Below are 55,827 nucleotides of genomic sequence, written 5' to 3' on the forward strand. Positions count from 1 at the left end.
GCCGGCGATGATGGTGGCGAATCCGAGCTTGTTCATTTCCGTGACTTCTTTCTTTCCCTCTACGAACTTTGTTGTCTGAATGCGTAAACCCGCAGGTCAGAGATTTAATTCCGATGGCAGTATTTAGTGGTCCGATGGCACTTTCCGTGTATGAAAGCGACGCCGGTCACTTCGCGCGGGGGACAGCCCGATATCTGTGGTCGCAGAGCCTCGGGTCACTCACCGCGGGTGCGGCGTGCCCTGGCGCGGCGCTTGCCCTCGTGCATCGCGGCCACCCGGGCGACCGGGATGGTGCGGCCGTGTTCGATCAGATCGTCCGGCAGCCGCTGCGGAGCCGGCATCGAGTCCGCCCACGGGTCGCGCCCGCCGAGGGCCTCGACGGCGGTGTGCACGGTGAAATCGGCGGGGGTGACCGACGACAGATCGGACCAGTCGACGGGGAAGGACACCGGGGTGCCCGGACGCAGCCGCGGGCTGTACGCCGCGGCGACGGTGGCGCCGCCGGCGCGGGTGGAGTCCACGAACACCTTGCCGTGCCGGTCCTCGAGGATGAACGCCGTGGTGGCCAGCGCGGGATCGAGAGCCTCGGCGCGCGCTGCGAGTGCCCTCGTCGCAGCGGCGACGTCCTCGACCGGTGCGCTGTCGTCGACCGGAACGAAGACGTGGATGCCCTTCGCCCCGCTGGTCTTGACCGCGCCCGCCAGCCCGCTGTCGGCCAGTGCCTGCCGGACCAGATGGGCGACCGCGACCACCGCGGCGAAATCGGTCTCGGTGGGCGGGTCGAGGTCGAGGACCAGGTGGGTCGGCCGGTAGATGTTCTCGGCGAGCCCCAGCGTCGGGTGGTATTCGACGGCCCGCTGATTCGCCAGCCACAGCAGCGTGCGCCGGTCGTCGCAGAGCGGGTACCGCACCTCGCGGTGTGAGCTCTCCGCCCAGATCGCCACCGTCTTCACCCAGTCCGGGGTGTACTTCGGGGCGTTCTTCTGCATGAACGGCTGCTGCCCGCGCAGCACCCGCAGCACGGTCAGCGGGCGCCCGGCGAGACCGGGCAGGATCCGGTCGGCGACGGCGTCGAGATAGTCGACCAGGTCGCGTTTGGTCGCCCCGGCGTCCGGGCTCAGCGGCTGGTCGAGGTTGGTCAGATCGACCCCGGCGCGGCTTTCCCCGGCGCTCACCCGTCCGACTCTATGCGCGCCGCGCGGTCACCGGGGCTGCGAAACGCCAGACTGAACTCACGCAGGCGGGCTCTCGCACGTTGTCTGCGGGACTTCAGTCTGGCGCCCGCTTGTGGCCGCGCCACCGGCGGTAGCCCCGGTGCGCGGCAAAGGCGCCCACCACCGCCGTCACACACCAGATTCCGATCGCGGTGTAGGCCAGCGGTGACGACAGGTCACCGATCGACGCTCCCAGCGCGGTGTAGACGAACGCGCGGGGCACCGATCCGATGAACGCGCCGACGGCCATCTGCCACAGCGGAACCCCGAACGCGCCGAAGGCATACGACGCCAGCGCGTCGGAGATGCCGGGGATGAACCGCTGGCCCACCACCGCCCAGAGACCGCGCCGCTGAATCTGCGCGTCCAGGAGGTCGGCGCGTTCGGCGCCCAGCAGCGCTCGGGCGCTGTCGCGTCCGGCCCGCCTGCCCACCAGGCTCGCGACGACCGCGGTGCCGACCGTCGCACCCAGCGTGACGAACGTGCCCAGCACCGGACCGAACAGCAGACCGCTGCCGCCGGCCAGCAGCGGCCCAGGCACGAACAGCGCGCCGAGCGCCGCCGAGACCACGACATAGGCCAGCGGCGCGGCGGGTCCGGTCGCGGCGACGGCGCCTCGGACCGCGTCGACGTCGATCACCCGCTCGACGGCCACCAGATAGAACAGGGCGAACACGAGCACCGCGAACACGGCGAGCCGAACGATGTGGCGCCGCCGGGAGATCACCGGCGCACCGTCGGGTGCGGTCATGTCGTCCGCGGGGAGGTGGTCATGCTGACCGCGATCCTGCCGCAGGGCCGTGAACCTGTCGCATCCGGCCGCCGCGCAGGTAATCTCGGGCCCATGTCCGGCCGGCCCGACGCACCCGGCGAGGCGCCCGTGCCGGATCCCGCACCGCCGATCCAGACCCTGTTCGCCCGGGCGGGTGGGATCAGCGGGCTCGTCTCCACCGCGCTGCCGGTGGCCACCTTCGCACCCACGTCGGCGGTCTTCGGACTGGTACCCGCGATCGTCGCGGCGCTCGCCGCCGCGGCCGTGATCCTCGGATGGCGGCTGCTGCGTGGGGAATCTCTTCGTCCCGCCCTGCTCGGCTTCGCCGCGGTGGCGCTGTGCGCGGGCGTCGCCTGGATCACCGGGCGCAGCAAGGACTTCTACCTGCCCGGTATCTGGATGTATCTCGGGTTGGCCGTCGTCTTCACGCTGTCGGTGGTGGTGCGCAGGCCCGCCGTCGGCGTGATGTGGGCCTGGTTCACCGGGCGGGACGGTTCGTGGCGACGGAACCGGCGGGTGCTGCTCGTCTTCGACGCCGCGACCCTGATGATGGCCCTGGTGTCGTGGACGCGCTTCTTCGTGCAGTTCTACCTGTACGACACCGACCGGGAGGGGTTGCTGGCGATCGCACGGCTGGCGATGGGCTGGCCGGTGTTCCTGGTGACGACCACGCTGATCTATTTCGCGATCCGCGCCGCCGGCCGGGCCATGACTGTCTCGGGGACCTAACGAATCCGTTGTGGCTCGGTGTCGACGCTCGCACTCGCCGCCTCGACGTGGTCGAGTGGACGATGATGCCCACTTCCAGTTCGATCTTCTGCTGGTCCGTCGCCGCCGCGGCGGGGACGGTGCTGTTCGCGTTCGGCACGCAGCCGGCCGCGGCCGCACCCGCCTCCGACGCGCAGGGGTTCCTCGACTCGACCGCCCGTTGCGCGGCCCCCAGCACCGCGGTGGCGTACGGCAGGACCGACAGCTCGCGGATCGCGGTCTGCAAATCGCCCGACGGCAAGTACCAGTACCGCGGGGTGCGGGTGCGCGACGGCGCCAAGTTGATCACCGCGGCGACGGCCACGGGCGACGGTGAGTTCACCGCCGCGAACGACGTCGCCACCTACACCGTGACCGCCGACGCGTTGACCGTGACCATCGGCGACGACGTCATCCGCGAGGAGACGATGGTGGAGTTCCACGGCCCGGCCGCCACTCCGGCCGCTCCGGCGTCTCCGGGCGTCGGACCCGCGCCCACCACGACGCCGACCAAACCGCTCGGTCCGCCGTTGCCCGCGGAGGTCGGCGGAAGCGGCAGCTAGATGCTGAGTCGCTTGTAGCGCTGCAGGCGGCGCAGTCCGGCCGTCGGCACCGGACCGTCCAGCGGCCGCAGGGCCGCCTCCACCCGCGCCCGGACCTCGTCGACGTCGAAGCCGGTCCCGATCGCCACCAGGGAGTTGCCCGCGCCGGTGCCCGCCGCGACGTGCACGTTGGGGCCGACGACGTTGACGACGTAGGTCCGCACCCGTTCGCGATACCGGACGGCCACCGTGCCCTTGAGTCGGTACACCCCGGCCGGCGGGTGCTCGAGCAGGTCGAACAGCGCGCCGGGGTCGATGCAGCCCGTGCTGGTCGCCGTCACCGAGACCGCGTGCACGTGATGGTGGGGGTGGTCGTCGGGGGCGCCGTCGATGAGCAGTTCGCGAAAGGACAGCTGACCGGCCTCGGGTTCCGCGTCGGCCACGTCGTAGAGCAGCGCCGGATCCACCCGCCCGCCGACGGCGCCGACGATGTGCGCCTCCGGATGCCGTTCGCGCACCCGGGATTCGATGCGGTCGAGGGTGGCCGCACGGTCGGCGTCCGGAATCTGGTCGAGTTTGTTGACCACGACCAGGGAGGCGGCGGCGTAGCGGGCGGGCGGTGAGCTGTCGCGGTCGACGGTCTCGAAATGCATCGCGGCGTCGATGACGTCGACGACGCCACCGGGCCGCACCCGGTCCACCCCGCTGAACCGGATGATCCGCGACACCGCGACCGGGTCGGCCAGCCCGCTGGCCTCCACGATGATCGCGTCGAGGCCCAGCTTCGGGTCGGCCAGCCGCTCCAACGCCGCGTCGAGGCCGCCTTCGTCGGGCAGACAGCAGATGCAGCCGCCGGCGATGGACGCCGGTTCGTCGACCTGTCCGGTCACCAGGGCGGCGTCGACGTTGAGTTCACCGAAGTCGTTGATGACCACGCCGACCCGTGCGTCGGGCGCCCGCAGCACATGGTTGAGCAGGCTGGTCTTACCGGCACCGAGGTAGCCGGTCAACGCGATGACCGGAATTGCCGCCACCGGACTCCTTCCCTCAGTGCGCCGTGCTCGCAGGAGTCTAGGCGCCGTCGTCGGCGGCGGTACTGGCATCGGTTCCCGGGCTTCTCCGGGGGCGCGGGTTTCGCCGCCACCCGACTGTGACCGTCAGCGGCTCCGCGTCAGCGTGCGCGAAGCGGCCGTGCGCGCCCGGCGGACTGTCGCGGTGAACCGGGGGAACTGCGCACCGGGCGCGTCGCCGCGCGCCTGCTCGCCGGCGGCGAGCCGCTGACGCTGCGGCACCACAACGTATTTCGGGTCTCTGGTCGACTCCACGCCTGCCTCGAACACTCCGAAGCGCTGCAGTGCACTGCCGGCGAGCAGCGCCGCACCCGACACGGCGAGCACCGCCCGGTTGCGGCCCACGACTGCCCCGGCCGCGCCGCCGACGGTCAGGATCTCCGACCACTGCCGCAGCCGGTGTGCCCTGCCGGTGGTGTACGCCTCGCCGACGAATCCGATCCGGCGCTCCATCGTCCGTGACGCCGCCACCTCGAGTGCTGCGCCCGCGACCGCCATCCGGCGGGCGGGCCCGGACTCGGCGAGCGGCGCCAGCATCATGCCGAGCCCGCCGCCGCTGGCCGCCGCCGAACCGGTGAACACGAACGGCAGATACGGGTGTGCTTCATGCCACGCCGGAACGGCTGTGTGCGACAACAGGACCGCGGTGTAGGACGCCACCCCCGGCGCCACCGCCGCGGCCTCCAGCCCGGCCGGGCGCGCCGCCCACCCGAGCAGGCGGCCCAGCCGCGTACGCCGCCACCGGGCGGGCATCAGCTCGGCTGCGGCGGCCAGCCCGGCACCCGGGCCGTAGGCGCCGAGGATCCACGTGCCCATGCTCATCGGCGAGCTCGGCTTGGCCACCCGCAGCATGTGGTGGAACCGCTCGGGCCTGCCGAGGTCGCCGATCAGGAAGTACATACTCGCCAGCAGGCTGACCAGCGACCCGATCCGCGAGACCTTCCGCAGGCCGGGCCGGCCCGTCAGATCGGCGCCCGCGCCCAGCATCGCCGACCCGGCCGACAGGCCGCCGGCGAACAGGTACGCGGCGATCATCCAGTTCCACACCGGAGTCTTGAGGATCTGCCGGCCGTAGTAGGACTGGAACTCCGCGCGCGGAACGGCCAACTGTTCGCGCGGCATCAGCTCACCCTTCTGCTCTTCGCGCGAGCGCTCATCGCCGGCCCGCGAACGCCGACACCGCGACACCGACCAACGCCGACGCCGCCATCCCCGCATACCGCCACATCGCGCCCGCGTCCCGCGTCGGTACGACCGGATCCGGCGGCAGCCCATACACTTCCGGCTCGTCGAGCAGCAGGAAGAACGCACCGTCACCACCGACCCCGTCGTTCGGGTCGTGGCCGTAGAGCCGCGCCTCGGTCGCCCCGCGTTCGTGCAACTGCTCCACGCGCAGCGCCGCCCGCTCACGTAGTTCGTCGAGCGGACCGAACTGGATCGAGTCGGTCGGGCACGCCTTGGCGCACGCGGGTTCGAGCCCGTCGTGCAGCCGGTCGTAGCACAGCGTGCACTTCCACGCCCGGCCGTCACCTTCCCGCCGTTCGATCACACCGTACGGGCAGCCCGACACGCAGTAGCCGCATCCGTTGCAGATGTCCTGTTGCACGACGACGGTCGAGAACTCGGTGCGGAACAGTGCGCCCGTCGGGCACACGTCGAGGCACCCGGCGTGCGTGCAGTGCTTGCACACGTCGGAGGCCATCAACCACCGGAAGTCGGGGCGCTCACCGACCATGTCGATGCCCGCGCCGCTGACGTCGGGCATGCCCAGGTCGACCGGTTCGCGTGCCGGCTGCTCGACGAACGCCACATGCCGCCACGAGTTGGCGCCCAGGTTCCCGGTGTTGTCGAACGACATGCCCAGCAGGTTGAACCCGTCCCCCTCGCCTGAGACGGGCACCTCGTTCCACTCTTTGCACGCGACCTCGCAGGCCTTGCAGCCGATGCACACCGAGGTGTCGGTGAAGAAGCCGACCCGCTCGGGGTGCTCCGAATAGCCCGCGTTGCCGGCCGGATCGGCCAGCGGACCGTAGAAGCTGTTCTCGCTCATCAGGTTTCCTCGGTATGGTCGGTCGACGGTTTCGTCGTGTCGAGGTCGGTGCCGGTATCGACGGTGATCCCGGCCCGCTGCCGGTACATCGCGACGTACTCCAGCAGCGCGGGCCCGCGGGGACGCCGGCCGGGCTGGATGTCACAGGTGGCGACCTTGCTCTCCTGGATGAACACGTTGGGGTCGGCGACCACACCGAGCAGGTCGTTGACCACGTCACCGTCGATCAGCCCGACGTTGCCCCAGTGGTAGGGCATCCAGATCTGGTGCACGACATGGTCGTCGATGCGCAACGGCCGCATCCGGTCGGTGACGAACACGCGGGCGTCGACCGCCGCGCGACTGGTCACCACGTGCGCCCACTCCATGTGCGTCAGGCCGCGTTCGGCCGCCAGCTGCGGGGACACCTCCACGAAGAGCCCCGGCTGCAGCTCCGCCAGGTAGGGGAGCTGCCTGCTCATCCCGCCCGCGGTGTGGTGTTCGGTCAGCCGCGCCGCGGTGAACACGAACGGGAACACCTCGCCGTGCAGTTCGGGCGGCGACGGGTTCGACGGATTGTCCGCGCGCCCATACACTTTGCGCGCCGGGTTGCCCTGCTGCCGGTACAGCGGGTTGCGCACCGGGGACTCGTGCGGCTCGTAGTGCGTGGGCAGCGGACCGTCGGCCAGCCCGTTCGGGGCGAACAGCCACGCCTTGCCGTCGGCCTGCATGATGAACGGATCGTCGCCGTGCAGTGCCTCCACACCGACGGCCTCGGCTGGGGGCCGGTAGTCAGGCGGCTTGTGCTTCTCGAAGTCCGGGATGTCGTAGCCGGTCCACTCGTGTTTCTCGGTGTCCCACCACACGAGCTTCTTGCGCTCACTCCACGGCCGGCCCTGCGGATCCGCCGAGGCCCGGTTGTAGAGGACGCGGCGGTTCATCGGCCACGTCCAGCCCCATTCGTTGTCGTAGGGTCCCTGCTGGTCGTGCGGTTTGCGGCGTGCCGCCTGGTTGACCTCGTCGGCGTACACGCCGCTGTAGATCCAGCAACCGCACATGGTGGTGCCGTCGGCCTTCAGCGACATGTAGTTGTCCACCGCGCGTCCGGTCGTCAGGTCGACGCCGCTGATCCGCCGCAACACGTCGGCACCGTCGGGTTCGTCGCCGTCCATTGCGTAGTCCCAGGACAATTCGAGCAGCGGCCGGTCGCGCTCGTCGGTCGAACCGGCCAGCTTCTCGCGCAGGATCCGGCCCAGGTGGTAGAAGAACCACAGCTCCGAACGGGCGTCGCCCGGCGGTTCGACGGCCTTCTCGCGCCACTGCAGCATCCGCTGGGTCTGGGTGAAGGTGCCCGCCTTCTCGACGTGCGATGCGGCGGGGAACAGGAACACCTCGGTGCGGCACGTCTCCGGGGTGATCTCGCCCGTCTCGACCTCGGGACCGCTCTTCCAGAACGTGGCGCTCTCGATCTCGACCAGGTCGCGCACCACCAGCCAGTCCAGGTTGGCCATGCCCAGGCGCTGCAGCCTGCCGTGCGCCGACCCGACCGCCGGATTCTGGCCGAGCAGGAAGTAACCGAACACCTTCCCGTCGACCATGTCCATCACGGTGCGGTAAGTGCCGTGGTCGCCGTTGATGCGCGGCAGATAGTCGAAACAGAAGTCGTTGTCCGCTCCTGCGTGCTCGCCCCAGTACTCCTTGAGTAGCGACACCATGTAGGCATCGGCGTTGTGCCAGAAGCCCTTCTGGTTGCGGCTCTTGATGTCGTCGAGGTAGTCGGCCAGCGTCTCGTGGCCCGCCTTCGGCATCGCGAGGTAGCCGGGCAGCAGGTTGAACAGCGTCGGCACGTCGGTCGAACCCTGGATGCTGGCGTGCCCGCGCAGGGCGAAGACGCCGCCGCCGGGGCGGCCGATGTTGCCGAGCAGCAACTGGATGATCGCACCGGCGCGGATGAACTGTGCGCCCATCGTGTGCTGGGTCCAGCCGACGCTGTAGACCAGCGCCGCGGTGCGGTCGCGTCCGGAGTTCTCCGTCCACTTGCGCGCCACCTCCACGAACTGCGCGGCGGGAACACCGCACACCCGCTCGACCATCTCGGGGGTGTAGCGGGCGTAGTGCCGCTTGAGGATCTGGTACACGCAGCGCGGATGCTGCAGCGTCTCGTCGCGCGGGATCTCCCCGGCGCCGCCTTCGATCGGCGGCCCGCCGGAACCGGATTCGTAGGGGGCGCTCTCCTCCTTGGCTTCCGAACCGCCCTTCTCCTGGTCGGTGCGTTCGTACTGCCACGTCGACGGGTCGTACGAGGCGGTGGCGTCGTCGTAGCCGCTGAACAGGCCGTCCAGATCCTCAGCGTCGCTGAACCGTTCGTCGACGATGAACGAGGCGTTGGTGTACGCGGTGACGTACTCGCGGAAGTCGAGATCGTTGGACAGGATGTAGTTGATCACCCCGCCGAGGAACGCGATGTCGCTACCGGCGCGCAGCGAAACGTGCCGGTCGGCCAGCGCGCTGGTGCGGGTGAACCGCGGATCGATGTGGACGACCTGCGTGCCGCGGTTCTTCGCCTCGACCACCCACTGGAAGCCGACCGGATGGGCCTCGGCCATGTTGGACCCCATGATGACGATGAAGTCCGAATTGACGAGGTCCTGCTGATAGTCCGTCGCCCCGCCGCGACCGAAGGAGGCTCCCAGACCGGGAACCGTGGCGCTGTGTCAAATACGCGCCTGGTTCTCGATCTGTAGGGCGCCCAGCGCGGTGAAGAGCTTCTTGATCAGGTAGTTCTCTTCGTTGTCGAGCGTCGCCCCGCCCAGGCTGGCCACCCCCATGGTCCGGCGCAGCGTGTTGCGGTCGGCGTCGAACTGCTGCCAGCCCTTCTCGCGGGCGTCGAGCAGGCGGTCGGCGACCATGTCCATCGCCGTGTCCAGGTCGAGGTCCTGCCACTCCGTCGCGTACGGCGGGCGGTACTTGATCTTGGTGAGGCGCTGTGGGCCGGTGACGAGCTGTTTGCTCGCGGAACCCTTGGGGCACAGCCGGCCTCGGGAGATCGGGCTGTCCGGGTTGCCCTCGATCTGAACGACCTTCTCGTCTTTGACGTAGACCTTCTGCGCACAGCCCACCGCGCAGAACGGGCACACGGAGTGGGCGACGTGGTCGGCTTCGGCGGTGCGGGGCGTCAGCGTGAGGGAGCGCTCGGACTGAGCGGCCTTCCCGCGGCCCAGCGCGTCGTCGCCGGTCAGCTGCCGGTACACCGGCCACGACTCGATCAGCTTCCTGAAGTCCACGGCGTCCTCCTACCCACTCGCTCCCAATCCAACCATGGCTGTCGCCGTGTCATCCGTACGACTGAATCCCGTCACATATCGGCGTGCGATGGCCGTCGCGGCGTTGGCGTCCTCGCAGGGGTGAACCCGTGAAGCCGGTGTCGCTGACGGCGTCGGACCTCGGGCCGTGCCGCGGCACCGTCGCCTACCGCACGCTGCAGTACGACGCCGAACAGCCCATCTCGATCTGCCGGGGTTGAGCGCCCGGGCTCGCTAAGCGAAGTCGAACAGCGGCGGGATGACGGCCACCACCGCCGCCGCCCACAGACCGAAGACGGGCAGGTAGCGGGTCTGCCACTGCTCGGCGGCGCTGAATCCGCGGCGGCCGCGGAGGAACCCGACCATCAGCCGGGCCGACCACGTCAGATTGACGAGGAGGACCAGGTTCAGCCCCAGTGCGGTCACCTTGTTCGGCGTGACACCGAACTCCGCGATGCGCGTGGCCATCGCGACCAGCATGAGCAGGTCGACGGCCAGTGCGCTCACCACGAGGACGAGTTGCAGGCGGTCGAACAGGTCCGGCGGCAGGTGCGGGTCCCGCGCCGAGATCGCGTACAGCACCAGCCCCAGCACCAGCACCAGGATGAGGTCCATCAGGATCAGCAGGTTGCGGTCGACGCCCACCACGCTGCCCGCCGCGGCGAACGCCACGAGCAGCACCAGCAGCATGAGGATCGTCAGCGGGGTGAACACCCGGGTCAGCACGGGCGCGATGTTCTCCACCACGTTCTGCTTCGCCTCGACGAGCCATGCGGCGATCACCATCGCCCCCGCCACGCCGAACGGCATCACCCAGTCCTGGATCACCCACTCGACGTCGACGTCAAGCGCCTCGAACGCGCCTACGGTCAGGCCGACGAGGACGCCGCCCCCGAATGCCAGCAGAGCGAGGTAGACGATCCACTCGCCGGTGAACCGGATGAAATCCATGCGGCGGCGGTCGGATCGCCACCGGCCGCCGACATAGGCCAGTCCCACCGCGAACCACAACACGATGGGCGTGTGGATGGCCGCGATCACCTCGGTGGACCCCTCAGGGACGAAGGGGTAGCCGTTGAGCACGGCCGCCGCGGCGGCGTACGGCACGAGCAGTACCGCGACGGCGCGCGGTGACATCCGGCGCTTCCACGCGAAGTAGCCGGTGAGGAAGGGAAGGACGAACAGGGCTGCGTTGCGGGCGAAGTCCTGTTCGCCCAGCACCGCGAAGCCGACCTTGACCGCCACCGCGGCCGCGACGGCGAGCGCCAGCACGACGGACAATTCCCTTGTCGGCGGCCTGCCGACCCCATCCGGTCCGGCGGGCGGCAACACCAACTGCTTCCAGAGCCGGTCGGAGTGTTCCCGCGCGAATTCGCGCGAGATGCCGCCCATGTTCCCCATGCGCTTGACCGCGACGAGGAAGGCTTCGTCGCCGGTCAGTCCCGCCGCCGACAGGTCCGAGATCTGGCTGCGCAGATGGTCTTCCATTTCGTCGGCGTCGGCGGCGGAGATCGCGTTGTGGCGCTCGACGTAACCGCGCCACTGACCGATCTGCGATTCCAGCGCTTCGTCGACGTCCATCACGCCCATCCCTCGGCGAGCGGCGGCCGGGCGTTGCGCCACACCTGGTCCAGCGCGTCGGCCACCACGTTCCACTGAGTCTGGCGCTCGGCCAACATCTTTCGGCCGGTCTCGGTGATCGTGTAGTGCTTGCGCCGCCGGCCGGTGTCGGACACCCCCCATGACGCCGAGACGTATCCCAGCCGCTCGAGCCGATGCAGCAGCGGGTAGAGCATGCCGTCGGTCCACTGCATCCGTCCACCGGACAGGTCGTGGACGCGCTTGATGATGGCGTACCCGTAGGACTCGCCCTCGGCGAGGATGCCGAGCACCAGCGGGGTCGCGGTGGCCGCCACCAGATCCTTGTCGATATACATAGCGGCTCTACCCTAGCAGCTCTAGGTATAAGTGGTCACGAATTCAGCGTGCGGGTGCCGTCGCCTCCGCGGCGGGTGATGCGCCGCGCATCGAGCTGTTCCAGCAGCGGCACCGCGACCCGGCGGGTGGTGGCCAGGGCGCGTTTGGCCTCGGCGACCGTGAACGGCTGCGGCAGCACCCGCAGCGTCTCGGCCGCACGCTGCAGCGCATCCGGACCGAGCACGACACCGTCGGCGATGCGGATCAGCCGTCCGGCGCGCACCGCTGCGGCCAGCTCCGGCGGGCCGAGCTTCAACTCGGCGAGCATCTCCGCATCGGGTGCGTGGAACGGTTCGGCGGCCAGCGACCTCTCGACGGTGCGGACCGCCTCGTCGACGCGGGGCGGCAGCGTCAGTCCGGGCGGCCGGACGCGGCCGTCGGCCACCTCCAGTGGGGTGCCTGCCAGCAGCGGCGCGACGAGTTCTGCTGTCGGGAGCCCGATCTCGCGGCGCAACGCTTCCAACGGCATACCGGCCGCGACGTCGTGGTCGGTCGCCCACCGCCGCGCGGCGGCCACCGCCTGCGCACGGCGTTCGGCCCACCACGTCGGGTCGACCACCCAGTCGCCGACGCGCTGACCGCGCGCCGGCAGTCCCATCGCGCGCAGATCCGCTGCGCGGGCGCACACCGGCGGCCGGGTCGCGCCCGTGGCCAGCTCTTCGGCGCGCTCCCGCGCGGCCCCCCGTCGGCGCAGCGGCGGCGGCCGGACGTCGAGCACCTCCACACCGGCGGCGATCCGGTGCTGCCCCGGATCGCGCAACAGCCCCACGTCCCCGACGCGCAGCGGCAGCGGCCGCGCCAACCGCAGCCGGGCCGCGACACCCATCCGGCGGACCTGCACCGGCACCGCGGCCGAGCCGATGTGGAGGACGAGTTGGCGGTGCAGCTCGTCCGCGGACCGCAGCGCGACGTCGATCTCGGCGGTGTCGAGCCATGCGCCCGGCGTGCGCAGCGTGTCACCGCGCGCGATCTCCTGCCGGTCGATCCCGCGCAGGTTCACCGCGACGCGCGCCACCGGCGCGACGACGTCGCGCTGCCGTCCGAGCGACTGCAGCCCGCGCACGCCGACCCGCCGCCCGGCGTGGTCGAGTTCGTCGCCCACGCGCAGCGTCCCCGCCGCGAGCGTCCCCGTGACAACCGTGCCCGCGCCCTGCACGGTGAACGAGCGGTCGATCCAGAGCCGGACGTCGGCGGTGGGATCGGGCGGGGGCAGCCGGTCGACGAGGCCCACCAGTTCGGCGCGGACGTGGTCGAGGTCGGTGCCGACCGCGACCGGCGGACCGGCCATTCCGGTGTCGGCGAACGCGGCCGTGGCCTGCGCGATCGCCGGGCCCGGATCGGTGAGGTCGGCCTTCGTGACCACCAGCAGGGCGTGCCGCACCCCGAGCGCGTCGAGCGCCGCCAGGTGCTCCTGGGACTGCGGCATCCACCCCTCGGTCGCCGCCACGATGAACATCACCGCGGGCACCGGACCGACTCCCGCGAGCATGTTGGCCACGAACCGCTCGTGTCCGGGCACGTCGACGAAAGCCAGTTCGCGCCCGTCGATGTCGGCCCAGGCGAAGCCGAGGTCGATGGTCAGTCCGCGGCGCTGTTCCTCGGCGAGCCGGTCGGGCCACATCCCGGTGAGCCGGTGCACCAGCGTCGACTTGCCGTGGTCGACGTGTCCCGCGGTGGCGACTACATACATGCGACTACATACATGCGTCGCGGTCGCTCCGAGAACATGCCGTGACGGCCTCGACCAGCTGCGCGTCCTGCTCCGGGCCGACTGTGCGCAGGTCGAGGACACAGCGGCCGGCTTCGAGGCGTCCGACCACCGGCGGCGTGCCCCCGCGCAGCGCGGCCGCGTAGGACTCGGGCAGGCTGACGCCGGCACTGGGCAGGGTGACGTCGGGCGCGCCGCCCCCGCCGACGGCGGCGACACAGTCGACGACGTCCGCGCCGGGCAGCTGCGCGGCCAGCCGCTGCGCGCGCTCGCGCAGATCCGCCACGTGCGCGGTCAGCGCTTCCTGCACGGGCGTCGGTGGACCCACCAGCGTCGCCTCGAGCGCGGCGAGTGTGAGCTTGTCCACCCGCAGTGCGCGTGCGGCCGGGTGCCTGCGCAGCCGGTCGATCAGCTCGGCGGTGCCGAACAACAGACCCGCCTGCGGCCCGCCGAGCAGTTTGTCGCCGCTGGCGGTCACGAGGTCGGCGCCGTGGCGCAGCGCGCTGGTGGCATCGGGTTCGTCGGGCAGCACCGGATGGGGTGTCAGCAGTCCGGATCCGATGTCGACGACCAGCGGGGCGTCGAGCCGGGCCAGATCGGGGATGCCGACGGCGGAGGTGAAACCGCTGACGTAGTAGTTCGACGGGTGCACCTTCAGCACGAACCCGGTGTCCGGGCCGATCGCGTCGGCGTAGTCGCGCAGATGGGTGCGGTTGGTGGTGCCGACTTCGCGGATGCGGGCCCCGGTCGACTCGAGCAGTTCGGGGATGCGGAAGCCGTCGCCGATCTCGATGAGTTCACCACGGCTGACGACGATCTCCCTTCCGGGCGCCAGTGTCATCGCCGTCAACAGCAGGGCGGCGGCGTTGTTGTTCACCACGTGCACCCCGCCCGCGGTGGACACCGCCCGCGCGAGCGCCCCGAGCGCCCCACGGCCGCGGCGGGCGCGACGGCCGGTGGCCAGATCGAATTCGACGTCGGTGGCGCCGCTGGCGGTGATGACGGCATCGACGGCGGCTGCGGACAGCGGTGCGCGGCCCAGGTTGGTGTGGACGACGACACCGGTCGCGTTGATCACCGGCTGCAGGCTGACCACCGCGGACGGCAGCGCGGCGACGGCGTGGTCGGCGACCTGTTCGGGGGTGATGTCACCGGCGCGCGCCCGCTGCTGGGCGTCGGCAATCACCGACTTCACCAGCGCGCGGCCGAGTGTGCGTTCCGCCTCCGCGAGCCGGGGGTCGGTGAGCAGCGCGTCGGTACGGGGGACGCGACGGCGGGGGTCGGTCACGGCGCGGCCCCTCGGGGATTTCGGTGTAGTTGGTTGCGCCCAACGCAACCAACTACACCGAAATCGCAGGGAGTATGGCGGAGGCGGACGGGAATCGAACCCGCCAACGGCAGATCCTGCCGTTCGACGATTTTGAAGATCGCGCCGGTCACCAGACCGGATACGCCTCCCTGGACCATGACTTCATCATCGCAGGCACGATGGTGACCATGAGTTCCCCACCGACCTACCGTCTCACCCAGTTCGCCCACGGCGGAGGCTGCGCGTGCAAGATCCCGCCCGGCGAGTTGGAGGACGTGGTCCGCGGGCTGACGTCGGCGCAGCCGCACGACCCGGTGGGGGAGCTGCTGGTGGGTCTGGACGACGGCGACGACGCCGCCGCCGTCCGGATCGCCCGGGACACCGCGTTGATCGCCACGACGGATTTCTTCACCCCGGTCGTCGACGATCCGTACGACTGGGGCCGCATCGCGGCCACCAACGCGCTGTCGGACGTGTACGCGATGGGCGGCCGGCCGGTGGTGGCGGTCAACCTGCTGGGGTGGCCGCGCGACGTGCTTCCCTTCGAACTCGCCGCCGAGACGCTTCGCGGCGGGCTCGACGTGTGCAACGCCGCGGGCTGCCACCTCGCCGGCGGACACAGCGTCGACGATCCGGAGCCGAAGTACGGCTTGGCGGTGACGGGAATCGCCGACCCGAACCGGTTGCTGCGCAACGACGCCGGGAAACCCGGCACGGCGTTGTCGCTGACCAAGCCGCTGGGCATCGGTGTGCTCAACAGCAGGCACAAGGCGACCGGCGAGCGCTCCGAAGAGGCGATCGCGGTGATGACGACCCTCAACGCGCAGGCGGCGGTGGCCGCGCTCGAGACCGGCGCCGAATGTGCCACGGACATCACCGGTTTCGGCCTGCTCGGCCACCTGTACAAACTCGCCAGGGCCAGTGGTGTCACCGCGGTGGTCGATGCGGCGGCGGTGCCCTACATCGCCGGCGCGCGCGAGGCGCTGGCCGCCGGCCACGTCAGCGGCGGCACCCGGCGAAACCTCGAGTGGGTGGCGCCGCACGCCGACCTGTCGGCGGTCGACCACGACGAGGCGCTGCTGCTGGCCGACGCCCAGACCTCCGGCGGTCTGCTGATCGCCGGAGAGGTCCCCGGCGCCCCGGTGATCGGTGAGCTCGTGCCCCGCGGTGAGCACACGATCGTCGTGCGCTGAGGTCCTAGGCTCGACGGCATGACTTCTCCCGAAGGTCCCGTCGGCAGCCTGGCGTCGATCTCCATCGACTGCCCCGATCCGGACCGGCTCGTGCCGTTCTACCGCGACCTGCTCGGCCTGGAGGAAGTGTTCGCCACCCCCGACCGCGGGGTCGTCGCGCTGGCGGGCGCCGGGCCGATGGTGACGCTGATGCGCGTCGACACCTACGTGCCGCCGTCGTGGCCGCACGGCCCGCAACATCAGCAGATGCACTTCGACGTCGCGGTCGACGATCTGGACACGGCGGTGAAGGCGGCCCTGGCGCTGGGGGCGACCGAGGCCGGATTCCAGCCGGCGGGACACGCGTGGCGGGTGCTGCTGGACCCGGTCGGCCACCCGTTCTGCCTGAGCACCGTGCGGCCGGACTGATCGACTACGAGTCAGACTGCGACGCAACCGCTTCCGCGCTGCGGATCGCACCGTTGACGCGCGGGTTGTGTATCAGCACATCGTCCATCACCGCGGTGGTGAGGGTGCGCGCCGCCAGCAGCGGACCCACCCAGCCGGGCGCGGTGACCTGTGCGGCCCGCCGCTCGACGCCGGACAGCACCGCATCGGCGGCCGCCTCGGCGCTCATCGGCCGGGTGATGAACCCGGGTGCCGCCGACCGGATCGCCGCGGCGTGTTCGTCGGCGAACGCGTCGCTGGTCAGATCGGTGTCGATGAAGCCGAGGTAGGCGATGCCGGCGGTGACGCCGTGCTGGGCCAGTTCGACCCGCAGCGCACGGGAGAGTTGTTCCACCCCGGCCTTGCTGACCGCGTAGGGGGCGGCGAGCACACCGTTGAAGAACGCGTAGATCGACCCGACCAGCGCGATGTGCCCGCGGCGCGCGATGACCGCGGGCAGCGTGGCCCGCACGGTGCGCCACTGGCCGAGCAGGTCGACCTCGACGGTGTGCTCGAAATCGTCGGGATCGATGGTGGCGACCGTCTCCGACGGCGGGGCGATCCCCGCGTTGGCGATCACGACGTCGATACCGCCGAACGCCGCGACCGCACCGTCCGCGGCGCGCTGCAGCGCCGCCGCGTCGGTGACGTCGGCCTTGAAGGAGGCCGCCCCGTCGCCGAGTTCGGCGGCGAGGTCCTCGAGTGGGCCCAGCGTGCGGCCGACCAGCGCCACCCGCGCCCCGCGGGCGTGCGCCGCGCGGGCGATCTGGGCGCCGAGTCCGCGGGCGGCGCCGGTGACGAATACGACGCGGCCGTCGAGGTCCAGACGTGGCGGCGCCCCGAACCGGCTCCCCACCACGGGAATTGCGCGGACCAACCGCATGGCGCTCCGGCCGGCCAGCCGCACGGCATCATCGATCATCGTCAGGGGATTCGGACCTGGTGACGCATGGGCATCCGCATCGGCTGCTCCCTCCAGTCGGTGACGGGATCATGAGATACCCGCGAGGGGACACGGCAAACCCGCTGCGCGGTTTCGGCTCCGCCGTTGCGCCCGACCGCGTACGGTCGACCGCGATGGGCACACGACACTGCCGGTCGGTGCCGGCATGACCGCGGCACCTGCCGCCGCAGTCCTCGGGCGGGCACGCGGCATGCGCGACCTCGTGCGGTCGCAGGCCGGCGACAGCGAGCGACTGCGCACCCTCTCCCCGGCGATCGTCGACCAGATGTGGGCGAGCGGTCTGATGTCCGCCTTCAACCCGGTCCCCGCGGGTGGAGTCGAGCCCTCGTTCACCGAGATGATCGAGACGTGGATCGAAATGGCATGGCAGGACGGCTCATTCGGTTGGGTCGGGATCGCGAACCTGCCGTCTTCGTTCGCCGCGGCGTGCTATCTGCCCGACGACGGCTTCGCGGAGGTCTTCACCGCGCACGACAACCGCGTCACCATGGGCGGCCAGTTCTTCCCCAACGGCCAGGGGATCGCCACCGACGGCGGCTACCGGTTGAGCGGTTCGTGGAGTTTCGGCTCCGGCACCGGACACTCCCAGTTCGTCGCGGCCGGCTTCCTGCCGATGGACGACGGCGAGATCCGGTGGGTGAGCGACGGGGTGCCGGACATGCAGGTGGCGGTGCTGCCGCGCGAGGAGGTCACGTTCACCGACGGCTGGTACGTGCAGGGCCTGAAGGGCACCGGGTCTTACGACTACCGCGTCGACGACGTGTTCGTGCCGGCGGGGCGGACGTTTCCGCTGTTCTGCCGCACCCCCCGGCGTGGCGCGTCACCGGCCACCCGGATGGGCCTGATGCCGGTCACCGCGGCAGGCCACGCCGCGTGGGCGCTGGGCGTGGCCAAGAGCATGCTCGACGATGTCGGCGCGCTCGCCGCGACGAAGTTCCGCATGAGTGACATGGCGTCGCTGGCCAGCCGTCCCACCTTCCAGAAGGGGCTGGCCCACCACACGGCGGCGTGGCGGGCGGCCCGGCTGCTGGTGCTCGACGCGTTCACCACCGCCGAGGCCGCCGTCGACTCCGGTGCCGACCTCACGCCGATGCTGCGGGCCGACCTCCGGGTGGCCGCCGTCTACGCCACCGACACGGCCCGGCAGTGCGCCGAGTGGGCGCATCTGGTGGCGGGCACCGACGCCATCCGCGAGGGCAGCCGCCTGGAACGGGCGTTCCGCGACATCTACACCGGCACCCAGCACGCGTTCATCAGCGAGAAGGTGGCCATCGACGCGGCGCAGATCTGGCTCGGCATCATCGAGGACCAACCCGGGCTGTGACCGCAGGCCTCAGGCCGTGCTGTCGTCGACTTCCGCTGGAAGCTGGCTGTGGCGCACCTGATTCCCGCCCGCGCGTTTGGCGGCGTACATCGCGGCGTCGGCGGTGGTGATCGCCTCGTCGATCCCGGCGCGCAGGCCGGTGACGCGGAGCCGCAGCAGCGGCACGCTCGCGGTTCCGACACTGGCGGTGAGCGGTGCCGCGGCCTTCTCGATGCCGGCGCGCAACCGCATCGCCAGATGCGCCGGATTGGCCGAGGGCGAGATCGTCGCGACGACGAACTCCTCACCGCCGGTGCGCCCGACGAGCGCGTCCTCGTCGGAGTTTCGGGACAGGGCCCGGCCGACCGCGATCAGGGCGCGGTCGCCCGCGGCGTGCCCCTGGGTGTCGTTGAGGTTCTTGAACCGGTCCAGGTCGATCACCGCCACCAGCAGATTGCGGTCGGCCGAACCACTCTCGGCCACCAGACCGGACAGCCGTTGGTAGAACGCCCGCCGGGTCAGCAGCCCCGTCAGCGGATCCCATTCGGAGCGCACCACATCCGCGCCGAGCGCGTGCACGATCGTCTGCACGCCGAACGGGATGACCGCGTTGAGCACGACGACGAACCAGAACAGCGCGATGGCGCCGACCAGTTGGCCGCTGGTGGCCAGCCGCGCAGCGCCGACAGCGGTCATCACCACCGCCACGCAGAAGATGATCGTGGTGTAGCGGGCGGTGTGGAGGAACGCCACGTACGCGGCCGGGGTGACGAAACCGATGCACGCCACCAGCGAGATCAGCGGATCCGACTGCGCCAGGCACACAGCCGCCACACAGGCGGTCGCGACGAACGACACCGTCAGCGACTGATTCCGGGTGGGCCACCGTCGCACATAGGGGACCATCGTGACCCATCCCGCGACACCGGCGAACCACGAGACCACCACGCCGACCGTCGACTGTGGCCCGAAGTTGCTGAACACCAACAGGATCGGCACCAGAGCCAGCGATCCGACCATCGCGGCGAGCAGCGTGCGGGCAGGAACCATCATGCCCCGGGTGAGCAGATAGCCCGTCAACCAGTCGAAGTGATCCGGCAGCTGCCACCACCGTCGCATCGACCCCATACGCGACGCCACAGTTCGATTGTCCACCTCAGAGCAAATCCGGCGCGCCGCGCGGCTAGGCCGTGGGGTGCAGGAGGAACTCGGCGAGCACCTCCGCCATCGCCGGGATAGCCTGCCGGGCGATCACCTCGTAGCCGTGGGTGCTCAGCGTCGGCAGGCACAGCAGGCCGGCCCGCGGTGTCAGGCCGTTGGCCTTGGCGTGGGAGGCGTCGGATTCGAAGGCGCCGAGGACGGCGGCCTGAGGTGACAGTTGCCGCTCGGTGGCGATCGCCATCAGCCGGTCGGCGACGTCCTTGTCGTAGACGCACATCGCGTCGCTGTACCCGACGATCGGTCCACCGCTGCAGGTGGTGCCGTACTCCGCTTCGGTCGGGCCGACTTCGAGCGCCAGTGTCAGTTCACCGGGCAGTGTGCGGCTGGCGTAGGACCCGCCCACGCCGCCGACCTCCTCGTTGGTGGTGAACACCACGTACACGTCTCCCGCGGGCCGCTGCCCCGATTCGTGCAGCAGTCGGGCGGCGTCGAGCAGCGCGGTGCACGCCGCCCTGTCGTCCATGAAGTACGAACCGAGGTAGTCGCCGAACTCGAACAGCGTCCGCTTGCTGCGGTCGATGCACACCCGGGTGCCCGGCCCGATCCCCGCCGCGGCCAACTCCTCGGGCGTGCGCCCGGTGAACACGTACACGTGCAGCCAGTCCAGCGCCTTGTCGCCCTGATCGGGTTTGGTCTCCCAGATCCGTTGGCTCTCACTGGTGGTGTGCTCGGAGCCCAGGGTGAGCACACCGGTCAGCGTCTCGCGGTCACCGAGCAGCGCGACCGGGCCGAGCCCGAAGTTGCCCGGGTACATCGTGCCCAGCGGGGTCAGGTGCAGACTCCCGTCGGGGTCCACCCGTTTGACGAGCATCGACAGTTCGTCGAGGTGCGCCATGACCCGGGTGCCCGCACTGTCCCCGGTGTCGCCGCGGATCACGCCGACGAGGTTGCCCGCCTCGTCCACCCAGTGTTCGTCGACGACCGGTTCGAGTTCGCGACGGCAGACGTCGCGCACCGCGGCCTCCTGACCGCACGGGCCGTAGGTGGCCAACAGCTCCTGCAGCAACTCCCGGCGCATTTCTCTCACCGGTGTTCTCTACCCCGCTGCGCGGATTACCTCACCCGGATGTGAAAAGTGTCAGCCGATGACACTGGGCAGGCCGGCCCGCAACGCGATGTCCTGTTTGACGCCGATGTCGGTGACGACGTCGGGCGGGGTGGGATCGCCCGGTGCGCTCTGGAACTCCATGCGCGCGACCGCGGGGCCCTCCGTGAAGAGCAGCGTGGTGATGTGCTTGGCGCCGTCGGGTGAGGTCCCCGAGATCAGCGTGCCGTCGGTGCCGACCGGCGACGGCGCCGGTTCGCCGCCGGTGACGGTGGAATTGATCGCCGCCAGGCTGGCGTCGAGCGCGGCCTTCGCGGCGGCGGGGTCGGGCAGGACGGTGATCGTCACGCCGATCGCCCTGGTGTCCGCCTCGTTGACGAACAGTGCCGAGACACCCTTGCCGCCGCGGCGATTCGGCACCGTCGACCGGGTGACGAACGTGTCGTACTCACTGTCGATGTCGGTCGGCTCGATGAGCAGGCGCGAGTAGTCGACGACCGCCGCGCTGTTCTCCTTCGGCGCCGAAGTGGGTGTGCTCGACGCCGCGGTCGGCAGACCGGACGGCGACGCCGCAGGAGGCGCGTCGGTCGGGGTGCAGCCGCTGAGTCCGATGGCGAGCACCGCCGCGCCGATGGTCGTTGCGACGAAAGTCGACGAGTTCGCGAAGACCGACGTGTTGGTGAAGACGCTGCGCATGGATATCTGCTGATGCCCCAATCGAATTCGAAAGCTGAGAATATAGTGGACAGAGTGTCCACTAAAGACGGTACACGCGCCGCGTCAGGGCTCGCAAACATCGCAGCCGAGCCGCCGCGTCGCGGACGCCCGCGCAACGTCGAGCTGCGCGCCGCCGTGTTGCGGGCCGCCACCGACCTCGCACTGGCGGGCGGTACCGGGAACGTCAGCATCGACGCGATCGCCAAACGGGCCGCCGTGAGCCGCACCACGATCTACAAGTGGTGGCCGTCGGCGGCGGCGATCGTGCTCGAAGGTCTGCTGGCCGCGATGCGCGAATCCATCGTGCCGCCGGCGGGCAGCGACACCAAGGGGGCGGTCGAGCACCAGCTGCGGGCGCTCAACGACATCCTCACCGACCCCACGACCGGCCCCCTGGTCCGCAGCGTCATCGCGGCGGCCAGTTCCAACGGCGAGGTCGCCAGGGCGCTGCTCGACCAGTGGCTGCTGCCGCGGCGCGCCGCGGTCACCGCCGTGCTGCTCGACGGGATCGCCGCCGGTGAACTGCGTCCCGACGTCGACGTGGAGGTCACCGTCGACGCCCTGTTCTCCCCGGCGTACTACCGCCTGGTGTTCGCGATGCCGCCGCTGGGCGAGGCCGCGCTCACCCATCTGCTGGAGACGGTGTGGCGCGGCTGCACGTGCCCGGACGCCGCCTGACTAGCGCAGTCGGCCGCCGACCGCGGTGCCGGCCAGCAGGCCGGCGAACGGTATCGCCGCCAGCACGGTGCTCACGGTCGCGCTGCCGCCGGTCACCAGCGTGAAGTTGCTCAGCACCAGCCACAGGCTGCCCAGCAGCCCGACACACGCCACCGCCGGTGCGATGCGGGTCTGCCACAGCCGGCCGCCCGAATGCTCGCGGTTCCTGGCGAAGAACACCAGCACGGCCACCGAGGTGGTGAGCATCAGCAGCACCATGCCGACGGTCGCGACCCCGGCCATGGATCCGAAGACCCCGACGAGCGGGTCGACACCCAGCACCGCCAGCACGCCGACGATCACCGCGGCGGTGACGGTCTGCACGATCGAGGAGAACGCGGGGGAGCGGTGCGTCGCGTGCACCTCCGCGAGGCGCTGCGGCAACAGACCCTTGCCGGCCAGCGCGAACTGGTAGCGGGCGATCACGTTGTGGAACGACAGCACGCAGGCGAACAGGCTGGTCAGCAGCAGGACGTTGACGATGTCGCGGCCGAGACGGCCGAGGTTGTCGTCGGTCGTGTCGAGCAGCATGTTGCCCTCGCCGTCGAGCGTGCGCTGGGCCACCTCGACCACCTGGTCGGGTCCGATGGCCACGACGAACGCCCAGCAGGTCAGCGCGTAGAACCCGCCGATGATGAGCACCGCGGCGTAGGTCGCGCGCGGGATGGTGCGTTCGGGGTCGCGGGCCTCGTCGCGGAACACGGCGGTGGCTTCGAAGCCGATGAACCCGGTGAGCGCGAACAGCACGGAGATGCCCACGGCGCCCTGGGTGAAGGTGGCCGGATCGAACGACGTCAGCGTCAGCCCGGCCGGTCCGGGATCGGCGACGATCACCAGGTCGAGCAGTGCGACGATGCCGATCTCCAGCGCGAGCGCGACGCCGAGGACCTTGGCGCTGAGTTCGATGTGTCGGTATCCGAGCACCGCGACGATCGCCAGCGTGGCGAACGCGTAGAGCGGCCACGGCAGGTCGGGGCCGCCGTAGAACGCCACGGTGTCGCCGATGGCCCAGCCGATGTAGCCGTAGATACCGACCTGGATGGCGGTGTAGGCGATCAGCGCGACGGCGGCGACACCCGTACCGAGCCGGCGTCCGAGGCCGAGGGTGACGTAGGAGAAGAACGCGCCCGCCTCGGGAACGTAGGGCGTCATCGCGACGAACCCGATGCTGAACAGCAGCAGGACCAGTGAGGCGATGACGAAGCCGATCGGGGCGCCTGCGCCGTTGCCCATCCCGAACGCCAGCGGCAGGTTGCCGCCGATCACGGTCAGCGGGGCGGCCGCGGCGACCACCATGAAGACCACCGCGACGGGGCCCAGCCTGCCCTGCAGGCGTTCGGCTCCGGTGCTGGGTGTGGTGTCGGTGCTCATGAGATCTCCTGGGTGTTCTGGAGGACGGCCTGCCGCAGCAGGGTGTGGTCGATGGCGTGGGCGGTGCGTCCGTCGCGCCCGGTGACGGTGGTGGCGCCGACGACGGCGTTGACGATCGCCTCCTCGGTGGCCTCGATCGTCAGGTCGAACAGCAGCGTCATCAGCTGCGGCGCCACCATTCGGACGTCGATCTCCGGGCGGTCGGTGGCGGTGTCCTCGTCCCACGCGTACGGCGGGATCCCGCGGTTGCCGGTCGAGAACGCCAGCATCAGGTCGCCGCTGTACTGTTCGCCGCTGCCGCCGACCCGGCTGACCGCGAGCGCGGACCGCTGCGCGAGCCGGGTGCACTGGTGGGGCAGCAGCGGCGCATCCGTCGCGACGATGACGATGATCGAGCCGGAGCCGGGCTCGTATCTCGCCGGCATGTCGGGGAGCGGGACGGCGTCGCGGCCGATGATCTCGCCGACGGGCACGCCGTTGACGCGGAAGCGTTCGCGGCGGCCGTGGTTGGCCTGGACCAGCACGCCGACGGTGTAGCGGCCCGCGGCGGTGTCGGCCACCCGCGATGAGGTGCCGATGCCACCTTTGAACTCGTGGCAGATCATGCCCGTTCCGCCGCCGACGCAGCCCTCGGCGACCGGGCCGCTGCTCGCGCCGGCCAGGGCGGCGTTGACGTGTTCGGTGCGCACGTGGTGGCCGTTGATGTCGCTGAGCACGCCGTCGTAGGTCTCGCCGACCACGGGCAGTGACCAGTAGAGCCCCTCGCCGCGGGCGGCGACCTGCGCGTCGACCAGCGCGTCGCGGACCACGCCGACGCTGTGGGTGTTGGTCAGCCCGATCGCCGAGGTCAGCTCGCCGGATTCGCGGATCCATTCGAGGCCGGTCATCTCGCCGCTGCCGTTGAGGCGGTGGGCGCCGGCGAAGACGGGCTCGGTCCAGATGTCGTCGTGGGGGACGACGACGGTCACGCCGGTGTGCACGGCGGGCGGGCCGGCCTGGGCGAGGGTGGTGTGTCCGACCCGCACGCCGGGCACGTCGGTGATGGCATTGTGCGGACCGGTGGGGTGGTCACCGATCACGATGCCGAGATCGCGCGTGCGCATGGGGCCTCCGAGGCTCTTATTCTTTTCCTGTTTGGAAAATAATGGGGCCGGGACCGCGGATGCGCAATAGCTGGACGAATTTGGGGACAATCACCGGGGACCCCGACCGCGCCGACATGAGAGGGGAGTCGCGAGCCCGTGGCACGCCCGAACCGGAAGGCCGAGCGCCGCGAGGAGATCCTCGACGCCGCGATCGCGCTGATCGAACGGCACGATCTCGCGACGTTGCGCATCGCCGATGTCGCCGCCGAACTCGGGCTGACCGCCAACGCGGTGCGGTACTACTTCAAGGAGATGGACGCGCTGCTGTCGGAGCTGGCGCTGCGGTCGGACATCCGGTTCTACGACCGCCGGCTCGCGGTGGTCGAGCGCACCGCGGACGCGGCCGAACAGCTGGCGCTGACCATCGCCGCAGGCCTGCCGACCGGTCCGGAGGACGCCGAATGGCGTTCGATCTGGCGGGCGGTGCTGGCGGCCGGGTTCGAACTGGACCAGCGCCGCGACGTCGGTGAGATCTACCACCGGCAGGTGGGTCTGTACGCGCGGATCCTGTCCGCGGGGGAGCGCGACGGGGTGTTCCGGCTCGGCTCGCCGGCGACCGACATCGCGATGACGCTGATGGCGATGGAGGACTACCTCGGCTATCGCATCGTCGCGCGCGATCCGCAGATGTGCCGGGAGACCTCGCTGCGGCTGATGCGTCAGTACGCCGAGCTGGCCACCGGCACGACCCTGCCGGAGACCGTCTGAACCTCGTGTGCCGAACCGGTCCTCGCGGGGCCGGTGCGCGCCTACAGTCGACACCATGACGTATCCACTGCGACGTCTGCTCGTCGCGGCGCTGTCGGTGGCCGCGTTCTCCGCGGCGCCGGTCGCCGTCACGATGGTCGTCTCACCGGCGGTGAGCTCGGCGTGCCTGCCCGGCGAGACCGGCGTGACCAACGGGTGCGCGCCGTTCTGCCTGCCGGGCCGCGCGCTCGACACCAACACCGGACTGTGTCTGCCGGTGGCGCCACCGCCCCCGCCGCCACCGCCTGCGCCGATGTCCAGCGGCGTCTGAACCGCCCCTGGTTCGTCGCGCCCGGATCGCCTGGGCGACCATGAGTGCGTGTATGACGAGGTCTCCCACTCCCACGGCCCCGAGGCCCACGATCCCGACGAGGCCGGAACGCGGCTCGATCCTGTACTCGCGCGCAGCTGGCTGCTGGTCAACGGCGCGCACGGTGACCGGTTCGAACCCGCCGCCCGCTCGCGTGCCGACATCGTCGTGCTCGACATCGAAGACGCCGTGGCGCCCAAGGACAAGGTGACCGCCCGCGACAACGTCGTCGGCTGGCTGCGTGCAGGCAATGCGGACTGGGTGCGGATCAACGGTTTCGGAACGCCGTGGTGGGCCGACGACCTCGACGCGCTCGCCGGGACGTCGGTCGGCGGGGTGATGCTCGCGATGGCCGAATCCGTCGACCACGTGACAGAGACCGCCAAACGCCTGCCCGGGGTGCCCATCGTCGCGCTGGTCGAGACCGCCCGCGGGCTGGAACGCATCACCGAGATCGCCGCGGCGAAGGGCACGTTCCGCCTGGCGTTCGGCATCGGGGACTTCCGCCGCGACACCGGCTTCGGCGACAATCCGGCCACCCTCGCCTACGCGCGGTCGCGGTTCACCATCGCGGCCAAGGCGGCCCATCTGCCCAGCGCGATCGACGGGCCGACGATCGGGTCCAGCGCGCTGCGGCTGATCGAGGCCACCGCGGTGTCCGCGGAGTTCGGGATGACCGGCAAGATCTGCCTGAGCCCCGACCAGTGTTCGGTGGTCAACGAGGGACTGTCGCCGTCCCAGGACGAGATCGCGTGGGCCAAGGAGTTCTTCGCCGAGTTCGAGCGTGACGGCGGAGAGATCCGCAACGGGTCGGACCTGCCGCGGATCGCGCGGGCCACCAAGATCCTCGATCTGGCCCGCGCCTACGGCATCGAGGTCACCGAGTTCGAGGACGAGCCCGTGCACATGCCGGCGCCGTCGGACACCTACCACTACTGATCTTCGTCATCGCGACAATCGATGTTTGAACCGCAGCATGGGTGGTACAGCCGCGGAATGCTGACTGATCACTTGAAACGCGCACCGGTCCTCGCGGCCGGGGCCTCTGCACTGGCCATCGCCTTCGCCGTTCCGGCAGGCGCCACCCTCGCGTTCCCGGCGGGCGGACCGCCCGGATGCGTCGACCCGTACGGCACGGGCTGCGCCGCCCCACCGCCGCCGCCTCCGGCGCCGGGCGTGTTCGTCCCGCCGCCGCCCGGTGTGGTCGGCCCCGGAGGCGCCGCAGGCGCGATCCCCGGTGGCCCGGGTGGGGTGGCCGGTCCGCAGGGTGCCGCGGGTGCGATCCCGGGTGGCCCGGGTGGGGTGGCCGGTCCGCAGGGTGCCGCGGGTGCGATCCCGGGTGGCCCGGGCGGTGCGGCCGGACCTCAGGGCGCGACGGGTGCGATCCCCGGCGGACCGTCGGGTACGGCCGGTCCGGGCGGCGCCACCGGGTGCATCCCGGGCGTCGGCTGCGCCACCACGCCGTAGTCCTCAGGTACCGCAGAACGTGCGGTACTTGCCGAACTCCTCAGGTGCGGGTTCGGCATAGCGCTCGAGACCGGGCCGTTCGTCGAACGGCCCGGTCACCGCGGTGAGCAGCTGTTCGAACGGTGCCAGATCGCCGCCGGCGGCCGCGGTCAGCGCCTCCTCGACGAGGTGGTTGCGCGGTATGTAGACCGGGTTGACCCGGTCCATCGCCTCGCCGTCGGGGCCGAGCGCGCGCCACCGGTTGAGCCACGCGTCGAACCCGGCGAGGTCGACGAACAGTCCGCGCGCGGGTTCGGCGTCGCCGCGGGCGGCGCGTCCGAGCGCCCGGAAGAACGACGTGTAGTCGATGTGATTCTGCTGCAGCAAGTCCTGCAGTTCCTCGAGGAGCGGTGCGACCGCGCTCTCTTCGGCGCCCGACAGGCCCAGCTTGGCCTGCATCCCCGCGGTCAGATCGGCGACGTACTGCCGGCCGAACGCGCCGAGCGCGGCCTCCGCGAGGCTGACCGCCTGGTCGAGATCGTCGGCGAACAGCGGGAGCAACGCCTCGGCGAAGCGCGCCAGGTTCCACGCGGCCATCGACGGCTGATTGCCGTAGGCGTAGCGGCCCCACATGTCGATGGAACTGAACACCGTCTCGGGGTCGTAGACGTCCATGAACGCGCAGGGCCCGTAGTCGATGGTCTCCCCGGAGATCGTCATGTTGTCGGTGTTCATCACGCCGTGGATGAAGCCGACCTGCATCCAGCGCGCGATCAGCCGCGCCTGGGCCGACGCCACCGCCTCGAACAACGCCAGATACGGGTTCTCCGCGTCGGCGGCCTGCGGGTGATGACGGGCGATGGCGTGGTCGGCGAGTCGGGTCAGCAGATCCCGGTTCCCGGTCGCCGCCGCGTACTGGAAACTGCCGACGCGAAGGTGGCTGCTGGCCACGCGGGCCAGCACGGCGCCGTCGAGCGGGGTTTCGCGGTACACGGGGCGTCCGGTCGCGACCACCGCGAGCGCGCGGGTGGTCGGGATCCCCAGCGCGTGCATGGCCTCGCTGACGATGTACTCGCGCAGCATCGGGCCGACGGCGGCCAGCCCGTCTCCGGCGCGAGCGAACGGTGTGTGCCCGGAACCCTTCAGGTGCAGATCGCGCAGCCGGCCCTCGGTGTCGACCAACTCGCCCATCAGCAGAGCCCGGCCGTCACCCAGTCGCGGCGCGAAGCCGCCGAACTGGTGACCGGAATAGGCCTGCGCCACCGGAGTGGCGCCGCTGGGGACCGAGTTGCCGACCAGCAGACGCACCCCGTCAGGGGTGCGCAGCCAGTCGGCGTCGACACCGAGGTCCGCCGCCAACTGCTCGTTGAGCACGAGCAGCCGCGGGTCGGGAGCCTCCTCGGCCCGCCAGCGGACCGCCATCTCCGGCAGATCCCGCGCGAAGCGGTCGTCCAGGCTGAGGTTCGTCACGGGTGCAGCACTCACCTCATCCAGACTACGGAGCGACGGTTTACGTCTTGTCGGGGTCGATGGCGTCCTTGAGCTTGCCCATCACGCCCTTCTCGGTGCCGAGCGACGGTGTCCGCGGCTCGCCCATCGAACCGTCGTAGGTCACGTACAGCTTCGGGTCCGGCGGCGGTCCCGACTGCCGGTCGCCGAGCGGCTGCGGATCGGCGAGGAACTTCCCGGTGTGGCGACCGTCGGGCAGCGGCCCGTTCGCCCAGCGGCCCTTGTCGGAGTCGGCGCCGTCGGACAGATGCCACAGCGTGCTGGCATGCTCCTCGTACTCCTCGTCGAACAGATCGTTCGGTGCCACGACGCCCTCCAGCCCGTCGGCCTGCAGTTCCTCGATCGCCGCCAGCCACATGTTCTGGTGGTAGGTGTCGCGCGCGAGGTTGAACTTGAGCATCGCCTTGACGCCCGGGTCATCGGTCATGTGCCACAACCGGGCGGTCTGCACCCGGCCCTGCGCCTCGGCGTTGACGTTGGAATAGAAGTCGGCCAACAGGTTTCCCGACGCGGTCGCATAGCGGCCGCTCCACGGCACGCCCTGGCTGTCCGACAGCGTCGGTGCGCCACCGGAGATGATGGCCTGCTGCGGGTCCATCCCGCCCATCACGGCCGCGACGACCGGGTCACCGAGGGCGTTCTGGGTGGCGTCGGTGGCCGGCGCGCTCTCCAGCAGGCGGGCGATCATCGTCGCGATCATCTCGACATGGCCGATCTCCTCGGTCGCGATGTCCATGATCAGGTCTTTGTACTTGCCCTTCATGCGGCAGTTCCAGCCCTGCATGAGGTACTGCATGGTGACGGTCATCTCGCCGTACGCACCGCCCAGCAGCTCCTGCAGCTTGCGCGCGTAGACCGGATCCGGCTTTTCGGGCTTGACATCGAATTGCATGTAATCGGTATGACGGAACATCAGCTCTCCACGATTCAAGTGTTTAGGGTCGCGCCTGCGACCACCCCGACCGCCGCACGTTCTCTGTACGGCAGGAGTGGCGGTACCCGAGGCATGTGGGCGCAAACGCCCTGGAGCGGTCTCATTTCGTGTGCGCATCCACGTTTGGAGTCGGGCGGGCGGGGCACGTGACCGCTCACGGAGAGGAGTACCCATGACGTCATCCCTTGCCGACCAGAACCTCGCGCAGCTCGGCGGCCCCTTCAGCGTCCTCACACGCCAGAAACGTGACCACATCGAACTCGACCGGTTGCTGCACCGGATCGATGCGAGTACGGGTGCCGAACGGCAGGACTATCTCACCGAACTGTGCCGGTTGGTGTTCCCACACGCGTTCGCCGAGGAATCAGTGCTCTGGCCGGCCATCCGGAAAATGGTGCCGGGCGGAGAACCGCTGACCCTGGAGATCGAACGCGAACACCAGGAGATCAACGAGCTGTTCACCGAGTTCGAGAAGGTACCCGAGAGCGATCCCCGGCACCAGCAACTGTGGGAGCGCATCAAAACGCTTCTGCGCGAGGATGTTCGGGACGAAGAGGACCGACTGCTTCCGATGCTCCAGGATGCCGCCGACCATCGCACGCTGATCCAGTTGGGCTGGGCCTGGGAGGCGGTGCGGCGGATCGCGCCGACCCGTCCTCATCCCGTCGTGGCCCGGCGCCCACCGGGCAATGTCGCCGCGGCGGCCCCGCTGACCGTCCTCGACCGCGCACGCGACCACCTCGACCGCGGCGCGCGCCGTTCGTCCGGTAGGCAGCGCGACGTGCTCACCTCGGTGAGTTCAGGGCTCGCGCGGGTCGCCGGCGTGGTCGAACATGTACCGCCGTTCACGCGCGGTGAGGATCCGAGCACCAACACCCCGCGCACACCCGACAAGCGGTGATCGACGAAAAACCGGGCGGTGGTTGACCTTTCGATCAGCCACCGCCCGGATCGCCGGCTGCGCTAGCTCGCGTCGCCCTGATCCTCGGCGTCGCGAACGCCTTCCGGCGGCGGCGTGGAGTATCCGGGACTCGCGCTCGGCACTCCGGTCTCGGCCTGCTGGTCGTCGTCAGGCGTCGGTTCCGGTGAGCTCATCAATCCTCCTGAAACGGTTCGGGTAGACCACAGAACTACCCGGCACGCCGAATCGGAAACCGGCTTGAGCCGGCCGCCGGGTGGGAACCCTGGCCGGGATGTCTTCTCAACTGCGCCATGAACGCGTCCTCATCGTGGGCGCGGGCCCCTGCGGATTGGCGATCGCCCGCCAACTCCGCCACGAACAGAACGTCGACGCGCTGGTCCTCGACCGCGCGGCCGCGCCGGCGTCGGCCTGGCGTGACCGCTACGACGGTTTCCGTCTCAACACCTGTGGCTACTGGTCGCACCTGCCGGGACAACCCATCCCCCGGCGTTACGGCCGCTGGCCCCGGCGGGACGACATGGTCGACTACTTCGACAGTTACGTTCGGCGCCAACGGCTCCGGCTGGCTCTCGGGGTCACGGTGACCCGCATCGACCGCGACGACGACCGGTGGCACCTCACCACCGACGCAGAGTCGTACACCGCCGACGCCGTGGTGATCGCGACCGGGAACTATCACACCCCGGCGCTGCCGGCCTGGCCGGGAATGGAGGGCTTCACGGGCGAACTGCTGCACTCGGCCGACTACCGCAATCCCTGGCCGTTCGCCGGGCGCGACGTGCTGGTGGTCGGGGTGGGCAACTCCGCCACCGACATCGCGCTGCAACTCAGCGACGGGGTGGCCGCCCGGGTGCGACTGGCCGTGCGCAACCCGCCACACCTGGTGCCCCGGTCAGCCGCCGGAATACCGGTCGACGCGTTCAGCGCGGCGCTCCAGCGACTGCCGGTCCCGGTACTCGATCACGCGGCCGCGGTGGTGAGCAGGCTGTGGTTCGGCGACCTGAGCCCGGCGGGCCTGCCGGCGCCGCGAAAAGGTATCTACCGTGCGCTGCTCGACGACGGCAGCATCCCCACCCTCGGTGACGAACTGGTGCCGCGGATCAAGGCGGGGCGGATCGAGGTGGTCGGGGCAGTCGAATCATTCGAGGCGGCCGACGTCGTGCTCGCCGACGGCGGGAGGATCCGGCCGGACGTGGTCATCGGTGCGACGGGATACCGGCACGGCCTCGAACCACTCGTCGGGCATCTGGGTGTACTCGACGAGGACGGCGCGCCACTGGTCAACGGCCTGCCCGGCGCCGCACCGGGGCTGTGGTTCGCCGGTTACGACGAGCCGCTGATCGGTCCGTTGCAGTCGTTCCGGTTGCAGGCGGGCCCGCTCGCCGCGGAGGTCGCCCGCGCCGTGCGCCCGCTTGACGCCGAACGTGAGCTTGTGGCTGACGAATAGGCCGAATCTCGCACACAGCCTCACGTTCGGCGCGTCGTCAGACCCGGTCGGCCAGGGCCCGCCCCGCGGCGCGGCCGGAGAAGATGCACCCGCCGAGGAACGTGCCCTCCAGCGCGTTGTACCCGTGCACGCCGCCACCGCCGAAACCCGCGACTTCACCGGCGGCGTACAGGCCGTCGATCGGCTGCCCGTCCAGGCCGATGGCGCGCGAGGCCAGGTCGGTCTGTATGCCGCCCAACGTCTTTCGCGTCAGGATGTGCAGTTTGATGCCGATCAGCGGTCCGGCCTTCGGATCGAGGATGCGGTGCGGTGCGGTGGTGCGGCCGATGCGGTCGGCCAGGGAGCTGCGCGAGTTGTGGATGCCCTGGATCTGCGCGTCCTTGCTGAACGGGTTGGCCACCTGCAGATCGCGCGCCTCGATCTGGCGGCGGATCACCGCGGGGTCCAGCAGCGGCCGGTCGGTCAGCGCGTTCATCTTGGCGACCAGGCCGTCGAGGTCGTCGGCGACGACGAAGTCGACCCCGTGCTTCTTGAACGCCTCGACGGGACCGGGTCCACCCTTGCTGAACAACCGCTCCTTGAGGAACGCGCGGCGGTCCTTGGCGGTGATGTCGGGGTTCTGCTCCGACCCGGACAGCGCGAACTCCTTCTCGATGATGCGCTGGGTCAGGATGAACCAGGAGTGGTCGTGCTCGGCGATGTCGGGGGTGGTGCGCAGGTAACGCAGCGTGCCCAACGTGTCGTAGCCGGGCAGATACGGCGCGGGCAACCGACGGCCCAACGCGTCGAACCACATCGACGACGGTCCGGGCAGGATGCGGATCGCGTGGTCCGGCCAGATCGGATCCCAGTTGACGATGCCCTCGGTGTAGTGCCACATCCGGTCCCGGTTCACCAGGCGCACACCGGAATCCGCGGCGATGTCGAGCATGCGGCCGTCGACGTGGGCGGGGACGCCGGTGATCATCGACCGCGGTGCGGTGCCCAGCCGGGCGGGCCAGAAGCGGCGCACGATCTCGTGGTTGGCGCCGATGCCGCCCGTCGTCACCACCACCGCCTGGGCGGAGAGTTCGAAGTCGCCGACCGAGTCGCGGTTGGACGGGGCGCCGCGCACCGCACCGTCGGGGGCCAGCACGGTGCCGCGCACTCCGGTGACGGCGCCGTCGGTGTACACCAGTCCGTCCACGCGGTGCCGGTGGTGGAACCGCACGAGTCCACGCCCCGCGGCGGAGTCGGCGAACGGGCCGACGATCCCGGTGCCGGTGCCCCACGCGACGTGGAAGCGGGGCACCGAGTTGCCGTGCCCGGTGGCGGTGAGATCACCGCGTTCGGCCCAGCCGACGGTCGGCAGGAACGAGATGCCGTGCCCGGTCAGGTAGTCGCGTTTCTCACCGGCGGCCCATTCGACATAGGCGCGCGCCCACTTGGCCGCCCACACGTCCTCGTCGTCGAGCCGGTCGAACGCGGCGCTGCCCTGCCAGTCGCTCCACGCGAGCTCGAAGGAGTCCTTGATGCGCATGCGGCGCTGTTCGGGGCTGTCCACCAGGAAGAGCCCACCGAACGACCAGTACGCCTGCCCGCCGAGGTTGGCGGCGTTCTCCTGGTCGACGACCGCCACCCTCTTGCCGCGGCGGGTCAACTCGTGGGTGGCGACCAGACCGGCGAGGCCCGCACCCACCACGATGACGTCAGCGTCCATGGGACTCAAGATATCGGTTGCCGCCGGTGCGACGGCCTGGATGAATGGCAGCCGTGACGACATCACCGTTGAGCCGATTGACCCGTAAGCCGGACCGCGGGCAGGACCTCGCCCTGGTGCACGAGGTCTTCGACACCGCGATGGTGGCGACCGTCTCGACAGTGCTGGACGATGAGCCGTGGGCGGTGCCGATGCTCGTCGCACGCGAGGGGGACCGGCTGCTGCTGCACGGGTCGACCGGCGCGGGCGCGCTGCGCCACGTCGCGGCGGGGGCGAAGGTGTGTGTGAGCGCTTTCGTGTTCGACGCGCTGGTGATCGCCGAGCGGCAGTTCGACCACTCGGCGAACTATCGCTCCGCGGTGGTCCGTGGGGTCTGCCGGGTGGTGGACGGCGACGAGGCGCCGGGGCTGCTCGACCGGTTCACCGAGGCGCTGATCCCGGGCCGCGCGGCGGAATGCCCGCCGCATTCGGCGAAGGAACTGGCGTCGACTCTGCTGCTCGAGGTGCCGATCGTCGACGGGCAGTGGGTGGCCAAGGCGAGGAGCGGCCCGGCGTCCGAGGGCGCCGCGTGGACCGGGGTGGTGCCCGTCTCGACCCGTTACGGGGCGCCGGTGTCCGATTCGCCGCTTCCGGTTCCGCCGTCGGTGCAGCGGCTCATCGACCGGTGAGCCCTCCGGTGCACTGGGTGTACCCGCCGCTCAGCCCGTCCAGCGCGATCAGCATGCCGTCAGCGGTGATGCGGCACGTCACGTCCCCGGACGACGATCCGGTACGGCCCGCGCTCAGCGACAGGAAGCGGGCGGCCAGCGGCACCGTGAACTGCCGCCGCCACGGGAGGGTGACCAGCGTCGGCGCGGACAGCGCGCCGTCGGAATCCTCGTAGCGGATCTCCACCGCGCCGGCGGAACCGGTCACCTCGTAGGTGACGGCGACCTCCTGCGGATCGTCGCGCAGCGTCCACGCGGCCGATGCGGCGAACAGCACCAGCGCGACCACCAGCGAGCCGCGCAGCCACCGGATTCGACGCGCCATCGGAGGCCTCCTCACCAGTGTCGAGGGTAGGCCTCACCAGGCTGCGGGCAGGCCGCAGCGGTATGGTGGCGCTTTCCGGGGGGATCGCGGCCGCCACGCCGCGTCTGTCGTCATGCAGTCAAGAGGAGCAACCGTTGCCCCTGAACACCGTCGCGCTCGAACTCGTGGCGCCGAATGTCGAACGAGGCCGCGAGCATGCGCTCGAAGATGCCCACAAGGTGCTCCGTTGCTCGGCCGAGGCCGGTATCGAGGGTCGCATCGGCCACGTCATGATCCCCGGGATGATCGAGGAGGACAGCGGCCGTCCCATCGAGATGAAACCCAAGATGGACGTGCTCGAGTTCTGGCAGATCATCAAGCCGGAGCTGCCGGGTGTGCGCGGGCTGTGCACGCAGGTCACCGCGTTCCTCGACGAGACCGCGCTGCGGTCCCGGCTGACCGAGCTGAGTTCGGCCGGCTTCGACGGCATCGCGTTCGTCGGCGTGCCGCGGACGATGAACGACGGGGAGGGCAGCGGCGTCGCCCCGACCGATGCACTGTCGCTCTACGAGGATCTGGTGCCGAACCGCGGTGCCATCCTGATCCCGACCCGCGACGGTGAGCAGGGCCGCTTCACGTTCAAGTGCAAGCAGGGCGCGACCTACGGGATGACGCAGCTGCTGTACTCCGACGCGATCGTCGGATTCCTCGAGGAGTTCGCGGCGAGCAACGAGTACCGCCCGGAGATCCTGCTGTCGTTCGGGTTCGTGCCGAAGATGGAGAGCCGCGTCGGGCTCATCAACTGGCTGATCCAGGATCCGGGTAACGCCGCGGTCGCCGCGGAGCAGGAGTTCGTCAAGACGCTTGCCGCCAGCGAGCCGGCCGACAAGCGGCGGATGCTGCTCGACCTGTACAAACGGGTGATCGACGGTGTCGCGGACCTGGGCTTCCCGCTCAGCGTCCACCTGGAGGCGACCTACGGGGTGTCCACGCCGGCGTTCGAGACGTTCGCCGAGATGCTGGAGTACTGGTCGCCCGGCACTGCATGACGCGGCCCGTATCCTGGCGCGAGTGTCCGAACCGTCCGTCCGTGAGCTGCGCAGCCGCCTGGACGGTCTGACCTACCGCGACGCCGCCCGCCTCGGCCGCCGGCTCAGACAGGCCAAACCCGGGGCGCTCGCGCCGATCGCCGAGCAGATCAGCGCCGCCGAGGCGCTGATCGCCACCCGGTTGGCGGCCGTGCCCGCGATCAGCTACCCCGACCTTCCGGTCAGCGAACGCCGCGACGAGATCGCCAAGGCCATCACCGAGAACCAGGTGATCGTCGTCGCCGGCGAGACCGGATCCGGCAAGACCACCCAGCTGCCGAAGATCTGCCTGGAACTCGGGCGCGGCATCCGCGGCACGATCGGTCACACCCAGCCCCGTCGCCTCGCGGCGCGCACCGTCGCCCAGCGCATCGCCGACGAACTGGGCACTCCGCTCGGAGACGCCGTCGGCTACACCGTGCGGTTCACCGACCAGGCCTCCGACCGAACGCTGGTCAAGCTGATGACCGACGGCATCCTGCTCGCCGAGATCCAGCGCGACCGCCGGTTGCTGCGCTACGACACCCTCATCCTCGACGAGGCCCACGAGCGCAGCCTCAACATCGACTTCCTGCTCGGCTACCTGCGCGAGCTGCTGCCGCGCCGGCCCGACCTCAAGGTCATCGTCACCTCCGCGACGATCGAGCCCGAGCGGTTCGCCGCGCACTTTCATGGCGCGCCCATCGTCGAGGTGTCCGGCCGCACGTATCCGGTGGAGATCCGGTACCGGCCGCTGGAGGTACCGATCATCGACGACTCGACGGAGGACCCGGACGATCCGGACCACGAAGTCGTCCGCACCGAACTCCGCGACCCGACCGACGCGATCGTCGACGCCGTGCGTGAACTCGAGGCCGAACCGCCCGGCGACGTGCTGGTTTTCCTGTCCGGTGAACGTGAGATCCGTGACACCGCCGAGGTGCTGCGCGGTGAGCTGGGCCCGACGACGGAGGTGCTGCCGCTCTACGCGCGCCTGCCCACCGCCGACCAGCAGAAGGTGTTCGCCCCGCACACCGGGCGCCGCGTCGTGCTGTCGACCAACGTCGCCGAGACATCGCTGACGGTCCCGGGCATCCGCTACGTCGTCGACCCGGGTACCGCGCGCATCTCCCGCTACAGCCGTCGCACCAAGGTGCAGCGGCTGCCGATCGAGCCGATCTCGCAGGCGTCGGCCGCCCAGCGCGCCGGCCGGTCGGGCCGCACCGCCCCGGGCGTGTGTATCCGGCTGTACTCCGAGAAGGACTTCGAGGGCAGACCGCGCTACACCGATCCGGAGATCCTGCGCACCAACCTCGCGGCGGTGATCCTGCAGATGGCCGCGCTCGGCCTCGGGGACGTCGAGGAGTTCCCGTTCCTGGACCCGCCGGAGAAACGCAGCATCCGCGACGGCGTGACCCTGCTGCAGGAGCTCGGCGCGTTCGACCTGCAGGGGACGCTCACCGACATCGGGCGCCGGCTGGCGCGGCTGCCGCTCGACCCGCGGATCGGCCGGATGATCCTGCAGGCCGACACCGAAGGCTGCGTGCGCGAGGTGCTGGTGCTCGCGGCCGCGCTGTCGATCCCCGATCCGCGGGAGCGCCCCGTCGACCGCGAGGACGCCGCCCGCCAGAAGCACGCCCGGTTCGCCGACGAGCACTCCGATTTCATCTCCTACCTCAACCTGTGGCGGTACCTCGGCGAGCAACGAAAAGAGCGCTCCGGCAGCTCTTTCCGGCGGATGTGCCGCGAGGAGTTCCTGCACTACCTGCGGATCCGCGAGTGGCAGGACCTGACCGGCCAGCTGCGCACCATCGCCCGCGACCTCGGCATCCGCGAATCCGACGAACCCGCACCGCCGGCCAGCGTGCACGCCGCGCTGCTGGCCGGGCTGCTGTCGCATGTCGGGCTGCGCGACGGGGACGGACGCGACTATCAGGGCGCGCGGAACTCGCGATTCGTCCTGGCGCCCGGTTCGGTGCTGACCAAGCGGCCGCCGCGCTGGATCGTCGTCGCGGACCTGGTGGAGACCAGCCGGCTGTTCGGCCGCATCGGCGCGCGCATCGATCCCGACACCGTCGAGCGGATCGCCGGAGATCTGGTGCAGCGCACCCACAGTGAACCGCACTGGGACGCCGAACGCGGTGCGGTGATGGGGTTCGAGCGGGTCACGCTCTACGGGCTGCCGCTGGTGGCGCGCCGCCGCGTCAACTACGCGCAGATCGACCCGGAACTGGCGCGCGAACTGTTCATCCGCCACGCCCTGGTCGAAGGCGACTGGCAGACCAAACACCATTTCTTCCGCGACAACGCGCGGCTGCGTGAGGAACTCGAAGAGGTCGAGGAGCGGGCCCGCCGGCGCGATCTGCTGGTCGGCGACGAAGAGGTGTTCGCGTACTACAACTCGCGCATCCCCGAAAACATCGTCTCGGCACGGCATTTCGACGCGTGGTGGCGTAAGCAGCGGCACAGGACGCCTCATCTGTTGACGATGACGCGCGACGACCTGTTGCGGTCCGACGGCGCCGAGGAACTGCCCGACCAGTGGCAAGCCGGGGACCTCGCGCTGCCGCTGACCTACCGCTTCGAACCCGGTGCGGCCGACGACGGCATCACGGTGCACGTGCCCGTCGAGGTGCTGGCCCGCCTCGGCGGTGACGAGTTCGCCTGGCATGTGCCGGCTTTGCGTGAGGAGCTGGTCACCGCGCTGATCAAGTCGCTACCGAAGGAGCTGCGCCGCAACTTCGTTCCCGTGCCGGACACCGCGCGGGACGTGCTGCGAACGATCGATCCGGCCAGCGGACCGCTGCTGAAGAGCCTGCAGCACGAACTGTGGCGGCGCAGCGGTGTGACGGTGCCGCTCGACGCGTTCGACCTCGAGAAGATTCCGGCGCATCTGCGGGTGACGTTCGCGGTCGAGAAGGACGGCGCCGAGGTGGCGCGGGGCAAGGATCTGGAGACGCTGCAGGAGCAGTTGGCCGCACCGGTGCGGGCCGCCGTCGCGCGTGCGGTGGCCGACGGGCTGGAGCGGAGCGGGCTGCGCACCTGGCCGGACGACCTCGACGACGTGCCCCGCACGGTCGAGAACACCACTGGCGGGCATCGGGTCCGGGGCTATCCGGCGTTCGTCGACGCGGGCGGTGCGGTCGACGTGCGGGTCTTCGCGACGCCGGCCGAGCAGCGCGCCGCGATGGGTCCCGGGATCCGGCGGCTGTTGCGGTTGGCGGCGCCGTCGCCGGTCAAGAACGTGGAGCGCGCGCTGGACACCCGGCGCCGGTTGGTGCTCGGCGCGAACCCGGACGGATCGCTGGGTGCGCTGATCGAAGACTGTGCGGATGCGGCGGTGGATGCGCTTGTCCGCGAGCCGGTGTGGACGAGGGCAGAGTTCGATGCGCTGCGGCAGCGGGTGGCGACGGCGTTGGTGCCGACGACGCTCGACATCGTGGCCCGGGTGGAGAAGGTGCTGGCCGCCGCGCAACAGGCGCAGGTGGCGCTGCCGGCCAAGCCCCCGCCCACGCAGGCCGAGGCGATCGCCGACGTCCGCGCGCAGCTCGCGGCGCTGCTCCCGAAGGGCTTCGTCACCGCGACGGGGGTGGCGCACCTGGCCGACCTGACCCGGTACCTCACCGCGATCGGTCGCCGCCTCGAGCGACTGCCGCATGCCACCGGCGCCGACCGCGAACGGATGGCGCGGGTGCACGCCGTGCAGGAAGCCTATGACGAACTACGACAGTCGCTTTCGCCGAGCCGCGCCGCCGCCGAGGACGTCCGGGACATCGGGCGGATGATCCAAGAGCTACGCGTCAGCCTGTGGGCGCAGCAGCTCGGTACGGCGCGACCCGTCAGCGAGCAGCGGATCTACCGGGCGATCGACGCGGTCACGCCGTAGCGATTTGTGCACGATTACGCGCGGTGGGCGCTCGTTATCGTGCACAAATCGCTACTCGGGCGGGTACGGCATCCCGAACTGCTCCGAGAGCAGGCTCTGCGCGATGATCATCGCCGCCTGGGCTCCTGCGGCGATCGCGCCCGCGACGTACGGCTGCTCGGTGCAGACGTCGCCTGCGGCGAACACCGTCGAGGTCGAGGTGCGGTGCAGTGCGTCGATGCCGATGGTGTCCACCGCCAGCGGGCCCGGCGTGCACGAGGCGCCCAGTTGTTCGGCGAGTTGCGAGCGCTGCCGCAGCGGCGCCTCCACCAGCAGCCCGTCGCGTTCCAGCCGGGTGCCGTCGGCGAAGGCGATCGCGGTCAGCCGACCGTCGGTGCCCTCCAGTTCGGCGATCCGGCGGTCGTCGATCGTGACTCCGGCGGACTTCAGCTGGTCGAAGTCGGTGCCGTCGAGTTCCGGGTTGCCGTCGGTCAGCAGTACCACGTCGTCACTCCACCCGCGCAACATCAGCGCCGCATGGATCGCCTCGTCGCCGGTCGCCAGAGACGCCAGCCGCTTGTCCCGCATCTCCCAGCCGTGACAGAACGGGCACTGGAACACCGACTTACCCCACAGCGGTTCGAGGCCGGGCAGCTCCGGCGGGCAGTACTGCATCCCGGTGGCCAGCAGCACTCGGCGGGTGGTGATCCGATCACCGCCGTCGAGGTCGAGGACGAAGCCGTCGTCCTGCGGGGCGCCCTGCACCACCGAGCCTTCTCGGAACTCGACCGTCGGATACGCCTTGAGCTCGTTGCGCCCGGTCTCGTACAGCTCGGCGGGCGGACGCTGGTCGAACCCGAGCAGCCCCCCGATGCCCTCGGAGAACCGGTTGCTCTGCTCGCCCGCGTCGACCAGCAGGGTGCGCCGCCGCGCCCGTCCCAGGACCAACGTGGCGCTCAGCCCAGCGGCGCCACCACCGACGACGACGCATTCCCATTCGTGTGTCATTGTGTCGAGCGATTCCCTGGCCGGGGGTTGATCAAACGGCTACTTCGTGCCGAAGATCCGGTCGCCCGCGTCGCCGAGCCCCGGGACGATGTAGCCGTGCTCGTCGAGCTGGCGATCGATGGCCGCGGTGTAGATCGGCACGTCGGGATGGGCCTCCTGCATCGCCGCAATCCCCTCCGGACAGGTGAGCAGGCAGACGAACTTGATCGACTTCGGACCGCACTCCTTGAGCCGGTCCACCGCCGCCACCGCGGAGTGGCCGGTGGCCAGCATCGGATCGACCACGACGACGTCGCGTTCCTCCATGCCCGCCGGCATCTTGAAGTAGTACTCGACGGCCACGAGCGTCTTCGGGTCGCGATAGAGCCCGATGTGGCCGACTCGCGCGCCGGGCACCACGGCCAGCATGCCGTCGAGGATGCCGGTGCCCGCCCGCAGGATCGACACGAACACGAGCTTCTTGCCGTCGATGACCTTGCCGACGGTGGTCTCCAGCGGGGTCTCCACCTCGAAGTCCTGGGTCGGGATGTCGCGCAGCACCTCGTAGGCCATCAGTGCGGAGATCTCGTGCAGCAGCTGGCGGAAGCTGTGCGTCGAGGCGTCCTTACGGCGCAGGAGCGTCAGCTTGTGCGCCACCAGCGGGTGGTCGACGAGGTGGACTTCGCCCATGTCTGCTCCTGTTCTGCGGTCAGAAGACCGTGCCGTCGCTGGCGATGGTCAACGGCGGCAACCCGCCGCGGGTCCGCCGGGCCAGTTCGCGCCCGGCCGCCCACGTCCCGCCCTCGAGGACGCAGGCCAGCGGCATCTCGGCGCCCAGCTGCGCGCAGACCAGCGGGGCCAGTTCGTCGAGCAGCGCCACCGTCAGCGCCCGCCACTCGACCACCAGCTCGTCGCCGACCTGCCATGTGCGAGAGGCGTATTCGGGATCCCGCAGGATCAGTACCCCGGTGTCGATCAGCAGCCCGCCGTTGCGGTACTCGGGCAGCCCGGTGAGCGCGTCCACCCCCGTCACCTCCACCCCGGCCCACGTGAACGGCTCGAGCAGCGAGTAGGTCAGCCACTGCGACAGCTTGTGGAACGGCACCCAGCCGTCGGTGAGCCCGCCGCCGGTGACCGCGGCGTGGCGCCAGCAGTCGCCCACCGGATGGCCGGCGATCTCGTTGCCGCTCAACCAGATCAGCGACAGCGTGTCGAGAAGCAGCGCCAGGATGTCGTGGGCCCCGACGGTCTGCGTGGATGCGGTGAGCGCGTCGAACAGCCCGCCCGGCCGGCCACCGAAGACGTCGGTGGTCACCGCGTCACCGAGGCGGTGCAGCAGTTCCACCCGGCCGTCGAGCCCCACCAGCGGGTTGTCAGCCGACACCTGGAACGCCGCCGCCAGGTCATCGACGGTCACCGCCTTCAACCCCGCCGCGTCGACGCGCAGCGGATCGGCCGGATCCGCCGAGAACACCCCGTCGGCGAAGGCGTGCCAACTGGCTACGGCAAGCCCCTCGGATCGTGAAAATCGTTGTCCGGTGGACGCTTCTGAGAATTTCCAGTCCGCACCGGCCCCCGCGTCGAGCAGGACGCTGACGACGGCGAGGTCGATCATCGCCTGCGGGCTCGCCTCGAGTCCGGCGGCGCGGTTCACCCCGCCGGCCTCGAAGTGCCGCCAGCGGCTGTGGAACGGGATCGAGAGATCCGGATAGCGGGTGCGGGTCACCTCGGCGACGACGCCCGCCGCGTTGCCCAGCGCGTCGTCGCACACCGTGAACCATGCGGACTCGCCCGCCCTGGCGCGGCGGAGCAGTTGGCCGGCGCGGTCGCGGACGGCGTCGGTGGTGCGCAGCGCGGCGACGGCCCCGTCCGGCGTCATTGGGACAACCCGCGGCCCTTGACCTTCTTGAGTTGCTCGGCGTCGGGCACCGGACCCGGCGTGAAGTATCCGGCCGCCATCTTCGCGTCGATCTCCACCCGCGCATCCGGGGGCACGAGTTCGTCGGGGATGTTGATCCGTTCGCCCACTTCGATTCCCGAGCCGGTGATCGCGTCGTACTTCATGTTGCTCATCGACACCAGGCGGTGGATCTTGCGGATGCCGAACCAGTGCAGCACGTCGGGCATCAGTTCCTGGAAGCGCATGTCCTGGACGCCGGCCACGCATTCGGTGCGGGCGAAGTACTGGTCGGCGGTGTCACCGCCGACCTGCCGCTTGCGGGCGTTGTAGACCAGGAACTTGGTGACCTCACCGAGTGCGCGGCCCTCCTTGCGGGAGTACGCGACCAGGCCGACGCCGCCGTTCTGGGCGCCGCGGATGCACTCCTCGATCGCGTGGGTCAGGTACGGCCGGCACGTGCAGATGTCGGATCCGAACACGTCCGAGCCGTTGCACTCGTCGTGCACCCGCGCCGTCAACTCCACCGACGGGTCGGCGAGATCGGCTGCGCTGCCGAAGATGTAGACGGTCTGACCGCCGATCGGGGGCAGGAACACCTCGAGATCGGAGCGGGTCACCAGCTCCGGGTACATGCCGCCGGTCTCCTCGAACAGCACGCGGCGCAGATCGGTTTCGCTGCATCCGAACCGCTGCGCCACCCCGGGCAGCCACCAGACCGGTTCGACGGCGGCCTTGGTGACCAGCGCGGCCCCGCTGTCGAGCAGGATGCGGCCGTCGGGAACCAGCCGGCCCTTCCCGATCGCGTCGGTGATCTCCGGCAGGATCACGTGCGCCTTCGTGATCGCGATGGTCGGCCGGATATCAAGGCCGGCAGCGAGTTCCGCGGTGAACACGTCGGCGACGCTGGCGCCCCACGGGTCCATGCTCACGATCGCCGCCGGGTCGCTCCACTGCGGGTACGGCCCGACGAGGTCGGTGGGCGACGTGTCGGTCAGGTCGGCGCGATGCTCGCGGTTGAGCGCACCCGCCGCGACGGCCAACGCCCGGTAGACGCTGTACGAACCGCTGTGGGTGCCGATGACGTTGCGGTGCGCCCGGTTGGCGGTGGTGCCCACGACCGGGCCGCGCTCCGCCGCGGTCGCGGCGCCCCAGCGGATCGTCGGTGTGCCGATGTGGCCGGTGTGCGACGTCAACCGGATGTGGCCGCTCCCGGATCTGGCCGCGGCGGCACCGGGATCAGCCGACATGGTCACACCTCCATCTGAGGGAAAGGCGCCAGCTTAGCGACTTCGCGGCGTTCCCGCCGGGCGTCCGCTCAGCCCGCGGTGCCTGCCGCGACCCGCGGCACCCGGTCCGGCGATGCGGTGTCGAGGACGAGCTCGGCGACACGGGCGCGGTGCTGCTCGGCGCTGCCCAACAGTGCGGCGTCGGTGGTCGCCCGCTTGAAGTACAGGTGCGCCTGGTGTTCCCAGGTGAACCCGATGCCGCCCAGCACCTGGATGGTGTCGGCGGCGATGCGGCTGAGCGCGGCCGAACACACCGCCTGCGCGATCGCCGTGGCCAGCGCGGGGTCGTCGGAGCCGTCGGTCAGCGCCCACACCGCGTGATACGCCGTCGACCGGGCGTGCTCGGCGTCGACCAGCATGTCGGCCAATCGGTGCTTGACCGCCTGGAAGGATCCGATTGGCCGGCCGAACTGCAGACGCGACTTGGCGTAGTCGACGGCGAGGTCGAGCAGATGCTGCGCCGCGCCGACCTGTTCGACGGCCAGCAGCGCCGCACCCACGTGCAGCGCATGCCGGATGACCCGCTCCGCGTCCTCGGGCCCGGCGATCAGTGTGGCCGGGGCATTCGACAGCGTGACGGCGGCCTGGGGGCGGGTCAGGTCCAGCGTGATGAGGGGTGTGCGCTCGACACCGTCCGCGGTGGCGTCGACCGCGTACAGACCGACCCAGTCGGGCCCGGTCGCCGCGACCAGCAGGACGTCGGCCGCGCCGGCATCCACCACCGGGCCCAACTCGCCGGTGAGCGTGTCCCCGTCGGCGCTCACGCAATCGGCGCTCGCCGCGAACGCGGCGGTGCGGGTGCCCTCGACGAGGTCGGCGAGCAGACTGTCACGGGCCTGTCCTGATGCGGCGGCCACCAGGGCGGGCACCGCGAGGTAGACCGTCCCGAACAGCGGCCCGCACACCAGCGATGCGCCGAACTCCTCGACCGCGACGGCCTGGTCGACCAGGGTGCCGCCGACGCCGCCGTCGGCCTCGGGCACCGACAGACCCAGCACGCCGAGTTCGCCGCCCAGCCGCGCCCACAACCCCGGATCGAACGGTGGATCGGACTCCATGAGCCGGCGCACCGTCTGCTCGCCGAAGTGGTCGGCGCAGAACCCCCGCACCGCATCACGCAGTTGCCGCTGCTCGTCGGTGAACACGAACTCCGCAAGCTCCTCAGCCACGCGGGATCTCCTTCCACGGCATTCCTGCGTCGGCCCGCAGATCGCCCGGCAGACCGAGCACCCGCTCGCCCAGGATGTTGCGCATCACGTCGGAGGTACCGCCTTCGATGGTGTTGGCGCGGCTACGCAGGAACCGCTGCTGGATGGGGCCGCGCCAGTCGCTCGTGTCCCCGCTGTTCATCCCGTAGCCGTGGTACAGCAGCCCCTCCGGACCGAGGAAGTCCATGCACCACTGGTAGATCCGCTGATTGAGTTCGGCGCCGACCAGCTTGCCGATCGAGCCTTCCGGCCCGGGTCCGCCGACGGTCGCCGACGCCCGTGACCGTTCCGAGGTCAATCGCTGCGCCTCGGCGCGCAGCCACAGTTCCGACAGCCGGTCGCGCAGGACCGGTGTCTGGCGCTCGGGCCGCGACGCCCAGAGCGCGACGGCGTCGGCGATGGTGCCCGCACCGCGGCGGCTGCCGCTGGCGCCCAGTGCGCTGCGCTCGTTCATCAACGTGGTCATCGCGACGCGCCAGCCGTCGTTGACGGCGCCCAGCCGGTGCACGTCGGGAATGCGGGCGTCGCTGAAGTACACCTCGTTGAACTCCGCGTGGCCGGTCAGCTGGCGCAGCGGCCTGGTCTCCACGCCGGGTGCGTGCATGTCGATGACGAAGTACGTCAAGCCCTTGTGCTTGGGCACATCCGGATCCGTGCGGGCGAGCAGCAGACCCCATCGCGCCCGGTGGGCCAGGCTGGTCCACACCTTCTGCCCGTTGATGACCCAGTCGTCCCCGTCGGGCACCGCCGAGGTCGCCAGCCCGGCGAGATCGGACCCCGCGCCGGGCTCGGAGAACAGCTGACACCAGATGTGTTCGGTGGTGGCCAGCGGCCGCAGCCAGAACCGTTTGAGGTCGTCGCTCTGGGCGTGTTCGCGCACCGTCGGCGCCGCCATGCCGTAGCCCATCGGGTTGAGCCCCAAGGGAACCGGTCCGCCCGCACCCTGGAGGATGCCGTCGGCCACGGCCTGCAGGCCGCGGGACACCCCGAGTCCGCCGAGACCCTCCGGGAAGTTCACCCACGACAGCCCGATGTCGTAGCAGGCGCCGAGGAACTCCTGGATCGGCACCGTCTTGGGGTCGTGTTCGGACACGACGCGGTGGGCGAGTTCGGCGACCCGGTCGGCATCGGCGGCGGTGCTCATCCAGTCACGATAAGCAAGGGGTGATCGTGGCCGACGAGCAGGGCGGACGACACCGCCGACGGCAGGACTGGAACGTGTTACTGTTCGAGCCGCTGTGGCCCACGTCACTCCAGGTCGGGCCGCTTCAGGAGGTGCCGAAGTGGCTTCGCAACGGAGTAAGGCCGCGTCGTTGGCGGTGATCGCCGCGGCATACGTCGCCGCGCTGGCCGCCGCCGCGGCGTGGCTGGTGTGGGGACCGGACACCGGACGGCTGTGGCTGGACACGCTGATCGCCGACGTGGCCGGCACCGCGGTGGTCTTCGCGTTCAGCCGCGTGTACCGGAACTCCAGCTTCTACGACGCCTACTGGAGCGTGGTCCCGCCGCTGCTGTTCGTCTACTGGTGGAGCCAGAGCCCCGACGCCGACGCGGTGCGCTGCGCGCTGATCGCGGTCGCGGTCGGGTACTGGGCGATCCGCCTGACCGGCAACTGGCTGTATGCGTTTCCCGGTCTGCACCACGAGGACTGGCGCTACCCGATGTTCCGTGAGCGGGCCGGACGCTGGGAGTTCGTCGTCGACCTGGTCGCCATCCACCTCATCCCCACCCTGCAGGTGTTCCTCGCCATGCTTCCGGTCTACGTCGCTGTGACGACGCCCGGGCGTGGCTGGATGTGGCTCACCGCAATGGCTTTCGTGATCGCGGTGACCGCGGTGACGCTCGAGTTGGTCGCCGACGTGCAGATGCACCGCTTCGTCGCCGCCCGCAGCCCGGGTGAGGTGATGGACCGCGGGTTGTGGGCGTGGTCGCGGCACCCCAACTACTTCGGCGAGTGCGGCTTCTGGGTGGCGCTCGCGCTGTTCGGTGTGGCGGCTTCGCCGGGTGACGCCTGGTGGCTGTTCGCCGGTGCGCTGGCGATGCTCGCGATGTTCCTCGGCGCCAGTATCCCCATGATGGAGACGCGAAGTCTGGCGCGGCGTCCCGGCTACCAGGACGTGATCGACCGGGTGTCGCGGTTCGTGCCACGCCCGCCGCGCAAGGCGCGGGTGTGAGCCGTCCGCGCGTCGTCATCGCCGGTCTCGGCGACAGCGGTGTGCTGACCGCGATGCGGTTGGCCCGCCATGCCGACGTGGTCGGCATCTCGGGGAAACCCGGTCTGGTCAGCGGGCAGGAACTCGGCGTACGCCTCGCCCGCCCCGACGACTGGGCGCGCGACTACTGGATTTCGTTCGACCGGTTCCGTGCTCTCGACCGCGTGCGCACCGAGCACGCCACCCTCACCGGAGCCGACCTCGCGGGTCGGAAGGTGTTCGGGCACTTGGTCGACGGGTCGGCGATGGTGGAGGATTTCGACGCGCTGGTGATCGCGACCGGGGTGAGCAACGGGTTCTGGCGCAGGCCCGGCTACCGCTCGCCCGACGAGGTCGCCGCCCAACTGCGTGCCGACCACGAACGCGTGGCGGCCGCGCGTTCGGTGCTCGTCGTGGGCGGCGGTGCGGCGGCCGTCAGCAGCGCCGCCAACCTGGCGCTGGCCTGGCCCGGAACCCGCGTCGAACTGTGCTTTCCGGGGAGTCGTCCGCTGCCGCAGCACCATCCGCGGGTGTGGGGGAGGATCGCCCGTCGCCTCGATCGGCTCGGTGTGGTGCTGCGGGCCGGGCACCGCGCCGTCGTCCCCGACGGCTTCGCGTGCGACCGCATCACGTCTGGGCCGGTCGAGTGGAGTACCGGGCAGCCGGCGTCGTCGGCCGATGCGGTGCTGTGGGCGATCGGGCGCGTGCGGCCGAACACCGACTGGCTGCCCGCCGAACTGCTGGACGACGACGGTTTCGTCACCGTCACACCGCAGCTCAAAGTGGTTGGGCAGCAGGGGGTTTACGCGATCGGCGATGTGGCGGCCACCGACCCGCTGCGGAGCAGCGCCCGCAACCGCGCCGACAAACTCCTCGCCCGCAATGTCATCGCGGACTTCGCCGGCCGGCCGCTGCGCGACTACCGCGCACCCACCCGGCGGTGGGGTTCGGTGCTCGGCGTCCAACCCGACGGCCTGGAGGTGTTCGCGCCCAACGGGTCCGCGTTCCGGTTCCCGGCGTGGTCGGTCGACCGGGTGCTGCAGCCGTGGATCGTGCGGCGCGGCATCTACCGCGGCGTGCGTCCGCCCGGGTCCTGACCGCGGCTCCGGAGCGCCGCCTCGATGGTCGGATACGTCTCGAGTACGCGGTCGAGGCCGGTGATCTCGATGGGCTGCTTCACGTAGGGCTGATCGGCGACCAGCACCACCGCGATGCCCTCCGCCAACCCGTCCTCGTGACACGACAGGACGGCGGTGAGGGCGGCGCTGCCGAAATAGGTGACCCCCGACAGATCGATGAGGACCAGGTGGCCGTCATGGCCCAGGGCGTTCATCCGTGCCTTCGCGAGGTGGGTGTTCAAGGTGTCGACCGACATCGAGTCGACGTCACCTCTCACGTGAACCACGACGGCGTCCGCACGCACGTCGTGTTCGACCTCCAACGCTTGCATTCGTGCCAGCCTGCCTTGCTGCCTCATCCGCTGTCCTGTGCCGCGGCTGACGGCGCCGACGGGTGGGCTGGTCCGGGTCCATCGGATCAGCGCTCAAAGCCTAGTCGGCGACCGCGGTGCGGGTTATCCGTTCAGCGCATCATTCGCTCGCGACACGTGCGTGAATCGTCAGCAGCAGGTGGTCGAACTGGCTTTGGGTGGACGACGGCGCCGCGGGCAGCTCGCCGATCTCGGCGACCAGTTGCGCGGCGAGTGACCGCAGCTTCTTGTTGGTCTCCTGGGACCGCCACTGCAGCACGCGGAACGCCTGTTCGGCGCTGATCCGGTAGATCACCATCAGCGCGCCCTTGGCCTGTTCGATGACCGCCCGGGATTCGAACAGGCTGGGGAGCTGGTCGTCGAGCACCTCCTGGCGGACTTCGTCGAGGCTCGCGGTGAGATCGATGTAGTAGCCGGTCGACCCGATGACCGAGCCGCGGTCGTCGTACATCCGGTCGGCCACCACCAGCACGTCGTGCTCTTGACCGCGGGTGTCGATGAACCGGTGCCTGCTGGAGAAGGAGTCGCCGGTGTGCAGCGCGTGGTCGAGCAGATCCTGCACCAGCCGCAGATCGTCCGGGTGTTTGTGCGACAGCAGGAGTTCGGTGGTGGGTTCCACCGTGCCGGGTTCGTACCCGTGCATCCGGGCCACCTCGTCGGACCACTCCCAGCGCTGACCGACGAAGTAGAACTTGAAGCTCCCGATGTGCGACGGCTGACCGTCGGCGGCGCCGTCCCCGAAGCGCCTTCCCCCACCAGTACGTGGCATCAGCCGAGTATCTCACCGTTGTCCGGGGGCAGCTCGAAGTTGATCCGGTCCAGCAGCGCCGGGTAGCGGTTGGCCTCACGGTGCCGCCCGGGCTTTCCGCTGCTGACCACGCCTGCCGCCAGTCCACGCGCCGGATCGGCCCACACCGCGATGTCGACGAGTCCGGTGTGGCCGAACGCCGAAGGGGCGTTGCGGCCGAACGGCCCGAACCGGTTGGAGCCCAGCATGTATCCGGTGCCCCAGCGCAGCGGCATCAGACCGGTCGCGAGGTCGGGACGCAGGCGACGGCACTCACGAGTGGCCTCGCGCAGCGTCTCCGGCGACAGCACCCGGACCCCGTCGAGTTCACCACCGCGGCGCAGTAGTTCGGCGAATCGCGACAGTTCCTGCGCGGTCGACACCGTGCTCGACGACGGCACGACCCCGGTGAGGAACAGCGGGGTGTTGGTGAACGGGATGATCTGGTGCAACGTGCCGCCGACGGCTGTGCGGAACGCAGCGGCGATCGGCGGCGGAAGCGGTTTCCCGGTGGCGTGGCTGGGCGCGACGAGCGCGACGTCGTCCTCGGCGACACCGAAGTTGGTCCAGCGGAAGCCCAGTGGTTCGAGGATCTCGGCGGCGAGGATGTCGCGGATGTTGCGTCCCGTCGCCGCGGAGACGATCTCGCGTACCAGCGGTCCCCATGTCAGCGCGTGATAGATGTGCACCAAGCCGGGCCGGTACAGCGGGCGCAGGTCGCCGAGCATCGCTCGGGCGTAGTCGCTGTCGTTCATGCGCTTGAGGTTCGGCCGCTGCCCGGTGGGGAAGGGGACGCCGGCGCTGTGGGTCATGACGTGGCGGATCGTCGTGCGGTACTTGCCGTGGCTGGTGTAGTTCGGCAGGTACTCGCAGACCCGGTCGTCCAACGAGAAGTGACCCCGTTCGGCCAGCATGTGCACGACCGTCGTGGTGATCGCCTTGGCGGCGCTGTACACGCAGAAGGGGGTGTCGGGCGTGACCGGGATCTTCTCGGCGTCGGCGGGGTCGTCGGGCCCGTTGCCCCACCCGTGGCCGATCGCGCGGTTGAGGATGACCCGGCCGTGGCGGCGCAGACACACCTGGATCGCCGGATGCATGCCCGCGGAGTACCAGTGCCGCGCCGCCTGCCAGATGCGCTCGACGGCCGCGGGGTCGACGCCGCTGTGGTCTTCCGCACCGACGGTGGTGACCGCATCGAGGTCGTCCGGCACCCTGATGCGGCCCTCCGGCTTCTCGGTGCTGGTCATCGGGCAAGGGTAGGCCACAGGCAGATCGGCGGCCGAGCGATGAGTCAGGGCCTGTCACGGAGTCGTCATGACTGGAAAGAAAAGGAGGACCCTATGACCATCGACCATCTGCTGGCGGTCGTGCCGGTGTCCGATATGGACGAGAGCGGCCGCTGGTACTCATCGCTGTTCGGGCGGGCGGCGGACAACAACCCGATGCCGACGTTGCTGGAATGGCAGGTCAGGCCGGGTAGCTGGGTCCAGGTCTTCATCGACCCCGACCGTGCGGGGTCGGGTCTGCTCAACTTCGCCGTCGACGATCTGGATGGTCACCTCGCCGAGGTGGCGAGCCGCGGCATCGGGGCCGAGCCGATCGTCGACGCAGACAAGGGGGTGCGGTTGGCGACATTGACCGATCCCGACGGCAACACCCTGCGTCTCATCGGCGGGTTCCGCGTTCACTACTGACGGTCCGACACCCGGCCGACCAGGCTTGCGCGCACGCCGACCTGGGTACCTGCTAACGCATCGCCGCCGGAAGAGTCGCTTCCGGCGCATCTCCTGGTGGAGGTAGGGATGTCCCCGGAAGCGACAGACCAGGTGCGGGCGGACGAGTCGGCGGACGGCAAACTCAAACGCAAGATCACCGGACCGTTGCTGTACCTGTTCATCCTCGGTGACGTGCTGGGGGCGGGCATCTACGCGCTGATGGGCGTGCTCGCCGAGGACGTCGGCGGGGTGCTGTGGGCACCGCTGATCGTCGCCTTGCTGCTGGCACTGCTCACGGCCGGTTCCTACGCCGAGTTGGTGACCAAGTACCCGAAGGCCGGCGGCGCCGCCGTCTTCGCGGAGCGGGCGTTCAAGCAGCCCGCGGTGTCGTTCCTGGTCGGGTTCAGCATGCTGGCGGCCGGCGTGACCAGTGCGGCCGGCCTCGCACTGGCGTTCGCGGGTGATTACCTCTCCACGTTCATCGACGTGCCCGCCATCCCGGCCGCGATCGTGTTCCTGGCGCTCGTGGCGGCGCTGAACGCCAGGGGCATCAGCGAGTCGGTCAAGAGCAACGTGGTGATGACCGTCATCGAACTCAGTGGTCTGCTGATCGTCATCATCGCCGTCGCGGTGATGGTCGGCGGGGGCCGCGGTGAGGTGAGCCGGGTCGGGGAGTTCCCCGACGGCGCCACCCCCGCGCTGGCGATCCTGGCCGGCGCCATCGTCGCGTACTACTCGTTCGTCGGCTTCGAGACGTCGGCCAACGTCGCCGAGGAGATTCGCAATCCGAGCAAGGTGTATCCGACCGCGCTGTTCGGCGCGCTCATCACCGCAGGCGTGGTCTACGCCCTGGTCGGGATCGCCAGCGCGATCGCCCTGCCCGCCGACGAGCTGTCGCAATCGTCCGGCCCGCTGCTCGACGTGGTCGCGGCGGCCGGCGTCGGCGTGCCGGACTGGCTGTTCAGCGCCATCGCCCTGGTCGCCGTCGCCAACGGCGCACTGCTGACGATGATCATGTCCAGCCGCCTGACCTACGGAATGGCCGAGCACGGGCTGCTCCCCACGGTGCTGAGCAGGGTGTTGCCGCAGCGCAGGACGCCGTGGGTGGCGATCGTCGCGACGACTGTGGTGGCGATGCTGCTCACGCTCGTCGGGGAGCTGTCCACGCTGGCCGAGACCGTGGTGCTGCTGCTGCTCTTCGTGTTCATCTCCACCAACGTCGCGGTGCTGGTGCTGCGCCGGGATCGGGTCGACCACGACCACTTCCAGGTCTGGACGGCGGTGCCGGTGCTCGGGGTGGCCTCGTGCGTGCTGCTGATGACCCAGCAGACCGCCAAGGTGTGGTTGTTCGCGGCGATCATGCTGGTGGTGGGCGGCGTGCTCTACGCGGCGGCCCGCGCGGCCACCCGGCACGAGAAAGCGCCCGAGACGACAGGCAGGTAGTCCCGCAACGACGAAACCCCGCAGCCGGAGCTGCGGGGTTCTGTCGTGGTGAGACGTCTAGCTGATGCCGACGACCTCCTGTGCGATGGCTGCCAGCCGCGTCTGGGCGGCGGACACGACGCGCGAGCGGTTCTTGTGCGCTTCCTCCCACGCGACGATCGTCCGGATGTCCGACGGATCGGTGAGGTCCTTGACCTCGGCGACCGCCTCGGTGACCGTCAGCTCGTCGTAACCCTTGATCGGCAACTCGGAGGCGTCGAGCACGCCGGCGCCGTCACGAACGGAATGCAGGGCATCGGCGGCCCGGCCGGCACCCTCGTCGCGGGTGACCTTCTCCGCGGTCGCCAGCGCCGCGTCTCGCGAAGCGGTGATCGCCTTCGTCGCCACCTCGGTGACACGCGCGCCGCGGCTGACCAGGTCGTTGAAGGCCGGGCCGGTGCTGCGCAGCGCCTCGACCGTGCGGTCGACACCGCGGGTGGTCCAGGTCAGCGGCAGGTTGACCGCCTTGACCGCGACGCCGGTCGCCGCCTGCAGCGGGGTACGGCGCAGCGCGGCAGGCCCACCGAGGGCGTCCTCGGCCAGCACCGTGGTCAGCCAGTCCACCGTCGCGGAGTGCGCGGTGATCAGACGGTCGGCCAGGGCCTGCACGTCAGGCTGCTTGGCGGCGACGGCCAGTGCCTTGAGGTAGCGCGACCGGTCGAGGAGCTGGTCCTCGAGGGCCAGGTCGCCCAGCAGCGCCTCGTCGAACGGTTCGGCCTGCTCGGTCAGCGCCTTCACGGCGGCTGCGGCACGGCCGAAGAACGGCCCGATGACATCGGGGTATCCGCCGAGATCGCGGATCGTGGTCTCGATCGCCTCGGCGCGGTCGCGTCCGTTGGAGGCGTTCTGCTGCAACTCCGTGCGGACCGCCTCTGTACGGGCCTGCGCGATCCGAGTCTCGGCGACCTGGATCTCGGTGTTGGTGAGGTCGAGTATCGCCCGCAACTGTGCGAGCAACTTCGTGGTATCTGCGGTAGTCAAGTTTCGCTCCCTGTTCGCGTTGACTTCTTTCCTGTCGGCGCTCGGGTGCACCACGAGTTGGGTTGCCCCCGTGGGAGACGAGTAATCGCCATTCGGCCCGATGTGACGTAGCTCATTGTCGGCTCATTGCCGCTGATCTTTGAGTTCGCACGAAAATGGCATGCGCTACGCAACGGCGCCCATAACGATTTGATATCCATCCGCATCACGATCAATTAAGGATGGGCGGCGAACTCTGAGAAACTGTGGCCGACAAGGCGTTCATTGCCAGGATGAGGCTGATTTCGAGAGGCAGATCACGTCCCTTTCGTGTAACGCCGACGACGGGTGCCGTCGCGCCCTGGCAACACCCGATTCGCTCGAATTTCGTTCGGGTACTTTCGCTTCTGGGCGGGGAAAGCGCTATCGACAGCGCACGAATTCACCAGATCCGAAGAGGGAAGTGATCATGAAATTCAGTGGTAATGGTGCTCGCCGGGGGATCGCCGGTGTGTTCGCCGGTTGCCTGTTCGGCGGTGTGGCCGCAGCAACCATTGCGGCCCCGACGGCGTCGGCGGCGGTGGACTGCTCGGCCAGCGGAGTGGCCAACACGGTCAGCAGCGTGACCGGTTCGGCTCGCCAGTACCTGGCCGCTCATCCGGGCGCCAATCAGGTGGTGACCGCGGCGATGAACCAGCCCCGCCCGCAGGCGGAGGCCAACATCCGCGGCTACTTCACGGCCAACACGCAGGAGTACTACGAACTGCGCGGGATCCTGGCGCCCATCGGCGAGACGCAGCGTCAGTGCAACGTGAGCGTGCTGCCCGCCGATCTGGCGTCGGCCTACGACCAGTTCATGGCCGGCTGACACGCAGTACCCCCGACGGCCCGTCGTCGCGATTCGGTCGCGGCGGCGGGCCGTCGCACTGCGCGTAGCGGTTTGAGGTCGCCGCTCGTGGGTAACAAATAGCCCATCACCTGCAGCGAGACGCAGCATGAATAGGAGACCTCCGATGGGCGAGCGCGTTTCAGCACCAGCCGACGCGACCACCGAGGCGATCGCCACCACCGCGTTGTTCCTCAACTTCACCGCGGTCATCGCACTCGCGGTATCCCTTGCCAGCCTTGGCACCTCGGATACGGCGGTCGCGGCCGCCGCCGGTGTGATCGCCGTCCTCAGCTTCGCCGCCAGCATCCTCTGCTTCAGCGCGCAGGCCCGCGAGCGCCAGCGTCAGGAAATGGCCTCCGCGCAAGTACCCGCCACCACCTAGAGCGCTGACGCCGTGTTGACCGCGGTCTACTTCGGGCTCGCGGCGTCGAGCGCACTCGTGATGGGCGCGCTGGCCGGGGTGCGGTGGAGCCCGCCGAAGCGGGTCACCGGCGTCCTGCTCGCCTTCGCCAGCGGCGCCCTGATCTCGGCGCTGACCTTCGAACTCTTCGAGGAGGCGTTCGCGATGGCCGGCGGCTGGCACGCCGGCCTCGGATTGCTCGCCGGCGCAGCGGCATTCGTCATCGCCGACACCCTGCTCGACAAGTACGTGTCCGGGCGGGCGGATCCGGACGCCCGTGAGGTCGCGGCCTCTGGTGCCCGCCGCGGCGTCGGCCTGGCTCTGCTCGCGGCCGTCACACTCGACGGCGTCCCGGAGAACGTGGCGCTCGGCGTCTCGCTGGTCGGCGGCGCGTCGCTGTCCCTGCTCGCGGCGATCTTCTTCTCGAACCTGCCCGAATCGCTGGTCGGCGCCGTCGCGATGCGTAACTCCGGGATGTCCGGGCGCACAGTGGTTTCCACGTGGTTGGCATGTGCGGTGCTGTTGGCGGCGGCCGTCGTGCTCGGCCGGGCGACCGCGGGTGGGCTCAGCGAGGACGTCCTCGCACTGGCGTTGGCCTTCGCCGGCGGCGCCGTCCTGGCCTCGCTGGCCGACACCTTGATGCCCGAGGCGTTCGAACACGGCCGACCGCTCAACGCTTTCGCCACAGCGGGTGGTTTTTTCCTGTCCTTCATGCTCGCCGCCTGATCACGGCGGCGGACTCAACAGGTCAGGGCCGCGGACCTTTCGCGTTGCCGAGCATCGGGGTCAGCTGACCGAGTATC

Annotated in this window: 55 protein-coding genes and 1 tRNA gene (2 of these 56 only partly in view); 22 read left to right on the forward strand and 34 right to left on the reverse strand. The window is 70.2% G+C overall.

The window, feature by feature from the left end:
* The 3 genes from G6N30_RS21690 to G6N30_RS21700 form a co-directional block, all read right to left on the reverse strand.
* Positions 1–36, reverse strand: the beginning of a protein-coding gene (locus G6N30_RS21690; RefSeq protein ID WP_134061104.1) for a hypothetical protein. The gene continues 213 nt to the left of window position 1, outside the view; 36 of the gene's 249 nt are visible here — the first part of the coding sequence; it begins with the start codon at positions 34–36; its stop codon lies off the left edge, out of view.
* A 179-nt stretch (positions 37–215) separates the two neighbouring features.
* Positions 216–1,175 (reverse strand): DNA polymerase domain-containing protein, encoded by a 960-nt coding sequence (locus G6N30_RS21695; protein ID WP_134061103.1) that lies wholly within the window; start codon positions 1,173–1,175, stop codon positions 216–218.
* A 94-nt stretch (positions 1,176–1,269) separates the two neighbouring features.
* Complete coding sequence (locus G6N30_RS21700) at positions 1,270–1,965, reverse strand: TVP38/TMEM64 family protein (RefSeq protein WP_134061102.1); 696 nt, start codon at positions 1,963–1,965, stop codon at positions 1,270–1,272.
* A 129-nt stretch (positions 1,966–2,094) separates the two neighbouring features.
* Between G6N30_RS21700 and G6N30_RS21705 the strand changes: the two genes are divergently transcribed.
* Both G6N30_RS21705 and G6N30_RS21710 read left to right on the forward strand, forming a co-directional pair.
* Positions 2,095–2,715, forward strand: coding sequence for a DUF3159 domain-containing protein (locus tag G6N30_RS21705; protein ID WP_134061140.1), 621 nt, complete (start codon positions 2,095–2,097; stop codon positions 2,713–2,715).
* A gap of 65 nt (positions 2,716–2,780) precedes the next feature.
* Positions 2,781–3,296 (forward strand): hypothetical protein, encoded by a 516-nt coding sequence (locus G6N30_RS21710; RefSeq protein ID WP_407664668.1) that lies wholly within the window; start codon positions 2,781–2,783, stop codon positions 3,294–3,296.
* On the opposite strand, the gene G6N30_RS21715 is transcribed toward G6N30_RS21710, so the two are convergent.
* The 9 genes from G6N30_RS21715 to G6N30_RS21760 form a co-directional block, all read right to left on the reverse strand.
* Positions 3,293–4,309, reverse strand: a complete 1,017-nt coding sequence (locus tag G6N30_RS21715; RefSeq protein WP_134061100.1) for a CobW family GTP-binding protein — start codon at positions 4,307–4,309, stop codon at positions 3,293–3,295. The two genes, G6N30_RS21710 and G6N30_RS21715, sit on opposite strands and share 4 nt — an antisense overlap.
* A gap of 123 nt (positions 4,310–4,432) precedes the next feature.
* Positions 4,433–5,467, reverse strand: coding sequence for an NrfD/PsrC family molybdoenzyme membrane anchor subunit (nrfD, locus tag G6N30_RS21720; RefSeq protein ID WP_234880383.1), 1,035 nt, complete (start codon positions 5,465–5,467; stop codon positions 4,433–4,435).
* 31 nt (positions 5,468–5,498) lie between these two features.
* Entirely contained in the window at positions 5,499–6,395 is an 897-nt protein-coding gene (locus tag G6N30_RS21725) for a 4Fe-4S dicluster domain-containing protein (RefSeq protein WP_134061099.1), read from the reverse strand.
* Complete coding sequence (gene fdh, locus G6N30_RS21730) at positions 6,395–9,658, reverse strand: formate dehydrogenase (protein ID WP_179965510.1); 3,264 nt, start codon at positions 9,656–9,658, stop codon at positions 6,395–6,397. The genes G6N30_RS21725 and fdh overlap by 1 nt, the downstream gene beginning before the upstream one ends.
* Positions 9,659–9,910: 252 nt before the next feature.
* Positions 9,911–11,257 (reverse strand): permease prefix domain 1-containing protein, encoded by a 1,347-nt coding sequence (locus G6N30_RS21740; RefSeq protein WP_134061096.1) that lies wholly within the window; start codon positions 11,255–11,257, stop codon positions 9,911–9,913.
* On the reverse strand, positions 11,257–11,613 hold the full coding sequence (locus tag G6N30_RS21745; protein ID WP_134061095.1) for a PadR family transcriptional regulator: 357 nt from the start codon (positions 11,611–11,613) through the stop codon (positions 11,257–11,259). Before G6N30_RS21745 ends, G6N30_RS21740 begins: the two co-directional genes overlap by 1 nt.
* Positions 11,614–11,648: 35 nt before the next feature.
* Positions 11,649–13,343, reverse strand: coding sequence for a selenocysteine-specific translation elongation factor (locus tag G6N30_RS21750; RefSeq protein WP_134061094.1), 1,695 nt, complete (start codon positions 13,341–13,343; stop codon positions 11,649–11,651).
* Between the two features lie 4 nt (positions 13,344–13,347).
* Positions 13,348–14,649: an L-seryl-tRNA(Sec) selenium transferase gene (gene selA / locus G6N30_RS21755; RefSeq protein ID WP_134061093.1), complete on the reverse strand. Its 1,302-nt coding sequence runs from the start codon at positions 14,647–14,649 to the stop codon at positions 13,348–13,350.
* Between the two features lie 75 nt (positions 14,650–14,724).
* A tRNA-Sec gene (locus G6N30_RS21760) sits at positions 14,725–14,819 on the reverse strand.
* A gap of 39 nt (positions 14,820–14,858) precedes the next feature.
* On the opposite strand from G6N30_RS21760, the gene selD reads away from it, so the two are divergent.
* Positions 14,859–15,863, forward strand: a complete 1,005-nt coding sequence (gene selD / locus G6N30_RS21765; protein ID WP_134061092.1) for a selenide, water dikinase SelD — start codon at positions 14,859–14,861, stop codon at positions 15,861–15,863.
* A gap of 18 nt (positions 15,864–15,881) precedes the next feature.
* Positions 15,882–16,271 carry a VOC family protein gene (locus tag G6N30_RS21770; protein ID WP_134061091.1) on the forward strand — a complete coding sequence of 130 codons (390 nt, stop codon included), beginning with the start codon at positions 15,882–15,884 and terminating at the stop codon, positions 16,269–16,271.
* A gap of 4 nt (positions 16,272–16,275) precedes the next feature.
* Here G6N30_RS21770 and G6N30_RS21775 read toward each other — a convergent pair whose 3' ends face one another.
* On the reverse strand, positions 16,276–17,211 hold the full coding sequence (locus G6N30_RS21775; protein WP_134061090.1) for a short-chain dehydrogenase/reductase: 936 nt from the start codon (positions 17,209–17,211) through the stop codon (positions 16,276–16,278).
* Between the two features lie 187 nt (positions 17,212–17,398).
* On the opposite strand from G6N30_RS21775, the gene G6N30_RS21780 reads away from it, so the two are divergent.
* On the forward strand, positions 17,399–18,577 hold the full coding sequence (locus G6N30_RS21780) for an acyl-CoA dehydrogenase family protein (protein ID WP_134061089.1): 1,179 nt from the start codon (positions 17,399–17,401) through the stop codon (positions 18,575–18,577).
* A gap of 9 nt (positions 18,578–18,586) precedes the next feature.
* Here G6N30_RS21780 and G6N30_RS21785 read toward each other — a convergent pair whose 3' ends face one another.
* The 3 genes from G6N30_RS21785 to G6N30_RS21795 are packed head-to-tail and all read right to left on the reverse strand — an operon-like array spanning position 18,587 to position 21,518.
* On the reverse strand, positions 18,587–19,696 hold the full coding sequence (locus tag G6N30_RS21785) for a GGDEF domain-containing protein (protein ID WP_234880382.1): 1,110 nt from the start codon (positions 19,694–19,696) through the stop codon (positions 18,587–18,589).
* Positions 19,697–19,739: 43 nt separating this feature from the next.
* Positions 19,740–20,795 carry a M42 family metallopeptidase gene (locus G6N30_RS21790; RefSeq protein ID WP_134061139.1) on the reverse strand — a complete coding sequence of 352 codons (1,056 nt, stop codon included), beginning with the start codon at positions 20,793–20,795 and terminating at the stop codon, positions 19,740–19,742.
* Positions 20,796–20,855: 60 nt separating this feature from the next.
* Positions 20,856–21,518 (reverse strand): hypothetical protein, encoded by a 663-nt coding sequence (locus G6N30_RS21795; RefSeq protein ID WP_234880381.1) that lies wholly within the window; start codon positions 21,516–21,518, stop codon positions 20,856–20,858.
* Positions 21,519–21,563: 45 nt separating this feature from the next.
* On the opposite strand from G6N30_RS21795, the gene G6N30_RS21800 reads away from it, so the two are divergent.
* Positions 21,564–22,217: a TetR/AcrR family transcriptional regulator gene (locus tag G6N30_RS21800; protein WP_134061087.1), complete on the forward strand. Its 654-nt coding sequence runs from the start codon at positions 21,564–21,566 to the stop codon at positions 22,215–22,217.
* Here G6N30_RS21800 and G6N30_RS21805 read toward each other — a convergent pair whose 3' ends face one another.
* Both G6N30_RS21805 and G6N30_RS21810 read right to left on the reverse strand, forming a co-directional pair.
* On the reverse strand, positions 22,218–23,627 hold the full coding sequence (locus G6N30_RS21805) for an APC family permease (protein WP_134061086.1): 1,410 nt from the start codon (positions 23,625–23,627) through the stop codon (positions 22,218–22,220). It lies immediately after the preceding gene.
* Positions 23,624–24,730: a DmpA family aminopeptidase gene (locus G6N30_RS21810; RefSeq protein WP_134061085.1), complete on the reverse strand. Its 1,107-nt coding sequence runs from the start codon at positions 24,728–24,730 to the stop codon at positions 23,624–23,626. Before G6N30_RS21810 ends, G6N30_RS21805 begins: the two co-directional genes overlap by 4 nt.
* Before the next feature lie 138 nt (positions 24,731–24,868).
* Here G6N30_RS21810 and G6N30_RS21815 point away from each other — a divergent pair, with 138 nt between their 5' ends.
* The 4 genes from G6N30_RS21815 to G6N30_RS21830 are packed head-to-tail and all read left to right on the forward strand — an operon-like array spanning position 24,869 to position 27,296.
* Positions 24,869–25,480 carry a TetR/AcrR family transcriptional regulator gene (locus G6N30_RS21815; protein ID WP_134061084.1) on the forward strand — a complete coding sequence of 204 codons (612 nt, stop codon included), beginning with the start codon at positions 24,869–24,871 and terminating at the stop codon, positions 25,478–25,480.
* A 55-nt stretch (positions 25,481–25,535) separates the two neighbouring features.
* Complete coding sequence (locus G6N30_RS21820) at positions 25,536–25,790, forward strand: hypothetical protein (protein ID WP_134061083.1); 255 nt, start codon at positions 25,536–25,538, stop codon at positions 25,788–25,790.
* Positions 25,791–25,838: 48 nt separating this feature from the next.
* Positions 25,839–26,768, forward strand: a complete 930-nt coding sequence (locus G6N30_RS21825; protein ID WP_134061082.1) for an HpcH/HpaI aldolase/citrate lyase family protein — start codon at positions 25,839–25,841, stop codon at positions 26,766–26,768.
* 57 nt (positions 26,769–26,825) lie between these two features.
* Positions 26,826–27,296: a hypothetical protein gene (locus G6N30_RS21830; protein WP_134061081.1), complete on the forward strand. Its 471-nt coding sequence runs from the start codon at positions 26,826–26,828 to the stop codon at positions 27,294–27,296.
* Positions 27,297–27,299: 3 nt separating this feature from the next.
* Here G6N30_RS21830 and G6N30_RS21835 read toward each other — a convergent pair whose 3' ends face one another.
* Both G6N30_RS21835 and G6N30_RS21840 read right to left on the reverse strand, forming a co-directional pair.
* Positions 27,300–28,745 carry a protein adenylyltransferase SelO gene (locus tag G6N30_RS21835; protein ID WP_179965655.1) on the reverse strand — a complete coding sequence of 482 codons (1,446 nt, stop codon included), beginning with the start codon at positions 28,743–28,745 and terminating at the stop codon, positions 27,300–27,302.
* A gap of 40 nt (positions 28,746–28,785) precedes the next feature.
* Positions 28,786–29,697 carry a manganese catalase gene (locus G6N30_RS21840; RefSeq protein WP_134061079.1) on the reverse strand — a complete coding sequence of 304 codons (912 nt, stop codon included), beginning with the start codon at positions 29,695–29,697 and terminating at the stop codon, positions 28,786–28,788.
* Positions 29,698–29,890: 193 nt separating this feature from the next.
* On the opposite strand from G6N30_RS21840, the gene G6N30_RS21845 reads away from it, so the two are divergent.
* A complete protein-coding gene (locus tag G6N30_RS21845) occupies positions 29,891–30,619 on the forward strand; it encodes a hemerythrin domain-containing protein (RefSeq protein WP_134061078.1) in 729 nt (242 codons plus the stop codon).
* A 62-nt stretch (positions 30,620–30,681) separates the two neighbouring features.
* On the opposite strand, the gene G6N30_RS27365 is transcribed toward G6N30_RS21845, so the two are convergent.
* Positions 30,682–30,813 (reverse strand): hypothetical protein, encoded by a 132-nt coding sequence (locus tag G6N30_RS27365; protein ID WP_264007060.1) that lies wholly within the window; start codon positions 30,811–30,813, stop codon positions 30,682–30,684.
* Between the two features lie 98 nt (positions 30,814–30,911).
* Here G6N30_RS27365 and G6N30_RS21850 point away from each other — a divergent pair, with 98 nt between their 5' ends.
* The gene (locus G6N30_RS21850) at positions 30,912–32,087 is read left to right on the forward strand and encodes a flavin-containing monooxygenase (protein WP_134061077.1); all 1,176 of its coding nucleotides are present in this window, start codon (positions 30,912–30,914) and stop codon (positions 32,085–32,087) included.
* Positions 32,088–32,124: 37 nt separating this feature from the next.
* On the opposite strand, the gene G6N30_RS21855 is transcribed toward G6N30_RS21850, so the two are convergent.
* Positions 32,125–33,786, reverse strand: coding sequence for an FAD-binding dehydrogenase (locus tag G6N30_RS21855; protein ID WP_134061076.1), 1,662 nt, complete (start codon positions 33,784–33,786; stop codon positions 32,125–32,127).
* A 44-nt stretch (positions 33,787–33,830) separates the two neighbouring features.
* Between G6N30_RS21855 and G6N30_RS21860 the strand changes: the two genes are divergently transcribed.
* Positions 33,831–34,454, forward strand: a complete 624-nt coding sequence (locus tag G6N30_RS21860) for a pyridoxamine 5'-phosphate oxidase family protein (RefSeq protein ID WP_134061075.1) — start codon at positions 33,831–33,833, stop codon at positions 34,452–34,454.
* Here the strand turns inward: G6N30_RS21860 and G6N30_RS21865 are convergent.
* A complete protein-coding gene (locus G6N30_RS21865; RefSeq protein WP_134061074.1) occupies positions 34,441–34,818 on the reverse strand; it encodes an MmpS family transport accessory protein in 378 nt (125 codons plus the stop codon). The two genes, G6N30_RS21860 and G6N30_RS21865, sit on opposite strands and share 14 nt — an antisense overlap.
* Positions 34,819–34,952: 134 nt before the next feature.
* Here G6N30_RS21865 and G6N30_RS21870 point away from each other — a divergent pair, with 134 nt between their 5' ends.
* Together G6N30_RS21870 and hrpA are read left to right on the forward strand one after the other, a co-directional pair.
* A complete protein-coding gene (locus tag G6N30_RS21870) occupies positions 34,953–35,846 on the forward strand; it encodes a mycobacterial-type methylenetetrahydrofolate reductase (RefSeq protein WP_134061073.1) in 894 nt (297 codons plus the stop codon).
* Positions 35,847–35,868: 22 nt separating this feature from the next.
* The gene (hrpA, locus tag G6N30_RS21875; protein ID WP_134061072.1) at positions 35,869–39,750 is read left to right on the forward strand and encodes an ATP-dependent RNA helicase HrpA; all 3,882 of its coding nucleotides are present in this window, start codon (positions 35,869–35,871) and stop codon (positions 39,748–39,750) included.
* A gap of 51 nt (positions 39,751–39,801) precedes the next feature.
* On the opposite strand, the gene G6N30_RS21880 is transcribed toward hrpA, so the two are convergent.
* The 6 genes from G6N30_RS21880 to G6N30_RS21905 form a co-directional block, all read right to left on the reverse strand.
* Positions 39,802–40,737 (reverse strand): NAD(P)/FAD-dependent oxidoreductase, encoded by a 936-nt coding sequence (locus G6N30_RS21880; RefSeq protein ID WP_134061071.1) that lies wholly within the window; start codon positions 40,735–40,737, stop codon positions 39,802–39,804.
* Positions 40,738–40,776: 39 nt separating this feature from the next.
* Positions 40,777–41,406 (reverse strand): uracil phosphoribosyltransferase, encoded by a 630-nt coding sequence (upp, locus tag G6N30_RS21885; protein WP_134061070.1) that lies wholly within the window; start codon positions 41,404–41,406, stop codon positions 40,777–40,779.
* 19 nt (positions 41,407–41,425) lie between these two features.
* Positions 41,426–42,595: a URC4/urg3 family protein gene (locus G6N30_RS21890; protein ID WP_134061069.1), complete on the reverse strand. Its 1,170-nt coding sequence runs from the start codon at positions 42,593–42,595 to the stop codon at positions 41,426–41,428.
* Positions 42,592–43,863, reverse strand: a complete 1,272-nt coding sequence (locus tag G6N30_RS21895; protein WP_134061068.1) for a GTP cyclohydrolase II — start codon at positions 43,861–43,863, stop codon at positions 42,592–42,594. Before G6N30_RS21895 ends, G6N30_RS21890 begins: the two co-directional genes overlap by 4 nt.
* A 68-nt stretch (positions 43,864–43,931) precedes the next feature.
* Positions 43,932–45,071, reverse strand: a complete 1,140-nt coding sequence (locus tag G6N30_RS21900; RefSeq protein WP_163687735.1) for an acyl-CoA dehydrogenase family protein — start codon at positions 45,069–45,071, stop codon at positions 43,932–43,934.
* The gene (locus tag G6N30_RS21905) at positions 45,064–46,254 is read right to left on the reverse strand and encodes an acyl-CoA dehydrogenase family protein (RefSeq protein WP_134061066.1); all 1,191 of its coding nucleotides are present in this window, start codon (positions 46,252–46,254) and stop codon (positions 45,064–45,066) included. The genes G6N30_RS21900 and G6N30_RS21905 overlap by 8 nt, the downstream gene beginning before the upstream one ends.
* Positions 46,255–46,393: 139 nt before the next feature.
* Here G6N30_RS21905 and G6N30_RS21910 point away from each other — a divergent pair, with 139 nt between their 5' ends.
* Complete coding sequence (locus G6N30_RS21910; RefSeq protein WP_179965512.1) at positions 46,394–47,284, forward strand: DUF1295 domain-containing protein; 891 nt, start codon at positions 46,394–46,396, stop codon at positions 47,282–47,284.
* Positions 47,281–48,399, forward strand: coding sequence for an FAD-dependent oxidoreductase (locus G6N30_RS21915; RefSeq protein WP_134061065.1), 1,119 nt, complete (start codon positions 47,281–47,283; stop codon positions 48,397–48,399). Before G6N30_RS21910 ends, G6N30_RS21915 begins: the two co-directional genes overlap by 4 nt.
* Here G6N30_RS21915 and G6N30_RS21920 read toward each other — a convergent pair.
* From G6N30_RS21920 to lipE, 3 genes are all read right to left on the reverse strand, one after another.
* The gene (locus tag G6N30_RS21920) at positions 48,369–48,752 is read right to left on the reverse strand and encodes an STAS domain-containing protein (RefSeq protein ID WP_134061064.1); all 384 of its coding nucleotides are present in this window, start codon (positions 48,750–48,752) and stop codon (positions 48,369–48,371) included. The genes G6N30_RS21915 and G6N30_RS21920 overlap by 31 nt on opposite strands.
* A 139-nt stretch (positions 48,753–48,891) precedes the next feature.
* A complete protein-coding gene (locus G6N30_RS21925; RefSeq protein WP_134061063.1) occupies positions 48,892–49,560 on the reverse strand; it encodes a PAS and ANTAR domain-containing protein in 669 nt (222 codons plus the stop codon).
* The gene (gene lipE / locus G6N30_RS21930; RefSeq protein WP_179965513.1) at positions 49,560–50,825 is read right to left on the reverse strand and encodes a lipase LipE; all 1,266 of its coding nucleotides are present in this window, start codon (positions 50,823–50,825) and stop codon (positions 49,560–49,562) included. Before lipE ends, G6N30_RS21925 begins: the two co-directional genes overlap by 1 nt.
* 93 nt (positions 50,826–50,918) lie before the next feature.
* On the opposite strand from lipE, the gene G6N30_RS21935 reads away from it, so the two are divergent.
* Both G6N30_RS21935 and G6N30_RS21940 read left to right on the forward strand, forming a co-directional pair.
* Positions 50,919–51,272, forward strand: coding sequence for a VOC family protein (locus tag G6N30_RS21935; protein ID WP_134061061.1), 354 nt, complete (start codon positions 50,919–50,921; stop codon positions 51,270–51,272).
* A gap of 108 nt (positions 51,273–51,380) precedes the next feature.
* Positions 51,381–52,736, forward strand: coding sequence for an APC family permease (locus G6N30_RS21940; protein WP_134061060.1), 1,356 nt, complete (start codon positions 51,381–51,383; stop codon positions 52,734–52,736).
* A gap of 57 nt (positions 52,737–52,793) precedes the next feature.
* On the opposite strand, the gene G6N30_RS21945 is transcribed toward G6N30_RS21940, so the two are convergent.
* Positions 52,794–53,756, reverse strand: a complete 963-nt coding sequence (locus G6N30_RS21945; protein ID WP_134061059.1) for a ferritin-like domain-containing protein — start codon at positions 53,754–53,756, stop codon at positions 52,794–52,796.
* A gap of 448 nt (positions 53,757–54,204) precedes the next feature.
* Between G6N30_RS21945 and G6N30_RS21950 the strand changes: the two genes are divergently transcribed.
* The 3 genes from G6N30_RS21950 to G6N30_RS21960 all read left to right on the forward strand — a co-directional run bounded on the left by G6N30_RS21950 (position 54,205) and on the right by G6N30_RS21960 (position 55,750).
* Positions 54,205–54,603 (forward strand): heme-binding protein, encoded by a 399-nt coding sequence (locus tag G6N30_RS21950; RefSeq protein WP_134061058.1) that lies wholly within the window; start codon positions 54,205–54,207, stop codon positions 54,601–54,603.
* A 145-nt stretch (positions 54,604–54,748) separates the two neighbouring features.
* The gene (locus G6N30_RS21955) at positions 54,749–55,006 is read left to right on the forward strand and encodes a hypothetical protein (RefSeq protein ID WP_134061057.1); all 258 of its coding nucleotides are present in this window, start codon (positions 54,749–54,751) and stop codon (positions 55,004–55,006) included.
* A 12-nt stretch (positions 55,007–55,018) separates the two neighbouring features.
* Positions 55,019–55,750 (forward strand): ZIP family metal transporter, encoded by a 732-nt coding sequence (locus tag G6N30_RS21960; RefSeq protein ID WP_134061056.1) that lies wholly within the window; start codon positions 55,019–55,021, stop codon positions 55,748–55,750.
* 22 nt (positions 55,751–55,772) lie between these two features.
* Here G6N30_RS21960 and G6N30_RS21965 read toward each other — a convergent pair whose 3' ends face one another.
* Positions 55,773–55,827: the 3' end of an Rv1352/Rv1906c domain-containing protein gene (locus G6N30_RS21965; RefSeq protein WP_134061055.1), read on the reverse strand. Its footprint extends 392 nt past the window's final position; only the last 55 of its 447 coding nucleotides appear in the window; the start codon falls outside the window, past its right edge; the stop codon is at positions 55,773–55,775.

The organism is Mycolicibacterium litorale (assembly GCF_010731695.1).
Lineage (GTDB): Bacteria > Actinomycetota > Actinomycetes > Mycobacteriales > Mycobacteriaceae > Mycobacterium > Mycobacterium litorale.

Excerpts from the sequence above, each read along its gene's own strand:
- G6N30_RS21700 (WP_134061102.1), bottom strand. The coding sequence starts at position 1,965 with ATGACCGCACCCGACGGTGCGCCGGTGATCTCCCGGCGGCGCCACATC.
- G6N30_RS21710 (WP_407664668.1), top strand. The coding sequence starts at position 2,781 with ATGCCCACTTCCAGTTCGATCTTCTGCTGGTCCGTCGCCGCCGCGGCG.
- nrfD (WP_234880383.1), bottom strand. The coding sequence starts at position 5,467 with ATGCCGCGCGAACAGTTGGCCGTTCCGCGCGCGGAGTTCCAGTCCTAC.
- G6N30_RS21725 (WP_134061099.1), bottom strand. The coding sequence starts at position 6,395 with ATGAGCGAGAACAGCTTCTACGGTCCGCTGGCCGATCCGGCCGGCAAC.
- G6N30_RS21740 (WP_134061096.1), bottom strand. The coding sequence starts at position 11,257 with ATGGACGTCGACGAAGCGCTGGAATCGCAGATCGGTCAGTGGCGCGGT.
- G6N30_RS21745 (WP_134061095.1), bottom strand. The coding sequence starts at position 11,613 with ATGTATATCGACAAGGATCTGGTGGCGGCCACCGCGACCCCGCTGGTG.
- G6N30_RS21750 (WP_134061094.1), bottom strand. The coding sequence starts at position 13,343 with ATGTATGTAGTCGCCACCGCGGGACACGTCGACCACGGCAAGTCGACG.
- selD (WP_134061092.1), top strand. The coding sequence starts at position 14,859 with ATGAGTTCCCCACCGACCTACCGTCTCACCCAGTTCGCCCACGGCGGA.
- G6N30_RS21770 (WP_134061091.1), top strand. The coding sequence starts at position 15,882 with ATGACTTCTCCCGAAGGTCCCGTCGGCAGCCTGGCGTCGATCTCCATC.
- G6N30_RS21775 (WP_134061090.1), bottom strand. The coding sequence starts at position 17,211 with ATGATCGATGATGCCGTGCGGCTGGCCGGCCGGAGCGCCATGCGGTTG.
- G6N30_RS21780 (WP_134061089.1), top strand. The coding sequence starts at position 17,399 with ATGACCGCGGCACCTGCCGCCGCAGTCCTCGGGCGGGCACGCGGCATG.
- G6N30_RS21790 (WP_134061139.1), bottom strand. The coding sequence starts at position 20,795 with ATGCGCCGGGAGTTGCTGCAGGAGCTGTTGGCCACCTACGGCCCGTGC.
- G6N30_RS21795 (WP_234880381.1), bottom strand. The coding sequence starts at position 21,518 with ATGCGCAGCGTCTTCACCAACACGTCGGTCTTCGCGAACTCGTCGACT.
- G6N30_RS21805 (WP_134061086.1), bottom strand. The coding sequence starts at position 23,627 with ATGAGCACCGACACCACACCCAGCACCGGAGCCGAACGCCTGCAGGGC.
- G6N30_RS21810 (WP_134061085.1), bottom strand. The coding sequence starts at position 24,730 with ATGCGCACGCGCGATCTCGGCATCGTGATCGGTGACCACCCCACCGGT.
- G6N30_RS21820 (WP_134061083.1), top strand. The coding sequence starts at position 25,536 with ATGACGTATCCACTGCGACGTCTGCTCGTCGCGGCGCTGTCGGTGGCC.
- G6N30_RS21830 (WP_134061081.1), top strand. The coding sequence starts at position 26,826 with ATGCTGACTGATCACTTGAAACGCGCACCGGTCCTCGCGGCCGGGGCC.
- G6N30_RS21840 (WP_134061079.1), bottom strand. The coding sequence starts at position 29,697 with ATGTTCCGTCATACCGATTACATGCAATTCGATGTCAAGCCCGAAAAG.
- G6N30_RS21845 (WP_134061078.1), top strand. The coding sequence starts at position 29,891 with ATGACGTCATCCCTTGCCGACCAGAACCTCGCGCAGCTCGGCGGCCCC.
- G6N30_RS27365 (WP_264007060.1), bottom strand. The coding sequence starts at position 30,813 with ATGAGCTCACCGGAACCGACGCCTGACGACGACCAGCAGGCCGAGACC.
- G6N30_RS21850 (WP_134061077.1), top strand. The coding sequence starts at position 30,912 with ATGTCTTCTCAACTGCGCCATGAACGCGTCCTCATCGTGGGCGCGGGC.
- G6N30_RS21855 (WP_134061076.1), bottom strand. The coding sequence starts at position 33,786 with ATGGACGCTGACGTCATCGTGGTGGGTGCGGGCCTCGCCGGTCTGGTC.
- G6N30_RS21860 (WP_134061075.1), top strand. The coding sequence starts at position 33,831 with ATGGCAGCCGTGACGACATCACCGTTGAGCCGATTGACCCGTAAGCCG.
- G6N30_RS21865 (WP_134061074.1), bottom strand. The coding sequence starts at position 34,818 with ATGGCGCGTCGAATCCGGTGGCTGCGCGGCTCGCTGGTGGTCGCGCTG.
- G6N30_RS21880 (WP_134061071.1), bottom strand. The coding sequence starts at position 40,737 with ATGACACACGAATGGGAATGCGTCGTCGTCGGTGGTGGCGCCGCTGGG.
- upp (WP_134061070.1), bottom strand. The coding sequence starts at position 41,406 with ATGGGCGAAGTCCACCTCGTCGACCACCCGCTGGTGGCGCACAAGCTG.
- G6N30_RS21890 (WP_134061069.1), bottom strand. The coding sequence starts at position 42,595 with ATGACGCCGGACGGGGCCGTCGCCGCGCTGCGCACCACCGACGCCGTC.
- G6N30_RS21895 (WP_134061068.1), bottom strand. The coding sequence starts at position 43,863 with ATGTCGGCTGATCCCGGTGCCGCCGCGGCCAGATCCGGGAGCGGCCAC.
- G6N30_RS21905 (WP_134061066.1), bottom strand. The coding sequence starts at position 46,254 with ATGAGCACCGCCGCCGATGCCGACCGGGTCGCCGAACTCGCCCACCGC.
- G6N30_RS21920 (WP_134061064.1), bottom strand. The coding sequence starts at position 48,752 with ATGCAAGCGTTGGAGGTCGAACACGACGTGCGTGCGGACGCCGTCGTG.
- G6N30_RS21925 (WP_134061063.1), bottom strand. The coding sequence starts at position 49,560 with ATGCCACGTACTGGTGGGGGAAGGCGCTTCGGGGACGGCGCCGCCGAC.
- lipE (WP_179965513.1), bottom strand. The coding sequence starts at position 50,825 with ATGACCAGCACCGAGAAGCCGGAGGGCCGCATCAGGGTGCCGGACGAC.
- G6N30_RS21935 (WP_134061061.1), top strand. The coding sequence starts at position 50,919 with ATGACCATCGACCATCTGCTGGCGGTCGTGCCGGTGTCCGATATGGAC.
- G6N30_RS21940 (WP_134061060.1), top strand. The coding sequence starts at position 51,381 with ATGTCCCCGGAAGCGACAGACCAGGTGCGGGCGGACGAGTCGGCGGAC.
- G6N30_RS21950 (WP_134061058.1), top strand. The coding sequence starts at position 54,205 with ATGAAATTCAGTGGTAATGGTGCTCGCCGGGGGATCGCCGGTGTGTTC.
- G6N30_RS21955 (WP_134061057.1), top strand. The coding sequence starts at position 54,749 with ATGGGCGAGCGCGTTTCAGCACCAGCCGACGCGACCACCGAGGCGATC.